This window comes from Streptomyces sp. NPDC052236 (assembly GCF_044548015.1).
Taxonomy (GTDB): domain Bacteria; phylum Actinomycetota; class Actinomycetes; order Streptomycetales; family Streptomycetaceae; genus Streptomyces.
In genome coordinates, this window is the sequence record NZ_JBIUBL010000022.1 from 115344 (window position 1) to 171363 (window position 56020).

Sequence of the window (56020 nt, forward strand, 5' to 3'; positions counted from 1 at the left end):
GATTCATAGACGAAGATCACGGCCCGGGCGTCAGAAGGGAAGATGCCAAAATAGAAGTTGAACCCGCAAAGAATCACCGTGAAGGAGAGCGAGATGCCCCAGCCCGAGGGAGCCGAGCTCGACGCCGTACACGCACGCCGGGAGGAGCTGCGGCAGCGCTACCTGCGCCCGCTCTCCGAGCGGCCCCCGACCAGCGTCCGCGGCATCCACCATGTGGCGTTCATCTGCCGCGACGTGGGGGAGACCATCCGCTTCTACCAGGAGTTCCTGGGCTTTCCGCTGGTCGAGATCGTGGAGAACCGCGACTACCGCGGCTCCACCCACTTCTTCTTCGACATCGGCCACGGCAATCTGCTGGGCTTCTTCGACTTCCCCGGTCATGAGCACCCGCCCGCCCAGGAGACGATCGGCGGGGTGCAGCACCTCGCGCTGTCGGTGAGCCCCGAGGAGTACGACGCGGCCCGCAAGGCGCTGGACGAGGCGGGCGTGGAGTACGCCGGCCCGGACCGCGGTGTCGAGGAGAGCCTCTACATCCGCGACCCCAACGGGGTGCCGCTGGAGCTCTACCGGGAGCGGCTCGGTGTCTTCAACGGTGAGCGCATCCTCGACCAGAACTGAGGCGGAGGCGGAGACTGAGCGGAGACGGCGGAACCGGCCCGGCGCGTGAGGTGGACCGGGCCGGCCGTCTCACTGCCCGGCCGACTCCACCGCGACCGTCCGCGCCCAGCGGTAGTCCGCCTTGCCGCTGGGCGACCGCTGGATCGCCCGGCTGATCACCAGCTGCCGAGGGATCTTGTAGCCCGCGAGCCGGGTGCGGCAGTGCGACTGGATCTCCTCCAGGGTCGGTGGCCGCGCGCCCTCGCGCACCTGCACCACGGCCGCCACATGGTTCCCCCACGTGGGGTCGGGCACCCCGGCGACCAGCGCGTCGTACACATCCGGATGGGCCTTGAGCGCCTGCTCGACCTCCTCCGGGTACACCTTCTCGCCACCGGTGTTGATGCACTGCGAGCCGCGGCCGAGGACGGTGACGATGCCCTCCTCGTCCACCGTCGCCATGTCGCCGAGCAGCACCCACCGTTCACCTCCACGCTCGAAGAACGTCTCGGCGGTCTTCTTCGGGTCGTTGTAATAGCCGAGGGGTACGTGTCCGCGCTGGGCGATACGGCCCGGCTCGCCCGGCTTCACCGGTTCGAACGTCACCGGGTCGACCACCGCCGTACGGGCGTTGACCTGCACCCGGAAGCCCTTGTCCGGCCCGGAGTCGTCGGTCGCTGTGCCGTTGAAGCCGGACTCCGACGATCCGAAGTTGTTCAGCAGCAGCACATGCGGCAGCAGCGCCGTGAACTGCGCCCGCACCGTCTCCGACATGACCGCGCCGGAGCTGGAGACCGAGAACATCGAGGAGCAGTCGGTGCCCTTCAGCGGCCCGTTCAGCGCGTCGATCAGTGGCCGCAGCATCGCGTCGCCGACCAGCGCCATGCTGGTGACCTTCTCCTTCTCGATCGTACGGAGCACCTCCTCCGGCACGAACTTGCGGTGGATGACGATCCGCTGGCCGAAGTTGAAGCCGATGAGCGCGGTCAGGGTGGAGGTGCCGTGCATCAGTGGGGGAGTGGGGAAGAAGGTGATGCCGTCGCCGCCCGCGGCCACCCGCTGGGCGAGTTCCCCGGGCGAGGAGACCGGCTCACCGGTCGGCGCGCCGCCGCCGAGACCGGAGAAGAAGAGGTCCTCCTGACGCCACATCACACCCTTGGGCATACCGGTGGTGCCGCCGGTGTAGATGATGAACTGGTCGTCGGCCGAGCGCGCGTCGAAGCCCCGCTCCGGCGAAGCCGCCGCCTCGGCGTCCGCGAAGGCGACGGCGGAGACCTGCGGCGCGCCTGCCGGGGGCGTACCCACCCGTAAGAGATGCCGCAGCGCCTCGGTCCGCGGCAGCGCGGCGGCGACCCGCTCCGTGAACTCCGCGTCGAAGACGAGCGCGGCGAGATCGGCGTCGCGGTAGAGGTAGACCAACTCGTCTTCCACGTAGCGGTAGTTGACGTTGACGGGCACGATCCGGGCCTTGAGGCACCCGAGCAGGGTCTGCAGATACTCCACGCTGTTGTAGAGGTGCAGGCCCACGTGCTCGCCCGGGGCGATGCCCGCCTCGATCAGATGGTGGGCGACGCGGTTGGCCGCCGTGTCGAGCTCCGCGTAGGTGAGCCGGCGCTCCGCGCCCGTACCGGGATGGTCGAGGTGGACAAGCGCCTCGCGGTCCGGGACCACGTCGACGACCGACTCGAACAGGTCGGCAAGGTTGTACTCCACCGTTCCTCCTGACCCACGCGAAACCCCCGGCGAACTACCGCACGGCGGTCATTAGAGCGCCGGTGGGCACAAGTGGGAAGGGTCGCGGCAGAAGAAAACTGACTGACTGTCAGAAAACTATTGAACTGGGCCACCGCCTACTGCAACCTGTTCTAGGTCTTGAGACGGGAGGTCCGCACATGGGACAGCATGGGGGTACCGAACACCTCTCCGTACGGCGCGAGGGCGCCACGCTGGTGCTCACCTTGAACAGGCCCGAGGCGAAGAACGCGCTCTCACTGCCGATGCTCGTCGGTCTGTACGACGGCTGGCTGGAAGCGGATGAGGACGACGCGATCCGGTCCATTGTGCTGACGGGGGCGGGCGGCTCGTTCTGCGCCGGAATGGACCTCAAAGCCCTGGCGAGCAAAGGGGGCGGAGGGATGGCCGGCCAGCACTACCGGGACCGGCTGAAGGCCGACCCCGATCTGCACTGGAAGGCGATGCTCCGCCACCACCGCCCCCGTAAACCGGTGATCGCCGCGGTCGAGGGGTACTGCGTCGCGGGCGGCACGGAGATCCTCCAGGGCACCGACATCCGGGTCGCGGGCGAGAGCGCGACGTTCGGCCTGTTCGAGGTCAAGCGCGGCCTTTTCCCGATCGGCGGCTCGACGGTCCGTCTCCAACGCCAGATCCCGCGCACGCACGCCCTGGAAATGCTGCTCACCGGTCGCCCGTACGGGGCGGCGGAGGCGGCGCGGGTCGGGCTCATAGGCCATGTCGTCCCCGACGGGACGGCGCTGGAGAAGGCCCTCGCCATCGCGGGACAGATCAACGCGTGCGGGCCGCTCGCGGTGGAGGCGGTGAAGGCGTCGGTGTACGAGACGGCGGAGCTGACGGAGGCGGAGGGGCTGGCGGCGGAACTCAAACGCGGCTGGCCGGTCTTCGACACGGCGGACGCGAAGGAGGGAGCGAGGGCTTTCGCGGAGAAACGCGATGCGGTGTTCCGCCGAGAGTGAGCTTCGGGCCCTTGTCGGGGGCGCTGCTCCCGAACCCCCGCGCGAATCCAGCCCGTCCGGCGTTTGAGGACCGGGGTCTGGGGCGGAGCCCCAGTTCGCGACCCGCACCACCGCAACCCGCACGCGCACCGCACACCGCACCCCCAACCTGAGGAGCCCCATGCCCCCCGCCCCCACCCTCCACGCCCCCCTCACCGTCGAGTTCCCCTTCACCCGCTCCCTCGGCCCCGTCCAGAGCGCCTTCCTCACCGGCCTTCGCGAACGCACCGTCCTCGGCGTGAAAACCGTCGACGGCAAGATCCTCGTCCCGCCCGTCGAGTACGACCCGGCCACCGCCGAGGAGATACGCGACCTGGTCGAGGTCGGGGCCACCGGGACGGTCACCACCTGGGCCTGGAACCCCACCCCCCGCCCCGGCCAGCCCCTGACGACCCCCTTCGCCTGGGTGCTCGTCCGGCTCGACGGGGCCGACACCTCGCTTCTCCACGTCCTTGACGCGCCCGCCGGCCCCGGAGGACCCGGCGGCCACGACGCCGTACGCAGCGGCATGCGCGTCCGTATCCGCTGGGCCGAGGACCGTACCGGCGCCATCACCGACATCGCCTGCTTCGAGCCGTACGAAGGCCCGGAGCGTCCCCGAGCCCGCGACCACGACGGTGTATTCGAGAGCGCCGTCACCGGCATCGTCACCCCCGCCCGCCTCGACTACACCTACTCGACCGGCCGCGCCCAATCCGCCTACATCCACGCCCTCGCCGACCACAGAACCGTCGGCGAGCGCTGCCCCTCCTGCCGCAAGGTGTACGTCCCGCCCCGCGGCGCCTGCCCCACCTGCGGGGTCGCCACCGACGAACAGGTCGAGGTCGGACCGCGCGGCACCGTCACCACCTACTGCATCGTCAACATCAAGGCCCGGGGCCTCGACATCGAGGTGCCGTACGTCTACGCGCACATCGCCCTCGACGGCGCGGACCTCGCCCTACACGGACGCATCGGCGGCATCCCGTACGACCAGGTCCGGATGGGACTGCGCGTCGAACCGGTGTGGACCCCGGGCAGCCGCCACCCCGACCACTACCGGCCCACCGGCGAGCCCGACGCCGACTACGACGTCTACAAGGAGCTCCTCTGATGCCAGTGCCAGTGCCAGCGCCAGTGCCAGATGTCAGAGACGTGGCCATCGTCGCCTTCGCGCAGACAGACACCACCCGCCGCACCGACGACCTCTCCGAGGTCGAGATGCTGATGCCGGTGCTCCACGACGTACTGCGCCAGACCGGCCTGCGCACCAGCGACATCGGCTTCACCTGCTCAGGCTCCAGCGACTATCTCGCCGGGCGGGCCTTCTCCTTCACCATGGCACTCGACGGCGTCGGCGCGTGGCCGCCGATCTCCGAGTCCCATGTGGAGATGGACGGCGCCTGGGCGCTCTACGAGGCCTGGATCAAACTACTCACCCGCGAGGCCGACACCGCCCTTGTCTACGCGTACGGCAAGTCCTCACCCGGCGAGCTGCGCGATGTGCTGACCCGTCAGCTCGACCCGTACTACGTCGCCCCGCTCTGGCCCGACTCGGTCGCGCTCGCCGCGCTCCAGGCGCAGGCGCTGATCGACGCGGGCACGGCCGACGAACCCGCGCTGGCCGCCGTCGCCGCGCGCAGCCGCAGCGACGCCGAGGCCAACCCGCACGCTCAGCTGAAGGGTCAGGTCCCGGCGGGGGAGTACCTCGTACGGCCGCTGCGGACCGGGGACTGCCCGCCCGTCGGCGACGGCGCCGCCGCGGTGATCCTCGCGGCCGGGGACCGGGCCCGCGAACTGTGCGGGCGGCCCGCCTGGATCCGGGGCATGGATCACCGCATCGAACCGCACAGCCTCGGCGTCCGCGACCTCACCGACTCGCCCTCCACCCGACTGGCCGCCGAGCGCGCCGGAGCCTTCGAACGGCCCGTGGACACGGCCGAGCTGCACGCGCCCTTCACCCCCCAGGAGCTCGTCCTGCGCAAGGCCCTCAAGCTCGACGACAGCGTGAGGGTCAACCCGTCCGGCGGAGCGCTCGCCGCCAACCCGGTGATGGCCGCGGGACTCATCCGTATCGGCGAGGCCGCCGCCCGCATCCACCGCGGCGAGTCCGACCGGGCCCTCGCCCACGCCACCTCGGGTCCCTGCCTCCAGCAGAACCTGATCGCCGTCCTCGAAGGAGCCGAACAGCTCCAAGGACTCGATGGGGAGGCATCCGATGCCCAATGAGCCCGTGGCCGTCGTCGGCATCGGCCAGACCAAGCACGTGGCCGCCCGCCGCGACGTGTCCATCGCCGGTCTCGTCCGCGAAGCGGCTCAGCGAGCCCTCACCGACGCCGAGCTGACCTGGGCGGACATCGACGCCGTCGTCATCGGCAAAGCCCCCGACTTCTTCGAGGGCCTGATGATGCCGGAGCTCTATCTCGCCGACGCGCTGGGCGCGGTCGGCAAACCGATGCTGCGCGTCCACACCGCCGGATCGGTCGGCGGCTCCACCGCGCTCGTCGCCTCCAACCTCGTGGCCGCCCGCGTGCACACCACCGTCCTCACCCTCGCCTTCGAGAAACAGTCCGAGTCCAACGCCATGTGGGGCCTGTCCCTGCCCATCCCGTTCCAGCAGCCCCTGCTCGCGGGCGCGGGCGGATTCTTCGCCCCGCACATACGGGCGTACATGCGCCGCACCGGCGCCCCCGACACGGTCGGCTCCCTCGTCGCGTACAAGGACCGCCGCAACGCCCTGAAGAATCCGTACGCCCATCTCCACGAGCACGACATCACGCTGGAGAAGGTCCAGGCATCCCCGATGCTCTGGGATCCCATCCGCTACTCCGAGACCTGCCCGTCCTCCGACGGCGCCTGCGCGATGATCCTCACCGACCGCGCGGGCGCGGCCCGTTCGCCGAGGCCGCCCGCGTGGATGCACGGCGGCGCCATGCGCAGCGAGCCCACCATGTTCGCGGGCAAGGACTTCGTCTCCCCGCAGGCGGGCAAGGACTGCGCGGCCGACGTCTACCGGCAGGCGGGCATCGCCGACCCGCGCCGCGAGATCGACGCCGTCGAGATGTACGTGCCGTTCTCCTGGTACGAGCCGATGTGGCTGGAGAACCTGGGCTTCGCAGCCGAGGGCGAGGGCTGGAAACTCACCGAGTCGGGCGTCACCGAACTCGGTGGCGACCTGCCCGTCAACCCTTCGGGCGGGGTGCTCTCCGCCAATCCCATCGGCGCGTCCGGCATGATCCGGTTCGCCGAAGCCGCTCTTCAGGTACGCGGCCGGGCGGGCGAACATCAGGTGCCGGGTGCGCGCAGGGCGCTGGGACACGCCTATGGCGGCGGGGCACAGTTCTTCTCCATGTGGCTGGTCGGCGCCGAGCCGCCCACCACATGATCCGGCCATTGCGCGGCGCGTCACGGCGTACGGGCCGCGGTCCTTCTTCTGTGACCTGTCCGGGACCGGAGACGATCGCTAGTCTGAGGCCGGACGACGAACCGGGAGGAGCACCGACGTGGCCGAGAGCTTGACCACCACGCAGATGTTTTCGGGCTGGGAGAAGCCCGAACTCGATCTCAGCAAGGCCGACTGGCAGTCGAGCAGCCAGGGAACGGGAGACGTCCAGATCGCCTTCGTCGAAGGATTCATCGCGATGCGCAACGGCGGCAGGCCGGAGAGCCCGTCGCTGATCTTCACGCCGGCCGAGTGGCGTGCCTTCGTCCTGAACGCCCGCGATGGGGAGTTCGATCTGACCTAGGGGTGTCGCGTTCACCGCTGCCGGTGAATTCATCTGAATTCATCACGCCGGTCCTTGAACACCTCGGGAGGGATGTCCGTATCACTCTGCGCACCCCGGAACCCGGGGTGTTCAGCGTTCACGCGAGGATTCCGTTCCGAGACCGTGAGGATCAGCTCATGAATCACCCCGTCAATCCTTCTCTGCAAGCTCTCCCGGACGGGGAGGCCGAATTGAGGCTGGTACTCCGTTTGCAGTGGGAGGATGTCGCCGCACTGGGGCAGGAGGCGGGACGGCTGGCCGCCCAGATGCAGCGCCCGGTGAGCCTGGACGAGGCCGCCAGCCACCGGCTGCGTACGCGATCCGCCAGCCACGCGAGGCCCGCGGCGGAACGGGCTCAGCAGACTGCGCCGTCCCCGGTGTCCTCGCTCACGGCCCGCACACCCGGTGAGCATGCCCGTCAGGCGATAGAGAAGATCAACGGGGCGGACGGCGTCCCCATGCCGCTCGGCGCGACGCAGACGTCCGCCTGACGGGGACCTCCTCGCGACGCGGCGCGTGACGCAGGGCCCGGCGCAGGGCCCTGCGCAGCCCCGGCACAGACCCCGGGGAAGGCGGCCCGGCGCTGTCCAGGAGGTGTGGGCCCCGGCGTCCAGGAGGTGCGGGCCCCGGCTCGGCCGGGCCCGCCCGGACACGTACCATGGCGGTATGTCCTTCCTCCGCCGCCGCAGCGCCGCCACACCCGCCGGGCCGGACTTCGATGTCCTGGCCATGGACCCCGGGGACTGGCCCGGCAATCTCGGCGCCGGTCTGCTGCCCGCGCCCGACGGCAGCTGCCAGGGCGTCTTCCTTCGGTACGACCTGTTCGGCGGCCGTGGCCCTGCCATGATCATCGGCAATCTCCCGGAGGGCTCACCCGCCCGCGAACTGGACGAGGGGGAGATCCCCTTCGAGGTGGCGCAGCTGCTGGCGGCGCTGGAGAACGACGAGCCCGTCGAGGTGGTCGAGGTCGAGGACATGCCGGTGATGCAGGGCGACAACCTGCTGATCGTGCGCCGCCTCAAGCTCTCCGAAAGCCGTATCTCCTGCGTGCAGTTCGACCGCAGCGACAATGTCCTGGTCACCATCGCCAGCTGGGACCGGCCGATCACGGACGATCTGTACGCGCTGCTCAAGCCGCTGCCCGCGGAGCTCTTCCAGCAGGGCTGACCCGACCCTTCCCGCCGGGCGCGCGGCAGATTTGTCATGTGCCTTGTCTTATTAGTCATCGGACGTCTAGCGTGCCGGACATGACTCAGGGGATCAGTCGCAGGACCACCATGAAGTCCGCTATCGGTGCAACCGGCGCGCTGGCGCTGGGAGTCCCGGCACTCGCAGGTGAAGCGACAGCCGCCAGCCCCTCCGATGAATTGACGCTCTGGTACGGCAGCCCCGCAGCCGACTGGGAGCGCGAGAGTCTGCCCATCGGCAGCGGGTCGCTCGGCGCGAGTGTGCACGGCGGCCTTGCCGCCGAGCGGCTCACCCTCAACGAGAAGACCCTGTGGACCGGCGGCCCCGGCTCCGCGCAGGGATACGACCACGGCAACTGGACCGCGGCCAGACCCGGCGCCCTCGCCTCCGTGCAGCAGGGGCTCGATGCCGAGGGAACCCTCGACCCGGCGGCCGTCGCGACCGGGCTCGGCCAGCCCAAGCGCGGCTTCGGCGCGTACCAGGTCCTCGGACATCTGGAGCTGGCGGTGCCCGGCGCGCCCGCGGCCCTTGACGCCTCCTACCGGCGTGCCCTCGACCTCTCCACGGCCGTGGCCACCGTCGCGTACACCGACCAAGGCACCGCGTACACCAGGGAGTTCTTCGCCTCGCACCCCGGCAGGGTCATCGCCGGGCGGTTCTCGGCCGACCAGCCGGGCAAGGTCGGCTTCACCCTGCGCTACACCTCCCCGCGTACGGACTTCACGGCCGTGGCGCGAGGCGACCGGCTGACCGTAACCGGAACGCTCCAGGACAACGGACTGCGGTTCGAGACCCAGCTACGGGTACGCACCGAGGGCGGCACCGTCACCGCGGGGCCGGACGGCACCCTCACCGTGAGCGGCGCGACCAGCGCGTGGTTCGTCCTCGCCGCCGGCACCGACTACGCCGACACCTACCCGCACTACCGCGGCGCCGACCCGCACCGCGCCGTCGCCGCCGCCGTCGACTCGGCTGCCCGGCGCTCGTACGGCGCCCTTCGCGCCGATCATGTGCGCGACCACAGCGCGCTCTTCGGCCGGGTCACGCTCGACATCGGCCAGCGGCTCCCCGAGCTGCCCACCGACCAGCTCCTCGCCCGGTACACGGACGGAACCACACCGGCCGACCGCGCGCTGGAGGCGTTGTACTTCCAGTACGGCCGCTATCTGCTCATCGCCTCGTCGCGCGCGGGCTCCCTGCCCGCGAACCTTCAGGGCGTCTGGAACAACACCACCAACCCGCCCTGGTCGGCGGACTACCACGTCAATATCAACCTGCAGATGAACTACTGGCTCGCCGAGGTCACCAACCTGGCCGAGACCACCGCCCCGTACGACCGTTTCATCGAGGCGCTGCGAGCCCCCGGACGGCGCACGGCGAAGGAGATGTTCTCCACCGACGGCTGGGTCGTCCACAACGAGACCAACCCGTACGGCTTCACCGGTGTCCACGACTGGGCCACCGCCTTCTGGTTCCCGGAGGCCGCCGCCTGGCTCACCCAGCAGCTGTACGACCACTACCGCTTCTCCGGCTCCACCTCCTATCTGCGCTCCACCGCCTATCCGGTGATGAAGGAGGCCGCGGACTTCTGGCTGGCCAATCTGCGGGCCGACCCGCGCGACGGGAAGCTCGTCGTCACGCCCAGCTACTCGCCCGAACACGGGGACTTCACGGCGGGCGCCGCGATGTCCCAGCAGATCGTCCACGATCTGTTCACCAACACGCTGGAGGCAGCCAGGACGCTCGGCGACGACCCCGCGTTCCGCCGCCGCCTCGCCGCCACTCTCGACCGGCTCGACCCCGGACTGCGCATCGGCTCCTGGGGCCAGCTCCAGGAGTGGAAGGCGGACCTCGACTCACGTACCGACACCCACCGCCATGTGTCGCATCTCTACGCGCTCCACCCCGGCCGGCAGATCGAACCGGGCAGCGAGTGGGCCGAGGCCGCCAAGGTGTCGCTCACCGCGCGCGGGGACGGCGGCACGGGCTGGTCCAAGGCCTGGAAGATCAACTTCTGGGCGCGGCTGCACGACGGCGACCATGCCCACAAAATGCTCTCCGAGCAGCTGAAGAGCTCCACGCTGCCCAATCTCTGGGACACCCATCCGCCGTTCCAGATCGACGGCAACTTCGGCGCCACGTCCGGTATCGCGGAGATGCTGGTGCAGAGCCAGCACGGCACGATCGAGATCCTGCCCGCGCTGCCCGCGAACTGGCCCGACGGCGAAGTACGCGGACTGCGCGCCCGCGGGGCCGTGACCCTCGATGTCGCCTGGTCGGGCGGAGCGGCCCGCCGTGTCGTCCTCACGGCGGGCCGCAACGCTCAACTCACCCTGCGCTCCAGCCTGTTCGCGGGCGGCGAGAAGGTACTGAAGGTCGCGGCGGGCAAGCGCTATGTGCTGACGGCCGAAGCGGCCGACTGAGCGCGCGCGGCGTACGCGGCCTGTGCCGCGGCTTGTGCCATGAGCGATACGACCTGGGCCGCCGATGTGCCCTGCCCCGTGGGGAGGTTCAGCCGCCACGGGGCAGCGGTGCCCGCCCGCAGGTCCTCCTCCCGGTAGCGCTTGACGTGCCGGTGCCAGTTCAGGATTCCGGCCAGCCAGTTCTCCAGCTCCTTGACATGGCCGTCCAGGATCTTCCGCGTCCCGTCGTCAAGGTCGAGATCCTCGTACATCTGCGGCAGCTCATGCGCGGCGATGTGCTGGAACTGGCGCATCCGCGAGTGCATCAGATCGGCGACGATCGCCATTCCCGTCGGATAGTCGACGCCGAAGAAGTTCTGCACGACGAGAACGGCGTTGTGGACCTCGCCCTCGTACTCGATCTCCTTCTGGTACGAGAAGAGGTCGTTGAGGAGCGTGGCGCAGTCGGTGGCGGCGTTCTCCAGGGAGCGGACGGCGCCGGTCAGGTAAACCTCTTCCGGCACGTCGTTGCCATGCCCGATATGGCACAGCCCCATGGTCAGGTCCGTACCGAAGGTGTGGCGCCGCATCTCGATGTAGTCCACCGGGTCCGGGATGCGGTTCTGCGCCTGGTTGGCGAGCTCCCACAGCCAGGAGTCCGTCATGACCTCCACGGCCTCGCGGAAAGCGCGCCGGTCCCGCTCGGACATCGGGCCCGCCGTGCGCTGCCACAGATCGCCGAGCCCGCGCTCCAGCGCGCTCGCGGGCTCCGGCGCCGGCACATCGTCCAGCGGCATGAACAACGGCAGCCGGTCGTTGGCGGCCCGTGCCCCGGCCAGATCGCGGGTGCGGCCGTACGCCGCCGGGTAGAGATCGTCGGCGTACGTCCCCCAGGCCAGCCACTGCGACGCCAGATCGAGCGCATCGGGCGTCGCCTCCGGGTGGAGCCCCGCCGCGCAGAGCGCGAGGTCGCAGCCCGCGGCCTTCGGCTCGTCCCAGACGTGCGAGCCGAGCAGCCCCGGCTGGGGCTCCAGCATGCCCATCCGGCGAATCCAGTCGAGGGTCCGGAGCCGCGAACCCTCCAGGTGCGGATTGAGCGTGAGCGGGAACGGCAACTGGAACTCCGGCAGCAGGGACTGCCCGACCGGCTGGTGCGGGACATGCGCGTGGCTGCGCCATCGGGCCGCCTCCGAGCGCGGCGTGAGCCGGATGGAGGTCGCGGCCATCCCCAAGCGGTCCCCGGTGAGGCCGGGAATGGCGAACCCGGCACCGGTCCGCGCGGCCTTGTTCATATAGCGGCTGGAGCGCATGTGCCACTCCTGGCCGCCGGACTGCCAGTCCTGGAGGCCCTTCGCATAGGCAAGGATGGCGGCGGTCTCGGCCGGGTCCAGCGCCTTCTCGGCGCAGAGCGGGCCCAGTTCGGTGAAGAAGGTGTTCTCGAACTGCTGGAGCCGTGAGGTCAGCAGGTCATTGACGGTATCGGCGGCCTCCTGCGTCGTACAGCCCAGAAAGGTCTCCAGGACCAGGACGCCATTGCTGTTCTCGCCCTCGTCCTCGACCTCGCGCTGGTACGAGAAGAGGTCGTTGCGCAGATGTACCCCGTCGGCGAAGGCGTCCCGCAGGACCCGCAGCGGCCGGGAGTCCGCCACGGACTCAGGGACCTCGGCCCCCGCCGCGTACTCCACAATCCCCGCCGACCACGGCGCGCCGCCCACCTTGCGGCGCATCTCGATGTACTCGACGGGGTTGGCGATCCGCCCCTCGTTGATGTTGGACAGCTCCCAGAGGGACTCGTTCAGCAGATTCTCGGTGGCCTCACGGAACCGGGTCCGCCAGCCGCCCGACATGGCGGGCACGGTCCGCGCCCACAGATCGGCGAGTCCCGCCTCGACCGGATTGGTCGGCTCGGGGGCCTCCTGTGCGAGGTCCATCGGCATAAAGGCGGGCAGCCGGTCCAGATACGCCTTGCCGCCCTCGCGGTCCGGGGAGCGCTTGAAGATCTCCAGGAAGTGGTCGTCGAAGAAGAAGACCCACACATACCAGTCGGTCACCAGGGAAAGGGCGTCGGCAGCACAGTCGGGGTGGGTGTACGCGCACAGCAGGGCGTAGTCGTGCGCGTCGAGATCGCTCTCCTCCCAGATGCCGGATCCCTCCAGCATCCCCATCCGGCGCGCCCACTCCTTGGTGTGTCGCCGCGCCTCCTCGGCATGCGGATTGAGCCGCGCCGGATACGGAACGTAGAAGTCCGGCAGGACGAAGGGCTGTGATGCCATGCGCGCCAGGGCCTTTCGGTCGGGTTGATCAGCAACCGGGTCAGCTCTACCCGTCGCCCGTACGGCCCACGCCCCACCGCTGAATAGTCAGATAAGCCCATATGTGAGAGGTGGTGCGCCACCGGCCCCGTGACCGGTGGCACACCGCCGGTCAGTGCAGTACGCGCACGTCGGACGCCTTCGCAAAGGCCACCCGGTGCCCGAACTGGATCTCGTAGTACAGCTCCTTCCCACGCACCACCCGGTGCACGGCCGTGTCGAACGTCGGCGCGTACAGATACTCGCCCGGCGTCCGGTCGCCCACCACATACGTCTGACCGGCGAGCAACTTGTACGGCAGCGGCGAGATCGCCTGCACCGGGACGCCCGCGGGGTACGCCGACGCCTCCGGGTAGGCACGCCCGTACACCGGGATCTCCGCGACGCCCGCCTTCGGTGTGAGCACCCGGCCCCTGGCGGACACGGCCGTCGGCTGCTTGCGCGGGTTGTGGAACCAGGCCTTCTGGCCCAGATACCAGATCGCCGTCCAGTCGCCCTCGCGCCCTGCGACCGCGTACTGCTGGCCCGTCGAGGCGCGCGCGCCCGTGTCGTTGACGCCGGTCGTGGAGTCCTCACCGCCCGGACGCAGACCGATGTCCTTGACCAGCGGGGCATCCTCGGCGGGCGCGGTGTGCAGCCGGACCGCGCCCGAACCGTGCGGCACGCACGCCTGACCGGCCTTCACACATCCCGTGTACACCGGCTGGTTCTCCGCGTAGTCCGGGCGGATCGTCACCACACCGCTGCCGGGACCCGCGGTCCGGGTGAACGGCTTGCCGAGCAGCTCGAAGTAGTGCGACCAGTCCCAGTACGGGCCCGGGTCGGTGTGCATCCCGCGGATGTTCGCGGTGGTCGTGCCCGGCACATTGTCGTGGCCCAGGACGTGCTGACGGTCCAGCGGGATGTCGTAGCGCCGCGCCAGGTACTTCACCAGCCGCGCGGAGGTGCGGTACATCGCCTCCGTGTACCAGGCGTCCGGCGACACGAGGAAGCCCTCGTGCTCCAACCCCACCGACTTGGCGTTCACATACCAGTTCCCGGCGTGCCAGGCGACGTCCTTCAGCGGCACATGCTGCGCGATATGCCCGTCCGACGATCGCAGGCTGTACTGCCAGGACACATACGTCGGGTCCTGAACCAGCTTCAGGGTGGTGTCCCAGGACGCCTCGGTGTCATGCACGATGATGTACTTCACCGACTGCGACGCGGGCCGGTCCGCCAGGTCGTGGTTGCCGTAGTCGCCCTCGCCGAACTCCTCGTACGGCGCCGGGACCCACTCGCACGCCACCGTCCGCGGGCACTCCGTCCGCCGGGCGTCGGCCGTACGCAGCCCGAGCCGTGCGACCTGCGCCGGGTCGGCGACGAGCGCCGGGGCACCGGCGAGAACGACCCGCTGCCCGCTGTCCGTGGTGCGCCGCAGGCCCGAGCGGATGACGTCGAAGACGTCATTGGCGTACGTCGTCGCTGTCGCGGTGTCGTCGGCGCCGGAGAACCGCGCCACCGCGCCGTACCAGTCTGCCGGGTCGCCGCTCGGCTTCCCGCCCAGCTCCTTCTGCGCCTCGGCGAGCAGCGCCGCGCCGCCGCGCACATTGGCGGCCGGACTGTCCCGCAGCCGCTCGGCGGAAATCCCCGAGACCTCGGCGGCCCGCTCCAGCGTCCGCAGCCGGGGCGGAAGTCCGGACGGGTCGGGCAGCGCGGCCTCGGTGACCGTACGCGGCGGACGCGACTCGTCGCCGCGCGGGTCCTCACCGGTGTGCGAATGGTGTGGCGCCTCGGCCAGCGCGGTCCTGGCATCGGTCAGATGCATCGGCCCGTAGCCGCCGGTGACGCTGGCCGCGCCCCCGTGCCCGTCCCAGCGGGACTGGAGGTACGAGACACCGAGCAGCACGCTCTGCGGTACGCCGTACTGGGCGGCGGCTGCCGCGAAGTCGCGCTGGAGCGCGCCGGACGAGGGGCGCTCGGCGGTGGCGGACGGACTGGCCGAGACGAGCGGCAGCAACAGGGCGGCGGACGCCACAGCGCCCCCCGCTCTGAGCAAGCGGCGAGGCGCGTTTCTCGGTCGCGCGGTGGCGGATCCTTGCACGGCAGCCTCCAGTGACGGGACACGACGACTACAGGGGTATCGGCTGCCGGACGGCCCGTCAAACAGGCTGAGTGGCAAGGATTTCGCACGTCAGCATGGGTCTCGCAGGAGTTTCCTGATGACGGCTCCCCGGCCTGCGGTGCGTCAGTGGTCAGGACCAATAACCGTATGTACAGAGGTGGCGGGTTCAGTTCAGCACAGTGCGCTGCGCGCCCAGTGTCTCCACTGGGCGCGCAGCGCGCTTCCCCCTCTGTGACAGCCGGTCAGCGAGTGCCGACCGCGGCGCGCACGGCCCGCCGTGCCATGGCGCAGTCATCGTGCAGCCGCCGCAGCAGCAGCCGCTGTTCCTCACCCGGCGACAGACGACCCGGCGGCGTATAGCCACTGCCCGCGGGCGGCGCCTCACGCATGGTCCGCTGCACCGCAGTCTCGTACGTACGGATCTCGCGCGTCAGCACAAGCATCAGATTCACCAGGAACGCGTCCCGCGCCGCCGGACCCGCCTGCTGCGCCAGCTGGCTGATGTGCCGCCGTGCCGCCGGCGCGTCACCCAGCACCGACCACAGCGTCGCCAGGTCGTATCCGGGCAGATACCAGCCCGCGTGCTCCCAGTCGACCAGTACGGGACCCGGCGGCGACAGCAGGATGTTGGAGAGCAGCGCGTCGCCGTGACAGAACTGGCCCATGCCCTGCCGCCCGCTCGCATACGCGAGACCGTGCAGCAGCTTCTGGAGATCACCCAGGTCACGGTCCGTGAACAGACCCAGCTCGTGATAACGCGCGATCCGCGGCGCGTAGTCGAGCGGGGCGTCGAACATCCCGGCCGGCGGGCGCCAGCGGTTGAGCCGGACGATCGCGCCGAGGGCGGCCCGTACATCGGCACGCGGCGGAGCCTCGGCCGGATGCCGTGCAAGGGCCGCCACCCGGCCCGGCATCCGCTCGATCACCAGGGAGCAGTTCTCGGGATCCGCGGCGATCAGGCGCGGGACCCGCACTGGTGGGCGGTGCCGGACGAAGGCGCGATAGGCCTCTATTTCGTGGCGGAACCGCTCGGCCCAGACGGGCGAGTGGTCCAGCAGACATTTGGCGACCGCGGTGATACGCCCCGCGGTGCCGACGAGCAGTACGGCGCGTCCGCTGCGGCGCAGCACCTGCACCGGATGGAACTCCGGGCAGATCCGGTGCACCGAGGCAACAGCCATGCGCAGTTGTGCGCCCTGAGGGCCTGACAGGTCGATCCTTCCGCTGAGGGGCTGGGCGACCGTACCCGCCGGACGGCGAGCCCGGCCGGCATGAGTGGGGTCCAGATAAGGTCCGGAGCCGGCCTGGGCGGCGGAGCGCTGCAACGGAGGCTGGGCAGACACGGAGGACGATGCTGTGTACATGAGAGATACAGATCCCTTCGTGTGCCGACAAGGTACGTGTGCGGCCCGTCCCGGCAGCCGGTCGGCACCCTGGGGAATGCGTCCGGATGCCGGGACGGGGTGGCGCGCTCCTACGTGACACCCGGGCGCGGGTGGCACACCATCTGGCGTGCCCTGGCGAACCCTGGCGAATAGTCGCCAGCCCGCTGACAGGGCGTTACTGTCAACTCAGCCGAGACCCTGGGGGCTTGACGTGACCGGAGAACCCAACACCCGCCTCTGCGACCTGTTCGGCCTGGCCGGCTGGTCCAAGGGGGAACTTGCGAGACTCGTGAACCGGAAGGCGGCGGCCCTGGGCCACCCGCAACTGGCGACCGACACCTCGCGGGTACGGCGGTGGATCGACGTGGGGGAGACCCCGCGCGATCCCGTGCCACGAGTGCTGGCAGCTCTGTTCACCGAGCGGCTCGGTCGTGTCGTGACCATTGAGGACCTCGGGTTCGTACGGAGCGGGCGAGCGGGTAAACGGCGGGACGTCCAGGGTGGAGACAACCCTGACGGCCTTCCGTGGGCGTCCGAACAGACGGCGGCGGTCCTCACCGAATTCACGGGAATGGACCTCATGCTCAATCGACGCGGCTTGGTGGGCGCGGGCGCCGCGCTTGCCGCAGGCTCCGCACTCACCAGCGCCATGCACGACTGGCTGCACACCGACCCCGCACTCGCGGCGGACGCTCCCCGTATCCACGATCCCCTGCACGCCGACCCCGCGGGGTTCGGCCGCTATGAGGCCGCCCCCATCGGGTCGCAGGAGATCGAGGCACTGGAGCGTTCCGTCGAAGTGTTCCGCGCCTGGGACGCCAACCGTGGCGGTGGGCTCCAGCGCAAGGCTGTTGTGGGGCAGCTCAACGAAGTGGGCGGCATGCTCGCCTACCATCACCCCGACCATCTCCAGCGGCGCCTGTGGGGCGTCGCCGCCAACCTCGCCGTACTCGCCGGCTGGATGTCGCACGACGTCGGCCTCGAACCCACCGCTCAGAAGTACTTCGTCATCGCCGCGCACGCGGCACGCGAGGGCGACGACCGCCCGCGCGCGGGCGAAGCGCTCTCCAGGGCCGCCCGCCAGATGATCCACCTCGGACGTCCCGACGACGCCCTGGACCTGATGAAGCTCGCCAAGTCCGGCTCGGGGGAGCAGATCCTGCCGCGCACCCAGGCGATGCTGCACACCGTGGAGGCCTGGGCACAGGCCTCCATGGGGCACGGCCAGGCCATGCGCCGCACCCTCGGCGAGGCCGAGGAGCTGTTCGTCGCCGACAAGAGCGATGTGCCGCCGCCCAGCTGGATGCAGATGTTCGACGAGGCGGACATGCACGGCATGTCGGCACTGGCGTACCGCACCCTTGCCGAGCATGAACCGGCCGCCGCGAACACCGCGCAGAAGCATGCCAAACAGGCGCTGCGGCTGCGCGAGACGGACGCCCGTCAGCGCTCCAGGATCTTCGACTACATCTCCATGGCCTCGGCATGCTTCATCGCCGACGACCCCGAACAGGCCGATCGCTACGCGCGGCTGGCCCTCGTCTCGATGGCGGAGACCTCTTCGCACCGGACGTGGGACAGGCTGCGTGAGATGTACCGGCTGACCGGGCAGTACGCGGGATACCCGAAGATCAAGGATCTGCGCGAGGAAATCCAGCTGGTCATGCCCGCCGGGCCGTCCGCGAGGCTGAGGAGCGCCGAGATCTGACGCCCCGGCGCACGCCTGCTCCTTCTCCTGCCTATTCCTTCTACGCGTACCTTTACGCGTTCTTCTACGCGCCGATCCTTGCGACCATCACACAGGCGTCGTCCGCGCGGTCGTTCACACCGAATTCCTCGACGACCGTGCGTACGCATTCCTGCGCGTCCCGGGCGTCGGCGAACCTCGGTGCCAGCGCGAGCAGCCGGTCCACCCGGTCCGCGTCGGGATCGTGGGCACCGTTCGGACGCGTCAGCCCGTCGGTGTGCAGCACCAGCAGATCGCCGGGGAGCAGCCGTAATTCGGCCTGCTCGTACGCGGCTCCCCGGGTCGCTCCGAGGAGCACCCCATCGGGCGGCGTGAGCGCCTGCCCCGTCCCGTTGCGGAACAGCAGCGGGGCGGGGTGTCCTGCCTGCGCCCACTGCAGGGTCCGGCTCGCCGGGTCGTAGCGGCAGCACACCGCGCTGCCCAGAGCGGGCTGTACGGAGCTGTCCAGCAGCTGGTTGAGATGCGTCATCAGAGCGCCGGGCCGGATCCCCGCCACGGCCATTCCGCGCAGGGCACCCAGCAGCATCGCCATCGAAGACGTCGCGGTCACGCCGTGCCCGGTGAGGTCACCGACGCTCAACAGACACTCGCCACTGGGCAGTTGGAGCGCGTCGTACCAGTCGCCGCCGATCAGCGCGCTGTTCGTGGACGGCAGATAGTGCGCGAAGACATCCAGCGCGGTGGGTCCGCTCTGCGGGAACCGCAAGGAACCGCGCCACGGCGGCAGTACGGCCTCCTGGAACTCGACGGCGAGCCGCCGCTCGGTCCGGGCGAAGTGCTCGCGGCGGCGCAGCGAGTCACTCGACTCATGAACTGCCCGCTGGCTGCGGCGCAGTTCGCTGACGTCCCGGAGGACGGCCCACATGGCGGCGGTGGAGCCATCGGCGTCGAGCACGGGCTCGCCCATCATGTGCACCGTACGGACCCGATTGTCGTCCGAGCGGATCATGCGGAACTCGCCGTCGATGGGCCGGCCGTCGACCAGACAGTCGGTCACCAGCGCGGTGAGCAGTGCCTGGTCGTCCGGAAACACCATGGATGGGAACTCGTCCAGGGACATGGGGACGCTCTGCGGCGAGCGCCCGAGGATCTGGTACAGCTCCTCGGACCAGCTCACCTCGTCGGTGAGCAGATTCCACTCGGCGGTGCCGACCCGGCTGAGCAGCGAACCGCTGCTCCGGGCGTGGTCCGCCGCGTGTTCGGCGAGCTCGCTCCCGGCGGATTCCTTGGATTCCGCGGACTCCGTCGACTCCGTGGATTCCGGGGCTTCTGCGGATTCGACCGGCTGGGTCGGCTCTGCCGTCAGGCCTTCCTTGAGCTGCCCCAAGTGCGCGTCGAGGTCATCGAGTTGATGGACTGCCAGATTGCAGAGGGCCCGCTGCCACCGGCCCTGCGGGTCGTCGTCGTCCACCACGGCGTCCCGGCGTACGGCGTCCACATCGCCGCGCAGTTTTCGCGTCCGGGAGATCAGCGCATCGACGGTGCCGCGCTCGGGCGGCTGCGGCGCGGGTCGGTCCGCGAACACATGGGACGGCATGTCGTACTCCGATACAGGCGCGGCCACGGCCAGGTCCAAAGAGCGGACCGGTTACGACTGTTGCACAGCGAGCGAGGGCTCGTAAGGCGTTTGGCAACACTCGATACGGAGTTGACTCTGCCATATGCCACGGGCCGCCCGGGCGACCGGCTCGCCCCGGCGGCCGATGAGTTCCGCTCGTCCGCACGGTCGTAACCCGTGGAGAGAGCATGCGGCAAGTCGGCCACAGCCTCAAGAAATTGGAGGTACGTCATGTGTTCGCATCGTCCCCCGTGCCCGACCTGATCCGTTGATCCGTGCGCGATGCGTCAGGCAGCGGACTTGCCGAGGGCGGCAGCGCCGAACGAGACGTTGAAGCGGTCGCACCAGATGCTGACGCTGGTGTACTGCCCCAGGTCGAGGTCGGCGGGCAGGCTGTAGTTCTGGTCGCCCTTGTTTCCCTTGAGCTTGCCCAGGCTGACGTACTTCCCGTCGTCGAAGACGCCCCAGCCCGCCTTGCCCTCCTTCACCGGGGCGTCGGTGATCCACACCCGCAGGTCGGGGCCGTTGCTGGTGTCGAGGTTCTCCAGCCGGAGGGTGCGCGTCCCGTCGGCCAGCCGCAGGACCTTCACCGAGCCGGTCGTCTTGTGCTCATGGGTGATCAGCTCACCGGCTGCCAGCGTGCTGGGCCCCGAGGGCGCGGGGGGCGTCGTCTGTCCCGCCGCCGGCTCGGCCGCGGGCTCGTTCTCAGCCGCAGCCTCCGGCTGGGGTGCGGCGACGGCCGTGGGGAGCTCGTCGCTCACGGTCTCGTCCACCCAGATCTTCCACGGCTGGAACCAGTACAGCCCCACGCCGACCACGGCCAGCCCGACGGCCAGTACTGCCACACCCCAAGGCCTGCCCAGTCCCTTACGTACGCGTGTCACTGTCTCTCCTGACCTTCGCCGGTTCCTGACGGAACCGCATCGGTCCCCATCCAACGGGAGTGCGGACCCATTGGCCACGTCGAGCCCGGTGACGAAAGTCTTACGTACGTACGGCTCAGCGCTGAGCCGCGTCAGTCCAGGCAGAACTCGTTGCCCTCGGGGTCGGTCATCACGATGAAGCCGCCGCTCATCGGGGGAGCGGGCTCGTGGCGACGTACCCGCGTCGCTCCCAGCGCGACGAGCCGGTCACACTCTGCCTCCAGCGCCGCCATCCGTTCCTCTCCCCGCAGTCCAGGGGCCGCACGGACGTCGAGGTGGACGCGGTTCTTGGCGACCTTGTCCTCCGGCACCTGCTGGAAGAACAGCCGCGGGCCGTGCCCGTCCGGGTCCTCGATGGCCGATCTTGTGTTGCGCTCCTCCTCCGGTACGCCGACCCGCGCGAGGAAGTCGTCCCACGCGGCCAGCGGGTCGGCGTCCTCGGGCAGGTCGACTCCGGGCGGGCCGGGGTGGACGTAGTCCAGTACGTCGCGCCAGAAGGACGACAGCGCCCGCGGGTCGTGGGCGTCGAAGGTGACCTGGATGTGGCGGCTCATCGGGTTGCTCCGTTCCTGGTTCCAGTCGAGTTCGTCTGCTCCATGGAGCCACCCTGACACCCCTGGCGGACAGGATCGGTCCGCTATTCCTGGCAGGGTGGGCGACATGGACGTGGCAAGCGGTGACCAGCGGAGTACGACGGAGCGGGTGCTCACCCTGCTCGGGCTGCTGCAGCAGCGCCAGGTCTGGACAGGCCCCGAGCTCGCCGACCGGCTCGGCGTCACGCCGCGCACGGTACGGCGTGATGTCGAGCGGCTGCGCACGCTCGGCTATCCCGTACATGCCGGCCAGGGTGTCGGCGGCGGCTACCAGCTCGGCCCGGGGCAGGACCTGCCGCCGCTGCTTCTCGACGACGAGGAGGCGATCGCCACCGCGGTCTCTCTGCTCGCCGGCGCGGGTGGCGCGGTCGTCGGCGCCGGCGACGCCGCGCTCAGGGCGCTGACCAAGCTTGACCAGGTGCTGCCCGTCCGGCTGCGGCACGAGGTGTGCGCGCTCTCCGGCTCGGTGGAGTTCTTCGGTACAGGCCGCACGCCGGTCGACCCCGAGATACTCATGACGCTGGCCAGAGCCTGCCGCGACGAGGTCGAGGCCGGCTTCGCCTACCCTCCCCCAGACTTCGTCCGGGTGGGGGTGCCCCCGGCGAAGCCAGGGGGAGTGCCCCCAGGTCGCCTCCGACCGGCGCTGGTACCTCCTCGCCTACGACCTCGATCGCGACGACTGGCGCAGTTTCCGCGTCGACCGGATGACCGATGTGTCCGCACGGACCTGGCGCTTCCGCCCGCGCGCGGCGCCCGACGCGGCGACGTACGTGCAGGAGGGTGTGGCGAGTCGGGTCTACCCGCACCAGGCGCGCTTCCTCGTGCACGCGTCGGCCGACACGGTGCGCGTGCAGATTCCGGCGTCGGCGGCCGTCGTACGAGAGCGAGGGAGCGCGCTCTGCGAGGTGCTCAGCGGCGCCGGCAGCCTCGACGCCGTGCTCATGCACGTGCTCCTGCTGGGGCACGACTTCGAGGTACTCGACCCTCCGGAACTAGGGAGGCGTTGTCGCGCGCTGGCGGAGAAACTGCTGTCGGCCGGTGCGACGATGTCACAGTGATCGCGGGCTGTGGGAGGAGCGCGTGATGGGCCATGGCTGGGAGGGCGTCGTCCTCAAACTGTTGCGCGGCAAGGACTTCACCTTCACCGTGACCGGGTCCGAAGGCGTCATCGACAACGACGGCAAACCGCATCAGCGTGCCTACACGCTGGTGGACCCGCGCCCCGGCGGCCGGGGCCTTCCCCCTGGAGTTCGTCCTGCACGACGGCTGCACGACGGCTGCGCGACCCAGTGGGCGCGCAAGGTCAAGCCGGGCCACTCCATCGACGCGACCCTCCAGGGCGCCGGCTTCGCCGCACCCGACCCGCTGCCGGGGCGGCTCTTCGTCCTCGGCGACCCGGCCTCGTTCCCGGCCGTCAATTCCCTCCTCGACGGCCTGCCTGGAGTGCGCTGCCGCTACGGCTGGACGCCGCGCACCACGACCTGCACGCCGTTCCCCGCCGCGACGCCGGCGCCCGCCTGGTCGCCGAGGTGAAGAGCGCGCTGCCGGGGCTGCTCGGCGACGCGGCGGACGCGTACGTCTGGATCGCCTGCGACACGACGACGCCTGAGCCACGGCTGCCGCAGACTGCTGAGAGCGCGGCAGGGGTAATACTCTCTCCATGGGTTCGCATATGACACAAGCGCACATCCGGCGGGCCACGGCCCGGGACGCGAAGCGGCTCACCAGGCTGGTGCGGAACTCCCGCGCCTACGAGGGCCCGTACGCCTCAGCGATCGCCGGATACCGGGTGGGGCCCGACTACATCGAGACCCACCGGGTCTTCCTGGCCGCCGACGAGGACGACAGGCTGCTCGGCTGCTACGCCCTCATCCTGTCCCCGCCGGAACTGGACCTGCTGTTCGTCGCCGACGCCGCACAGGGCCTCGGCATCGGCCGCCGACTCATCGAACACATGACCGGCGAGGCGCGCGGCGCCGGGCTCTCCGAGGTGCGCGTCGTCTCCCATCCGCCCGCCGAGGGCTTCTACCTCAGCGTGGGCGCGCGCCGGATCGGCACCGTCAGCGCGAACCCGCCCGTCGTGATGTGGGACCGCCCCGAACTGATCATTCCAGTCCTCTGACGGTCAGCTGACGGACGGCTTCGTCACCCGAGGGGCCAGGTGCCTTACGATCTCGGACGGGCAGTCGCGTAATGTCGGTTGTCTGCTCTCGTACAACCATGGAGGTCACACCGTGTTCAGGACGGCAAGCGGACACCGCAGCCACCGCGCAGGCAGCCGAGCCCGCATCGCCACCGCTGCGGCTGTGGCGGCGGGAATGTTCCTTGCCGCGGGCTGTGCCTCCTCGGACGACGGCGGCGAAGCGGCGGGCGGTGTGCCCGTGGTGTCGAAGGGCAAGCTGACCACCTGCACCCACCTGCCCTACCCGCCCTTCCAGTTCGAACAGAGCGGAAAGGTTGTCGGCTTCGACGTGGCGCTGGTGGATCTGGTGGCCAAGAACCTCGACGTAGAGCAGAAGATTCTCGACACACCGTTCGAGAACTTCAAGACCGGCGCCTTCCTCAACTCCGGCGAATGCGACCTGGCCGCGGCCGGTATGACGATCACCGACGAGCGCAAGAAGAATGTGGACTTCTCCGTCCCGTACTTCGACGCCACGCAGGCGCTGCTGGCGACGAAGAAGAGCGGAGTGACGTCCCTGGCGGACGTCAAGTCCAAGAAGAAGAAGCTCGGCGCGCAGGCGGAGACCACCGGCGAGAGCTACGCCACGGGCCAGGGCTTCGACCCGGTGGCGTTCGAGAGCTCGGACGCCGTGATCAACGGGCTGCGCACCGGCCAGGTCGACGCCGTGATCATTGACTACCCGGTCGTACAGGGCTGGCTGAAGGACAAGAAGAACGCCGCGGAGTTCGCGCTCGGCCAGAACATCGAGACCGGTGAGCAGTACGGTTTCTCGGTGAAGAAGGGCAACACCAAGCTGCTCGCCGCGATCAACAAGGCGATCAAGGACGCTCGCGCGGACGGCACGTACAAGAAGCTGTACGAGCAGTGGATCGGCCCGCTGCCCCAGGCCCAGTCGTGACGTCTCGGCTGACCAGGCGGCAGCGCCGGCGCGTCTCGCAGGCCGTTCAGTACGCGGTGTTCGGCGCCGCGATAGTGGCGATCGGCCTGGTCGCCGACTGGGACCGGCTGCAGAACCAGTTCGCGCAGAAGGATCTCGCCCAGCAGCTTTTCCCGGAGATCATCACCACCGCCCTGCGCAACACGGTGGTGTACACGCTCTCCGGCTTTGCCTTCGGTCTGGTGCTCGGCCTGATCATCGCGCTGATGCGGCTGTCGTCGGTCGCCCCCTACCGGTGGGTCGCGACGGTCTACATCGAGTTCTTCCGCGGCCTGCCCGCCCTGCTGATCTTCATCTTTGTGGGTGTGGCGGTGCCGCTGGCGTTCCCCGGCACCCAGATTCCCGGCGGTACGTACGGCAAGGTCGCGCTCGGTCTCGGTCTGGTCGCCGCCGCCTATATGGCGGAGACGATCAGGGCGGGCATCCAGGCCGTGCCCAAGGGACAGATGGAGGCGGCCCGTTCGCTGGGCTTCTCACACGCCCGCGCCATGGTGTCGGTGATCATCCCGCAGGCCTTCCGTATCGTCATCCCCCCGCTCACCAACGAGCTCGTCCTGCTGTTCAAGGACTCCTCGCTGGTCCTGTTCCTCGGTGTCACGCTGGAGGAGCGGGAACTGACCAAGTTCGGCAGGGACCTGGCCAGCCAGACCGCCAACTCGACGCCGATCCTGGTCGCCGGGCTGTGCTACCTCCTGGTGACCGTCCCGCTGAGCCTCGTGGTGCGCCGCCTCGAAGCACGCACCGCGAAGGCCAGGTGAGGCGAGATGCCAGAGATGCCAGGGAAGACGAAGACAGAGACGGTGGACAGCATGGGCACGGACCGTCCGGAGATCGAGATCCGGGGTCTGCACAAGTCGTTCGGGGACAACCAGGTCCTGCGGGGCATCGACCTGGACATCGCCCGCGGCGAGGTGGTGTGCGTCATCGGGCCCTCCGGATCGGGCAAGTCAACGCTGCTGCGGTGTGTGAACCTGCTGGAGGAGCCCACCGCGGGCCAGGTCTTCGTCGGCGGTACGGAAGTCACCGACCTCGATGTGGACATCGACGCGGTACGCCGCCGGATCGGCATGGTCTTCCAGCAGTTCAACCTGTTCCCGCATCTGAACGTGGTCGACAACCTCACCCTGCCCCAGCGGCGGGTGCTGCGCCGGGACAAGGCGCGGGCGGCGGCCGTGGCGCTGGAGACGCTGGAGCGCGTCGGTCTCTCGGACAAGGCTGACGCTTATCCGGCGCAGCTGTCGGGCGGCCAGCAGCAGCGCGTGGCGATCGCGAGGGCGCTCGTGATGGGCCCGGAGGTGATGCTCTTCGACGAGCCGACCTCGGCGCTCGACCCGGAGCTGGTGGGCGATGTGCTGTCAGTGATGCGGCTGCTGGCCGCGGAGGGCATGACGATGATGGTCGTCACGCACGAGATGAGCTTCGCCCGGGAGGTCGCCGACCGGGTGGTCTTCATGGACGGGGGAGTGATCGTCGAGGAGGGGCCCGCGGCCCAGGTCGTGGGCGATCCGCAGCACGAGCGGACCAGGAACTTCCTGATGCGCATCCTGGATCCGGCCGCGGCACCGGCGCCGGCGCCGGTCAAGCCGGTTGACGGCACGCCCGAAGGATGATCGAATCCCGGGTCAGCGTCGCAGTGCACCCGGCAGAGAGACCGCCGTGGGCATGGAGGCGCCGCATCATGGGACAGCCATGGACACACCCATCGAGCCGACCGGCCGCCTCACGGCCATCGGCAACCAACTGATCGACATTCACCTCTCGCTCCGCGAGGAGCTGGCGCGGCTCCGCGAGGACACCGACGCCCGGCTGGACGGCAACGGCAACGGCAACGGCCACGGCAACGGCCACGGCAACGGCCACGGAGAGCGGCCGGGCGGACTGCGGGCGCACTGCTTGGCCTTCTGCTCGGCTGTGAGCAGGCACCACACAGGTGAGGACGCCGGGGCGTTCCCCGCCCTCGCCGAGCTGCATCCCGAACTACGCCCGGTACTGGACGAGTTGGGGCGGGACCACCACATCGTGGCCGGGATCCTGCGCGCCCTGGAGGAGCTGCTCGCCGGGTCGCCGCAGGACGCGGGACCCGCCGACGCCGCACGCGTACGGTTCGAGCTGGACGGCCTGGCCGCCCTGCTGGAGTCGCACTTCTTCTACGAGGAGAAAAAGCTCGTGGCGGCACTCAACGCACTGCCCGAGGGGGCCGGGACCGCGGAGACGCTGCTGGGCGGTTGATCAGGGCGGGAGCAGCAGGGGACCGCGCGGGATCAGGGCACGATCAGGGCGGGTCGCGGCGGGATCCGGGGCGCCCTGTGAGACGTACACTCGATTCATGAGTTGCACACATGCGGTGACGGAGTGCCCGGCAGGGCCCCGTCACGCTCACGCGCTGTGCCTCACCGCGCCCCAGGGCCGCTGCAGGCCGCTGCACGGCCACGGCTAGCCACGCACGTACGCACGCGACGCACGCACGCACCACGACGTACGGCCAGTCATGCCACGCCGGCTCCAGCCCGGCTCCCCCCTCTCCTGGTGTTCCCCCTCCCTCCGGTTTCGGGGACACCGCGCCACGCCCCGGCGTGCCGTTGACGACGCCCCACTCGCGGCTACCGGACGACCGTCCGGCCCGCACCCTGAGAGGACCCCCGTGAAATTCAGCGAGCTGTTGGCCGGGCACGACCACGAGGTACTCATCGGCGATCCGGAGGTGAGGATCACCGGGGCAGCGTGTTTCGATGTGCACCGCGTCTTGCCGGGTTCACTGTTCATCGCGGTGCCCGGTCACCGCGAGGGCGGCCCCGAGGCCATCGCCTCGGCCCTCGCCCGCGGCGCGGTGGCGGTCCTCGTCGACGCCGCGGTGCCCGATCCCCTCCCCGCCGCGGTACTGGTCCCGGGCGTCGACGTGTGTGTCGTACGGGTGCCGGACACGCGCAGGGCCGCCTCGGTGATCACCTCCCGCTACTACGGCGAGCCGGGAAGGGCGATGGACATGGTGGCCGTGACCGGCACCAACGGGAAGACCTCGGTGTCGTACATGGTCGAATCCCTGCTGCGGATCGCGGAGGGCACACGCGTGGGCGTCATCGGGACGGCCGGCAGCCGGATCGGCGACGAGCTGATCCCCATGCCGAGGTCGGTCCTGACCACACCCGAGTCGCCGGACTTCCAGTACCTCCTGGGCCACATGCGCGACGGGGAGGTGGGCACGGTGGTGCTGGAGGCCACCTCGATGGGCCTGCTGAACCACCGGGTGGACCACGCCTTCATCGACGTCGGCGTCTTCACCAACCTCACCCAGGACCACCTGGACGACCACGGCACCATGGACAGCTACCGCGACGCCAAGCTGCGCCTGTTCCAGGGGCTGTGCCGTCGCGCGGTGGTCAACGCGGACGACCCGGTGGGGGCCACGATCCCGGCGCTGATGCCCGGCGCCGTCACCACGTACGGCCTGGACTCCGAGGCCGACTACCGGGCGGACGATCTCGACATGGACGCCTTCGGCACGCGCTTCACCCTCCACCACGACGGACTCAAGTACCCGGCCGCGATTCCCGTCCCCGGGCGGTTCTCGGTGTCCAACGCGCTGGCCACCGTGGCGGCCTGCCACCTGCTGGGGCACGACCTCGCGGGGCTGGTCGCCGCGCTCGACCGGATGCCTCCCGTCCCGGGCCGCCTCGAACGCTTCCAGGCCCCCAACGGAACCTCCGTGATCGTGGACTACGCGCACTCGCCCGACTCCCTCGACAAGGTGCTCGCCGCCATCGGGGACTTCGCCACCGGCCGGGTCATCACCGTCTTCGGCTGCGGAGGCGACCGTGACACGACCAAGCGGGCACGGATGGGCGAGATCGCCGGGACCCGGTCCGACCTGGTCATTCTGACCTCCGACAACCCGCGCAACGAAGATCCCGAAGCCATCCTGGACGACATCGCCCCCGGTCTGGTGGCGGCGGGCGCGCGCTTCGAACGGTGCGCCGACCGGCGGCGGGCCATCGGCCTCGCGCTGTCCGTCGCCGAGCCGGACGACATCGTACTGATCGCGGGGAGGGGCAGCGAGCCGTACCAGACGGTCGGCGAACAGCTGGTGGTGTTCAGCGATATGGCCGTGGTGCGCGAACTCGCCGCCGCGCAGCAGATCGCAGGAGTAGCGGCGTAGTAGTGGGGCGGTAGTGGGGTGGTAGCGGGGTGTACGGGCGTACGGTGCTGTGTCGCCGTCAGGCGGGGAAGCGGCCGACGTACCGCCGCTGCCAGGGGGTCTCGACGGCGTGTTTGTCGTAGTGCCGGCGCACGAAGTCCACCGCCTGGCCCGGCTCCACTCCGTCGAGAACGGCAAGGCAGGCCAGCGCCGTTCCGGTCCGGCCGCGGCCTCCGCCGCAGGCGACCTCCACGCGCTCCATGGCCGCCGCCCGCTCCCAGGCGTCGCCGAGGATTTTCCGGGCCTCTGTACGGTCGCTGGGCAACCGGAAGTCGGGCCAGCGCAGCCAGTGGGATTCCCAGGGGACCTCGGGAGGCTGCTTGCCGAGCAGATAGACACCGTACGTGGGCGTCGCGCCCGCCGGCAGCGGTCGGCGCAGGCCCCTGCCCCGGACCAGGCGTCCGGAGGGAAGCCGCAGGATACCGGCGTCGGTCGGGTTCCAGGTCTCGGTCATCCTGCCCACGATAGACGTACGGTCATTCTCTTCGACGGGCGCCTGGCGTACCGTGTCCGCGTGTCCGAGCGACCTCTGTCTGCCGCAGCCACTCCCCGGATCCCTCCGCAGCCCGCCGAGGCATGGGCGGAGTCCGTTCGGGAGACCTTGTCCGCCGATATCAGCTCGCTCGGACTGGGCGTCTCCTCGCTCGGCGAGGCGCACCTGTTCGCCACACTGGCCCGGCATCCGGACCTGTTCGCCGCCTGGCTGCCGTTCAGCAGTCAGCTGCTGCTCGCGGGTGAACTGCCTTTCGCGGACCGTGAGCTGCTGATTCTGCGGGTGGCGCGCAACTGCGGTTCGCCGTACGAGTGGGGCCAGCACGTCAGGATTGCCGCGCGGGCGGGGCTGTCGCCCGACGACATGGAGCGGGTGACGGCGGGGCCCGGCGCCCCGGGCTGGACGGAACGGCAGGCACTGCTGCTGCGGGCGGCGGACGAGTTGCACGCGGCGGCCCGGATCAGCGAGCCGACCTGGGAGGCGCTGGCCGGGCATCTGACGGAGCGCCAGCTGATCGAGCTGCCGGTGCTGGTGGGCCACTACCATCTGCTGGCCTTCACCCTGAACTCGCTGCGGGTGCAGCCGGAGCCCGGACTGCCCGGGATGCCCTGACACCCGACAACAGGGGCATCAACGGCTCCATGGAAGAGATCGTCCGCGTGCCCGGCCGCCCCGACCGCCACCTGGACACGTACGCCGACCGTCCGGTCCGACCCAAGGAACTCGGCCCCGGTGCGCGGGCCCTGGACGAGGGCTTCTGGCAGGACGGCCGCCGCCTGGTTTTCTTCGGCCGCGGTGAGGATGTGCTGTGGGAGGACGAGTCCGACTGCCCGGCTTTCGGGCCGCGGAAGGGCGGCGGGACGGTCAGCTACTGCGACGGTGAGGAACTGGTGGAGCTGAAGCCCGTACACAAGGGCTGAGTTCGCGAAAACAGGCCAACCTCCGTACAAGCATGGGTCATTGGTATGGACCTGACGGCCCGCTCGGGCTAGCCTCCACCCGGGCACGTTCTGAGAGCGCTCTCACATTCCGTGCTGTTCCACCCCCACACGAAGCTGGAACACTGGAACGATTGAAGGGTCAACGCCTTGAGACGCACGAATTGCGTACGCACCGGCTTGTCCGCACTCCTCCTCGTCGGCTCCTGGGCGGCCGTCGGACTCGCCCCGGCCGCTGCCGCAACCGCGGCCCCCACCCCCGCCCCCACGCCCTCATCGCAAGTCTCCGACGGCCTGCTGGCCGCCATGCAGAGGGACCTCGGCCTGACGGAGAGCCAGGCGCAGGCGCGCCTGGTGGCCGAGAAGGCGGCCACCGCCGTCGAAGGAAAGGCGCGCCGCGCCGCCGGACCGGCCTTCGGAGGTGCCTGGTTCGACGCGGCCGGCGGCACGCTGACCGTCGCCCTCACCAGCGGCCAGAACGCCGACGCCGTACGCGCGACAGGTGCGTCGGTGCGGCTGGTCACGTACAGCGCGCAACAGCTCGACGCGGCCAAGAACAAGATCGACGCGCTTGACGCCCCGGCGGGTGTCAGCAGCTGGCACGTCGACCCGAAAGCCAACCGGGTCGTGGTGAGCGTCGTCGCCTCCGAGCGTCGCGACAACGATGTCGAAGCCTTCCTCGCCCGTGCCCGCCAGACCGGCCCGGTCCAGGTCACGGAGACCACCGAGGCGCCGAAGACCTTCGCCGCCGGGACCGTGGGCGGGGACCCGTACTACACCGGCAACGTCCGGTGCTCCATCGGCTTCTCCGTGCACGGCGGCTTCGTCACGGCCGGCCACTGCGGCCGGGCGGGCGCGGCCGTCCGTGGCTGGGACGGTTCCGCCATCGGTACGTTCCAGGGGTCGTCCTTCCCCGACAACGACTACGCCTGGGTGAATGTCGGCAGCGGCTGGTGGACCGTCCCTGTCGTCCTCGGCTGGGGCACCATTCCCGACCGGCTGGTCAAGGGCTCTGCCGAGGCCCCCATCGGCGCCTCGGTGTGCCGATCCGGCTCCACGACGCACTGGCACTGCGGCAATGTGCTGGCCAAGAACGAAACCGTCAATTACAGCCAGGGCGCGGTCCGCCAGATGACGAAGACGAGCGTCTGCGCCGAGCCCGGTGACTCGGGTGGCTCCTTCATCAGCGGCGACCAGGCACAAGGTGTGACCTCCGGCGGCTCGGGCAACTGCGCCTCAGGCGGCCAGACATGGCACCAGCCGATCAACGAAATCCTCAACCGGTACGGTCTGCGGCTGCACACAGCCTGACAAGCGGACGGAGCCCGTCGCGGCGCGGTGCCCGGCCCCCGAGGCCGGGGCCTTCGTCGCGGCGGGTTTCATGCAGCCGGACGCCGACCGCCGGCGAGCTCGTCCACGGCCGCCAGCACCGGCCGTACCCCGTCCTCCGCGCGCAGCCGGGCGGCCAGCGCACGCGCCCGCTGCCCGTACGCGGGCTGCGTGGTGGCCCGGACCAGGGCCGTGGTGAGCGCGCCCGCGGACAGACGGCGCAGCGGAACAGCGCCGGGAGAGACACCGAGCGCCGCCAGCCGGGCCGCCCAGAACGCCTCGTCGAACTGGACGGGGACAGGCACGGCGGGAACTCCGGCGCGCAGGGCGGCGGCCGTGGTGCCCGCGCCCGCGTGGTGGACCACCGCCGCCGTCCTGGGGAACAGCGCGCTGTGCGGCACCTCGCCGACGCTGAACATGTCCTCGCCGTCGGCGCGCAGCCCGCTCCACCCGCACTGGATCACGCCCCGCAGACCGGCCGTACGCAGCGCGCGTACCACCGTCTCGCTGACACGCGCCGGGTCCGGTACGACGGCGCTGCCCAGTCCGACGAAGACCGGCGGCGGTCCGGCGGCCAGGAAATCGTCCAGCGCGGGTGAGAGCCGGGCCGAGGGAGGGTCGTGGGGCCACCAGTAGCCCGCGACGCGTAACCCGGGCCGCCAGTCGCGCGGCCGGGGCAGCACCAGCTCGCTGAAGCCGTGGAAGACGGGCCAGTCCTGCTGTTCGCGGGCGCGGCGGGCGGCGCGCGTCCCGGTGCGCGGCAGGCCGAAGCGGGTGCGCAGGGCATGGTCGGTGTCGGCGAAGATCCGGTCCACGGCGGAGTTCACCGCATGCGCGGCGAGCCGGTTGCCCGGCCGTCCCCACGAGCGCGCTCCGGTGAGAGGCGGCGCGAACTCGCCGGTGGCGGCGATCGGGACGAGGTGGACGCCCATGCTCGGCAGCCCCAGCCCCGCCGCGATGGTGTGCCCGAGCGCCCCCAGCGTGGCGGACAGCAGCAGCACATCGCTCGCCTGGGCGGCGGCCACCATGTCGTCGGTCAGTTCTCCGATCACGTTCCGGGCCATGGCGATGACGCGGGCCAGTTTCCCGGCGCCGGTGGTGCTGCGGTGCAGGTCCCGCCCCGGCGCGGACTCCAGTTCCGACCGCGGGTCGACGGGCAGCGCGTGGAAGTGGATGCCCGCGGCCTCGGCCAGGGGCGCGAAGCAGGCGTGGGTGACGAGGGTGACCTGATGCCCGGCTCGCGCCAGGCCGTGCCCGAGTCCGGTGTAGGGCGCTACGTCACCCCGCGAACCTGCCGTCATCACTGCCACCCGCATGGATGGCGAGTATGGCCCAGGGCTCCTGACTTGACCAGTACACGGTGCGGGCCGCGATCGCTATGTGGTGGCGGCGGAGGGGCGGGCGCGCACATGCAGCCGCTCGCCCTGCGGTCCGAAGATGCTGAGGAACTCGACAGGCTGCGTCCCGGCGTTGGCGAATCCGTGCGGTGTACGGGTGTCGAACTCGGCGGCTTCGCCGGCGGTGAGGACGAGGTCGTGCTCGCCCAGGGCGAGACGCAGCCGCCCGGACAGCACGTACAGCCACTCGTAACCCTCGTGCACCCGCTGCTCCGGCCGTGGGCCGTCAACCTGGCCGACGGGCATGATCTGCTTGAAGGCGTGCAGGCCACCGAGGTTGCGGGTGAGTGGCACAAAGATCTGGCCGTGCCGGGTGAACGGGCGCGCGTGGATGCGCGGGTCACCGGTCGCCGGCGCGCCGACCAGCTCGTCCAGTTGCACGCCGTGGGCCTTGGCCAGGGGCAGCAGGAGCTCCAGCGTCGGCTTGCGCTGCCCGGACTCCAGGCGCGAGAGCGTGGAGAGCGAGATCCCGGTGGTCTCGCTCAACTGGGCCAGGGTGGTTCCGCGTTCCCGGCGCATTCCCCGCAGCCGCGGACCTACCGCGGACAGCACGTTCGCCAGGTCGTCCCTGTCTTCAGCGCGGTCGTCCTCAGTGTTGTCAGCCATATATCTATTTGCTGCCTTGGCAAGAATGTTTGTCAATTCTTCGGGCGTCGGCCGACCATCCCTGTGAATGGAGGCAGTGATATGACCCTGAAGACAGAGCAGACGGTGACCGGCACTCCTACGAGTGAGGAGCGGCCCTACGACGTCGTGGTGGTCGGTGGTGGCGCGGCCGGACTGAGCGGGGCGCTGGCCCTGGCCAGGGCGCGCCGCTCGGTGCTGGTGATCGACGCGGGCACACCGCGCAACGCTCCGGCCGCGCACGCCCACAACTATCTGACCCGCGACGGCATACCCCCGCTGGAACTGCTGGCCGAAGGCCGCCGCGAGGTGACCGGCTACGGCGTCGAGATCGTGCACGGCAGAGTCGTATCGGCGGAGCGGCCGGCGGGCGACGGGGGGTTCCGTGTCGTATGCGAGGACGGGACGGCGGTCCGGGCCCGCCGGCTCCTGGTGACCACCGGCCTGGTCGACGAACTGCCCGATGTGCCGGGGGTGGCGGAGCTGTGGGGACGGGACGTACTGCAGTGCCCGTACTGCCACGGCTGGGAGGTCCGCGACCAGGCGATCGGCATCCTGGGCACAGGACCGGCGAGTGTGCACCAGGCGCTGATGTGGCGGCAGTGGAGCAGCCACATCACTCTGTTCCTGCACACCGGGCCCAAGCCCACCGACGAGGAGTACGAACAGTTGGCCGCCCGTTCCATCAGTGTGGTGGAGGGTGAGGTGACCGGCCTGGAGGTGACCGACGGACGGCTCACCGGCGTGCGTCGCTCGGATGACAAGGTGATTGTCTGCCAGGCCCTGGTGGTTGCCTCGCGCGCCACCGTCCGCGCCGACGGGTTCCTCGCCGGACTGGGGCTTGAGACGACGGAGCTGGAGATGTTCGGGCAGGTCATGGGCAGTTATATCGCCGCCGATGGGAGCGGAGCCACCGCGGTTCCGGGCGTGTGGGTGGCAGGTAATGTCACCAGCCTGACCGACATAGTCGTCAGCGCCGCAGCCGCTGGTGTGCGTGCGGGCGGGGCCGTCAACGCCGATCTGATCGGCGAGGAAACCCGCCTGGCCGTGGCCGCGCGACGCGACATCTTCTCCCCGCAGATGGAGCGGGAGGTATGCGAACGTGTGCTCGGCGACCGGCGCCACGGCCTCTGATCTGGGGTTGGTCCGGGGGCCGGCGAGACACCATGCGGAGATCGCCGGCCCTGGTGTCAGACTGACCTGGTGCTTCATCGTTCTATGAAACATGGTCAGTACGGGTAGCATCCGGCACCAACAGTGCTACGAGGAAAGTGAGCTGTTGTGCCTGAAGACAATCCGAACCTGAAAGCCCAGTACGCGAACCAGGTCGCTGCCGACCTGGAACAGAACGCGACGGAACAAGAGCGCATCAAGTCCGAGGCCGCCGCGCTGCAGAGCAGGCTTGAGACGCTGCAGAAGGACCAGGAACTGCTGACGGGCGTCCAAGAGGCCCTGGGCGGCGCCCCGGTGAAGCCCGCCAAGGCAACGAAGGCGGCCAAGACGGCGGCGGTTCCCAAGGCACGGCGCGCGAGCGCGGTGGCCGACAAGGCCAAGCGCCCCAAGAAGGCGGCAGAGCCGAAGGCGGACGCGAAGCCGAAGGCGGTCGCGAAGTCCAAGAGCGCCGGGCCTCCGCTGCGTGAGCTCGTCGTCGCGCTGCTCGCCGAGCACCAGGAGCCGCGGTCGGCAGCCGAAGTCACCAAGGAGCTGGAGAAGGCGCACCCGGAGCGCACGCTGAACGTCACGCTCGTGCGCAACGCTCTCGAGGCGTCGGTCGCCAAGAACCAGAGTGAGCGCACCAAGCAGCAGAACTCCGTCTACTACAGCGCGATCAAGGGAAATACCGCGCAGGAAGAGCCGTCCGCCGCACTGAGCGCGGCAGACGCGTAGCCAAGGACCCTCCAGGGCAGGGTCGACTCCGGTAGTGGCTGGAGTCGACCCTCCTGGCGGCAGGCACCGACGTTGTCCGCGGTGCCGGGCTTCGCCGCGGCACGGGTCTCGTCAACGGTGCGGCCCTCGGCGGCCTCCTCGCGGAGCTTGTCGGCGACACCCTGTCGGGTGATCTTGAGCATCGCGGCGCGGATCACCGAGCGGTGTGTGCCCAGCGCGGTCTTGAGAGTGTTGAACGCTCCGGGCGGTATCGGCGTTCACGAGGGCCTGCGCGATGGTGTTGTCCCACAGGTGCCGGACGGCGGAGGCCGGCCGGTCGGGTCTTACGGCCCTACCGCCTTACCCCGATGTGGTGGAAACCAGTACGCCGATCTTGTCGATACGGTGCTCGGGGTTGCCCCGGTCGTCGCGCCAGAAGTTTCCCGCCGCGTCGTCCTCCGGCGTCGCGCACGTGGAGATCGTGATCATCGCCTGGGTGGGCTCCTTGCCGGGGAAGCCCGGGACGGCGGCCCGCTGCTCGGCGAGTGAGCGCTCGGAGCGGAAGGAGGTCTGCCTGCTCTCGGTGATCCTGTACTCGTACACCGTGCCGCCCGCTGTGACGAAGACCGAGTCGCCCTTGTCCAGGGACGGGAGGTCGCGCAGGGGTCCTCCGGCGGAGAGGCGGTGGGCCGTGACGAGGTAGTTCCCGATCTCGCCGGGGCCGACGCCGCCCTGCTCGCCGTACGGGCTGGCGGCCACGCCGCGGTTCTGGATCCTGGTCCCCGGCCAGTCGTCGGTGGTCCCCTCGTACGGGACGACACGCAGGCTCTTGAGGCCGATCTCCGGGATGGTCAGCGAGGCGGTCAGGGTGCGCGCGGTGCTCTCGCGCGGCGCCGGCTGCGCGGACGGGGTGAGTGAGGAAGCGGCAGGGGGCGTGGCCGAGGGCGTGGCGGGAGCGGGCTCGACGGCCGCCGCCGCTCTCTCCGATGGCGTGGCCGACGGGGTGGCCGAGGGCGCGGCCGAGGAGAGCGCCGCGTCGGCTCCGGCGGGGGAGCAGCCGGCCAGCATGGCTATGAGCGCGCCCGTGAGCGCGGGGGCAAGAGCTCGGGAACGGTGCATGGCTATCCGGATCGGTGGGGGGGCATATCGGGCCATAGTGCGTCGCGAGGGGAACAATGGAAGCCGTCCGGATGTTCCCGCGCGCGGTCAGCGGGTACCCGCTGCGACGTGTCGAGATGCACGGAGGCAGGCACACCGCCCGCCCCCGCGGCGCTCACGGAACACGGAATGAGGAGGCGCACTGATGAGCACGGTGAAGGAGACGGTGGAGGTCGAGGTCCCCCTCCACACCGCGTACAACCAGTGGACGCAGTTCGAGGAGTTCCCGAAATTCATGGAGGGGGTGGAGGAGGTCAGGCAGATCGACGACCGCCACAACCACTGGACCACCAAGATCGCGGGAGTACGCAGGGAGTTCGATACGGAGATCGTCGACCAGCTTCCCGACGAGCGGATCGCCTGGCGTACGACGTCCGGCGAGTCCAAGCAGAAGGGCCTGGTCCGCTTTGAGCGCGTGGACGACACGCACACGCGGGTCGAGCTGGTGATGGATGTCGAGCCGGGCGGGGTCGCCGAGAAGACCGCCGATATGGCCGGGCTGATCGACCGGCGCGTCAAGGGCGACATGCGCCGCTTCAAGGAGTTCATCGAGCACCGGGGCGGCGAAACCGGAGCCTGGCGCGGCCGTGTCCAGCCCGGACCCGGATGACCCCGGTCGGGCGGTCGAGCCCGCATAACCGACCCGCGCCTGTCGCCCGCGACTGCTAGGTTGTCGGCATGAAGCGCGCTGCTATGAGCATGACGACGACGCCGGAGAGTGTCCCGGCGCGCTGACAGTTGTCTTTGTCCGAAGCCCCGGGGCGAGTGCCCCGGGGCTTCGCCGTGTGGTCACTCGCCTCAGCATCTTCCCTGTTCCGCGAGGAGACCACGATGTACGACCACCGCAAGCTCGGCCGCGAGCTGGGCCTGTTCGACACCGACCCGCTGATGGGCGCTGGGCTGCCGTACTGGCTGCCCGACGGCGCGGTCGTACGGCACACCCTGGAGGAGTACATCCGCGCCGCCGAGCGCCGGGCGGGCTACCAGCACGTGTACTCGCCGGTGCTGGGCAAGAGGGACCTGTACGAGATCTCCGGGCACTGGTCCCACTACAGCGAGGACATGTTCCCCCCGATGGACCTCGGGGAGGAGCAGGTCGTGCTGCGGCCGAGTCTGTGCCCCCACCACGCGTTGATCTACCGCTCCCGTGCCCACAGCTACCGCGAACTGCCTCTCAGGATGGCGGAACTGGGCGGCATGTACCGCTCCGAGCTCTCGGGAGTGCTCGGCGGGCTCACCCGCGTACGGGCGATCCAGCTGAACGACGCGCACATCTTCTTGCACCATGGACCAGGTCGCCGACGAGGCGCGGGCGGCCCTGGACCTGATCCGCCAGGCGTACCGGGATCTCGGCATCCGCCCGGCCCTCCCCCTACGCCCTGGCGGGCGTGGGGGGACCCCCAGGCTGTCCCTGCCGGGGCCGGGCGGGAAGTACGTCGACGACCCGGCCATGTGGCAGCGGTCGGCCGCCCTGCTGACCGAGGTCCTCGACGGTTCCGGTCTGCCGTACGAGACCGCCGAGGGCGAGGCGGCCTTCTACGGTCCGAAGATCGACGTCCAGATCGCCGACGCCGCCGGGCGTGAGGCCACCCTGTCCACCGTCCAGGTCGACTTCCATCAGCCGGAGCGGTTCGATCTGCGCTATGTGGGCCTGGACGGCGCCAGACACCGGCCGGTCATGGTCCACCGCAGCATCATCGGCAGCGTCGAGAGGGCCGTCGCGCACCTCATCGAGCAGCATGGCGGTGCCTTCCCCGCCTGGCTCACACCGGCCCAGCTGGTGGTTCTGCCGGTCTCCGACGCCGAGGCGCCCCAGGCCGCCGCGCTCGTGCGGCGGGCCGTCGACCGGGGGCTGCGTGCGGAGCTCGCCGGTCCGGAGGGCGGCACCCTGGGCGCCCGCGTCCGGGCCGCCCGGCTTGTGCCGTACCAGGCGGTGATCGGCGCCAGGGAAGCCGCCGACGACCAGGTCGCTCTGCGGCTGCGCGACGGCTGCCGCCTGGACGCACTGCCCGCCGCCGAGGTCCTGACCCGCATCGCCGCCCTGGTCGACTCTCGCTCCACCGAACTGTGGGAGCAGGTGCCTGCCGGGCGGTGACGCAGATCACCTCCGTGCCGATGCACCGAAATGGCCTGCCAAGCCGTCTTTCTCAGTAACAGGGAGAGGTCAATGAGCCGTGCGTGCAAGCCTGTTCGCCGGTTCCGCGGTTCTCTGGGTCAGGTCCTCGCGGTATGACTCTCGGTGATGAAACCGCTACAACGTTTATACGTACTGTTACATGTGTGGCATTGGGCGGGGCGGCAAGAAGCTCCGTAGGGAGGGAGACAAACATGCGACCGTTCGCGTGGGACTACGCACGTCCGGCTGAGCTGACGCCGGTGATCGACCAGTATGCGTATGACCCGATTCTTCAGCTGAATGTTCTGCCCGATGGGCGGCCCGCCATCATGGACCGGGTGTTGCTGGCGGCAGCCGGCACCACCACCTCGACGGCGGGTTCCGCCACGCACTTCGACGACTGACTGGCCGTACGCGATGACGGTGCTGGTCCTGACGTCCGAGCAGGACGTGACCGCGGACATGGTGGTGGCTCGGCTGCATGAACGAGGCGTTCCGCTGGTGCGCTTCGACCCCGGTGACCTGCCTGGTGAGGGGGGACTGTCGGCCGAGTATGTGCGGGGTGAGTTCCGCGGCTATCTGTCGGTGGGCGGGCGTGTGGTGAGCATGGACGGTCTGCGTTCGATATGGATACGCAGGCCCAGCGAGCCCGCGGCGCACGCCGACGAGCCGTCCGAGTGGCTCACCGCCGAGAGCGGTCAGGCGCTGTACGGCATGCTGGACTGCACGACGGCACGCTGGATGAACGACCCCGGCGCGGCGGCGAAGGCGCGTAACAAGCCGTGGCAGCTTCGCCTGGCGCACCGGAGCGGTTTCCCGGTGCCTGCCACGGTCATCACCACCCATCCGCAGGTCGCGCGGCAGTTCGCGGAGCAGTACCGGCAGGTGGTGGTGAAGTCGGTCTCGGGCAAGGTACCCAGCGATCCGCCGATGGCGCTGCCCACCACACTGGTGCCGCCGGACGCGGACTTCGGCGGTGTCGCCGCCGGGCCGACCTTGTTGCAGCGCTATATCGCCAAAGCCGCCGATATCCGGCTGACCAGTGTGGGGGACGAGTGGTTCGCCGCGCGGAAGGTGTCGGAGCCGGGGCAGGTGGACGGACGGTTCGGGGACACGGGGCACAGCTGGCAGCCCGTGGAGGTGCCCGCCCGCATCGCGCGGGCCGTCGCCACGTACAAGAATCTCGCCGGACTCGCCTATGGGGCCTTCGACTTCGCGGAGGACTCCGAAGGCACGTGGTGGTTCCTGGAGTGCAACCAGGGCGGCCAGTTCGGTTTCGTGGAGTTGCAGACGGACCAGCCGATCGCCGAAATGGTCGCGTCCTGGCTGAGTGTCACCGAGGGGTAGCCCGCGTCCGGTGGACAGCAGCCCCTTCGGTGTTTTCCGTCAGTCCGGCCGGTGCGCCGGTTGGTTCACAGCCGGCGCCGCGTCGTAGCCGTCGTCGACGTTGTTCCGCAGCCGCGCGCCCTGGAGCTGGAAGCCCGACTCGTAGTTGTCGTGGGTGGTGAGCCGGGAGAAGACGTTGTTGTTGCGGCCCTCGCAGTAGTAGCCGTACGGACCGTGGGACGCCTCCTGGTGGATCGCGCCACGCTCGGGGCGCGGGATGCTGCCGCCGCCGGGCGTATGGCCGGCGGGCAGCCGCTCGCCGTCGATGACGACCCAACCACGCGCGGTCCCGCAGCAGGAGACGTTGTTGATGAAATGGCCGTGGTGGCGGCCGGCTGGTACGCGGCCACCAGCTTGCCGGTACGGATGTCGATGGCTCTGGCGGAGCCTTGGTCCCTGGCCGGTGCGCAGATCCGCCCTTCCGGCCCCTGGCGGGATGTCGGGCCGGATGGCATCTTGAAACGGTTCAGTTGTCGAAGCGGAGCGCACCCGGACGGAAGAGGAAGCTGCCATGACGAGGTCCACCACTGGCCGGCGACTGGGAAGGCGCGCCGTGCTGGCCGCCTTGTTGGCGACCGGAAGCGCGGTCGGAAGCACGGTCGCCCTCGCGCCCACGGCCTCCGCCCAGCCACATACCGCGCGGCGGAGGCTGATCGCCGGGGACGACTTCCGGCACGGTACGCGGCGGTGGTTCGCCGAACTCGCCAAGGGCGGCACCGTCGAGGCGAAGAACGGCCGGCTCGACATCGATGTGCCCGACGGTGCGACGGTGTGGTTCAAACAGCCGCTGACGGGCCCTTACGAGATCACATACACCGCCACGGCGGTGTCGGCGGGCGGCGCCAACGACCGCGTCAGCGACCTCAACGCCTTCTGGAACGCCCGGGACAGCCGCTCTCCCGGCGACCTCTTCGCCACTGCCCGAGGCGGGCTGTTCGAGGAGTACGACCATCTGAGGACGTACTACGTCGGCTTCGGCGGGAACAGCAACACGACCACCCGCATGCGCCGGTACGTGGGGGAGCCGGGAAACCGGCCGTTGCTGTTCGACCGCACCGAGCCGCTGCTGGTCGCGAACCACCCGTACCGGGTCCGGCTCGTCTCCGACGGCGGCCGGAACCAGTACTGGAGCGACGGCCGGCTGATCTTCGACCACCGCGACCCGGCTCCGTACACCGATGGCTGGTTCGCCCTGCGCACGGTCACCAGCCACTTCACGATCAGCGACTTCAGGGTGTGGTCCCGCGCCCGCTGAGACTGACGCGGATGCCCTGCCGGCCCGGCGGGGCATCCGGGGCCGGGAGCGCTGTCGCGGGAACGATCAGGTCGGCGCGGTCGCGAGTCCGTGCGATGAGGTCGGCATTGCGCTGGTCCGCGCCGAGTACCCAGGTCACCGCCGTTTCGTGGTCCTTGCCGAACTGCTCGTGACGGGTCAGGAGACGGCGTACGCGCTCCTCCTCGTCCAGCTCGCAGTACCAGACCTCGTCCAGCTGAGGCCGTACGCGGGCCCAGGCGCCCTGCTCCAGCAGCAGATAGTTGCCCTCGGTGACGATCAGCCGGGCGGTGCGGGGTATGGCGATGGCGCCCGCGATCGGCTGTTCCAGGGTGCGCTCGAAACCCGGCGCGTAGACGATGTCGTCCTCCCCCTGGCGCAGGCGGCGCAGCAGCGCGGCGTAGCCCGCGGCGTCGAAGGTGTCCGGGGCGCCCTTGCGGTCGCGGCGGCCCAGGCGGTCCAGCTCGGCGTCCGCGAGGTGGAAGCCGTCCATCGGCACATGCGCGACCCATGGGGGCCCGTCGCCGTTGAGCCGTCGGACCAGGTGTTCGGCGAGCGTCGTCTTGCCCGCGCCGGGGCTGCCGGTGATGCCGAGGACCGCGCGGTGGCCCGGCCGGACGAGCGCTGCGGCCCGCGCCAGGAGATCGTCCAGCGTCGGTGGGGCTTCCGTGGGCCGGGTCATGAGGGCCGTCCGTTCGTCGCGAGCTGATGGGCGATGAACCCGCGCGCGTGGCGGGCGAGATCCTCCCCGCCGGACCACAGGTTGCGCCAGCCGGCCAGGCCATTGGGGAGGCCCGGCGCGACCACGGCCCAGGAGAAGTACGTGTCGAGGTGGATCAGCACATTACCCTCTCCGATGTCGTCTGCCAGGGCGAGCGCGTCTCGCGCGGTGTTGCCGAACAGCGCCTGCGCCACCCCGGCGTCGGTCAACTGCTCATGGTCAAGGTCGGCGCCGGGGTGATCGCCGGAGGCCGTGTGCTTGGTCAGAGGGTGCGGGCCGGCTCCGGCCGGTGGATGCCGCGCGGGCGGTAGCCCAGGGCGTCGGAGCAGCCGGTGAGGTCGGCGAGGAGCCAGATGATGGCCAGCCACATTTCGGTGCCCTGCAGCCCCGGTTCGCGGCCGGGACCCGCGTCGCCCGGGCCGAAGCCGAACCCCTTGCCGTCCTGCCAGCGGGGGAGGGCGAGCGCGAGCTGCCGCTCGGCCCAGGCCCGTACCTCCGCGGAGCGGTGTCCGGCGCCGCCGGTCTGACGCGCGCAGAGCCACAGGGGGTGAGCGACGTCCAGCACATTGCAGGCGTTCTCACGGCCCCCGCCGAAGTAGCGGAGGTCGCGGGCATGGTCCAGGACCGCGTCCACCACCCGTTCCGGGTGCGGGACCGGCAGCCCGAACTGGGCGAACGATCCGCGCGTCAGCCGGTAGTACCCATTGACCACTTGCAGCCGCCCTGCCTGGGCCGAGGGACTGCCCCACATCCCGGTCCACGGGTCGGCCCTGGTCAGCAGCCAGCCGAACAGCGCCTCCAGCGAACCGGTTCCGGGCATGGAGCCGATGCCGTCGGGGTGGCCAAGGCTGTGGCCCCGGTTCCAGTGGGCGGCCGTGGCCCAGGTGTCGATCCAGGCCCCCGCCCCCCAGGCCCCGTCGCGCCACGCCAGCCCCTCCAGACGCGCGAGCAGCTGACTTACCGTCATCTCACTTACTCCGCGGACCGGATACGGGAAAGACGCGCCCAGCAGGTCGAGCGCGTAGCCGACACACAGCACGTGATAGAGCGAGGAACCCTCGCCGATAAAGCCGTCACCGTCCACCGGGCGCAGGGGTTCGCCGAACGCCGGCACCAGTCCGGTGCGCGGGTCCTGGAGGGTGCCCAGCCGCTTGGCGTGCTCATCGGCGGGCAGCTGCTCAGGAGCGCGGCCCAGTAGCAGGTCGGCGATCTCGACCGCGTCGCAGTGCGCCCGTACGGTGGCTGCCGCCCCCGGCCGGTCGACGTACCGGTCGCCCTCCCAGCACCGGCCGAGAAGGCCGGCGACCTGCGCACGGGCGGTGGCGGCGAACCGGGCCAAGGCGTCACCGCCGCTCGTGGGAACACCCGGGGCCGGGCGGGCAGGGGCTTCCCGCCGGTCGCGCAGCGGGCGCGCCGGGTTCCCCGCGGCCACGGTCCACTCCGGCAGGTCCTTGGTGACGACCGCGCCCGCGCCGATCACGCAGTGGTCGCCGATGGTCACACCGTCCACGACGACCACATGCGAGCCGATCCACACATCGTCTCCGACGGTGATCCCGAGACTGGTCTGCGGCTGCTGGAAGACCGGTCGGTCGGGCGCCATGGAGTGGTTGAAGCCGAGCAGCGAGGTGTGCGCGCCGATCCGGACACCGTCCCCGAGCGTGACGGTGCCCCGTACCGTGGTGAACGGGTTCAGCGTGCAGTCCTTGCCGGTCCGCACCTCACCGGTGACATAGGCATGCGCCGCGATGTACGAGTCGTCCCCGAGCCGCAGCAGGTCCGGATGCACCGCTGCCGAGTCGGCGACGTAACACCGCTCCCCGATCGCGCTGTCCCCGCCGAGAGCCCGCTGCCGCTCCCGCTGCGCGGCCCGCTGCTCGTCGGAGGCTCCCTCGGCGAACAACCAGGGACAGTGGTCGAAATGCCGGATGAGCTGCTGCTCGGTGAGATCCATGGAGCGAACGCTAGACAGGCGGAGCCCTGCGGGGGAAGGGGCGCCCACGACAGGTCACACCAGGCGCCTGATCTCTCCGCGCACCCGGTAGAAGCCGCCCGTTGAGGAGTGCAGGGCGTCGACCACATAGCGGGCGCCGGGCTGCCGTATCGCACGGGGGAACTGGACATTCCAGCTCGGCTCGTAGCCGTCGGAGACCACATGCACCCGCACGCGCCCGCCGTCCTGGACGCACTCCACGACGACCCCGGCCCCCGGCGCGGGAACGACACTGACGGTGGCGACAGCGGCGGCGGTGGCCGGCGGCGCGAAGGCGGGCAGAGCGGCGGCCAGTTTGATGTCCGCGGCGACCGGGACCGTGCCCGACTGGGCGGCGTTGATCGCGGCCTCGCTCGCGTCGATACAGGCGAGCGAGCCGTCCGTGGAGACCAGGTACAGCTTCTCGGCGTGGTACTGCATGGAGAGCGCCGAGCCGCCACCCGTACCGAGCTTCCACACTCGGGTGCCGTCGGCGGTGAAGCAGTAGACGGAGGAGGCGGAGTCACCCGCGAAGACGTACTGTCCGCCGGGGGACGTGGCGCACGAGTACACCGGGGCGTCGCACTGGTAGGAGGCCTCGATGCGGCCGGTGGACTTGGCGAGCCGCTGGACGACCCGCCGCCCCGTCCCGGCGTAGACAGCGTTCTCCTCCTGCCATCCGAACAGCACATTGCCGTTGGTCGCCGTGTGCCAGAGCTGGCCGGCGCCGTCGGCCGCGTACGCCGTCACACCGCGGTTGTGCCCGTGGTACACCGCGTGGCTGTCGGCGCGCACCATCCAGCCACTGTCGCCCAGTGAGTTGCGCGACCACTGAAACTCGTCTTCATGGTCGATGACCGTCAGACCGCCGTTGCGGTCGGAGACGTTCAGCACGCCCTCGTGGATGTCCAGCCAGAAGATGTCCACGTCGTCCGCTATCTCGTAGGCGGCGAACGGAACCTTCGCGGAGAGGTCGTACACCTGGCCGTCGTCGCAGCCCGCATAGATCCAGAAGTCGTCCGCGACCAGGCACTTCACACCGTTGGGAAGGGTGTAGTGAGCGAGCACCTCACCGTCGTGGCCAAGGCTGTAGACATCGCCGCGCTGGTTGCCGACCCAGCAGCGGTCGTCGTCCACATGGATCCCGAACGCCGAATGGCCGGTCCGGAACCGCCAGAGCACCGGGGCGGTCGTCCGGGCCGTGGAGGGGGCGGACGTCACCTGGCGGCGCGTCACCGCGCGGGGAGCACGCTGCCCCTGGACGGTGGGCGCGTAGCCCTTCCGCACCTTCTCGCCTATCTTCTTCGCCGCTGCGGCCTTCGCCTTCTCGACGGTCGGGAAGGAAGAGATCTGGCGCTGCCCGTCCACGCCGATCCGCCCGTACCGCACGGTGACTGTCGTCCCGTTGACAGTCACCTCGTAGAACTTGTGGGCGCCGCCGCCCTCCTGGGACAGCTCCAGATACGTCGTGTTCTTCGACTGTCCTGCCTGCGCAGCGGACATGGCAGACCTCTCCCCTGTGACCCGGTCGGCCGGTGCAGCCGATCTTCAGTGATTCCAAACTAGCGGTCACCACTGACATCGCCGCCGGGAACGGGGACCGCCATTCCGGTCAGCCGTGGGAGAGGGACCTCGGCAGGGCGAAGGTCTGCGGCTCGGCGATGGTCGAGGGGGTCTCGATGTCGGTGTAGCCCTGGGCTGCCAGGTGGTCGAGAAGCTGGGTGACGAGGATTTCGGGCACGGAGGCGCCGGAGGTGACGCCGATGGTCTCCACGCCGGTCAGCCACGCCTCGTCCAGCTCGGACACGGTGTCGATCAGGTGCGCGTCCGGTGCCCCGGCGGCGAGGGCGACCTCGACCAGGCGGCGGGAGTTGGAGGAGTTGGTGGAGCCCACGACGAGCACCAGGCCACAGTGCGGGGCGATCTCCTTGATGGCCTGCTGCCGGTTCTGGGTGGCGTAGCAGATGTCGTCGCCGGGCGGCGCGACAAGGGCTGGGAAGCGGGCTTTGAGGGCTTCGACGGTGGCCATGGCCTCATCGACGGACAGGGTGGTCTGGGACAGCCACACGACCTTGTCAGGGTCGCGCACGCTCACGGTGGCCGCCTCGTCGGGGCCGTTCACGAGGTGGATGCGGTCGGGCGCCTCGCCCATGGTGCCGATGACCTCCTCGTGGCCGGCGTGACCGATGAGGAGGATGTCGTACCCGGCTTCGGCGTAGCGGAGGGCTTCCTTGTGGACTTTGGTGACCAGGGGGCAGGTTGCGTCGATGGTGCGCAGGTGGCGTGCGGCGGCCTCGTCGTGGACGTCGGGGGCGATGCCGTGGGCGGAGAAGATGACGCGGGCTCCGGGGGGAGCCTGGTGGCACTGGTCGACAAAGACGGCTCCTTTGGCCTCCAGCGCGCGCACGACGTACTTGTTGTGGACGATCTCGTGCCGGACGTAGACCGGCGGTCCCCAGCGGGCGAGGGCCTGTTCGACGACCTGTACGGCGCGGTCGACGCCGGCGCAGTAGCCGCGGGGGGAGGCGAGGAGGATTCGGCTGCTCATGGTCAGGATGTCCTTTTCACGATGTGCGTGGCCAGGGTGTGCAGGGTCTTGGTGGCGCGCGCGGGGAAGGGAGCTTTGTCGAGTGCCGTCACGGCCTGGTGGTGGCGGGTGTTGATGAGGCTTCCGACGGTCGCGGTGGCCGCGGTGGCGTGCATGATGGTGCGCACCTGGGCGGCGTCGTCCTCGGTCAGGCACGGGTTTCCCCAGGAGCGGGCGAGGATGGGGCGCTGATCGGGGGTGGAGGCTTTGCGGGCGGCGGCGATCAGAGCGGTGTGCTTGCCCTCGCGCAGGTCGTCCAGGTTCGGTTTGCCGGTCGTGGCGGGGTCGCCGAAGACGCCGAGGACATCGTCGCGGAGCTGGAAGGCTTCGCCGAGTGGCACGCCGAAGGCGGTCATGGCGTCGAGGACGTCAGGGGAGGCGTAGGAGAGGGCGGCGCCGATCTGCAAGGGCCGGTGGATGGTGTAATGGGCGGTCTTGTAGCGGCAGATCGCCAGGGCGTCTTCCATGGTGGCGCCGGTGTTGCCCGCGTGTTTGACGTCGAGGTACTGGCCGATCATGACCTCTTGGCGCATGGCTGCGAGCGGCACGTTGAGTTGCCGGAGCTGGGCGTGGGTGAGCCCGGCGGTGCGGAGGAGTTCTTCGGCCCAGGCGAAGACGACGTCACCGGCTGTGATGGCGGCCGCGGCGCCGAAACGGTCCGCTGCCGGGCCATGGTGCTGGGCGGCGAAGCGGCGGTGGGTGGTGGGGGCGCCGCGGCGCGTGGCGGAGGCGTCGATGACGTCGTCGTGGATGAGGATGGCGGCGTGGAGCATTTCCAGACCGGCCGCCACGCGCATGATCTGGTACTCCTCCCCCTTGGCGCCTGCGGCGTGCCAGCCGACGATGGCCATGAGGGGCCGGATGCGCTTTCCGCCGGCGCCGATGAATGCGGTGATGGCGTCGGTGAGGGGGCGCAGTTCCTTCGGTTCACGTTTGGTGTCCAGGAACGTGGTGAGCAGGGTTGTGACGTGCGCGGTGAGCTTGTCCAGTTCGAGGGGATGCGCCGGGATGGTGGTCGACACGAGCGCGCTCCTTGGAGGGTGTGGAGTGTTCCGCCCGGTTGCCGCGTCCCCGGGCGGAAGATGGAGATGGCCTGCTAGACGCGGTCGGCGACGATCAGCAGGTACTGGAAGGCACCGGAGGTGTAGGCGTTGAGGTAGGGCTCTTCGACTCCGGTGGCCAGGGAGGTTTTCGCGCGCAGCTTCCAGTACGGAACGGTGGCGTTGGTGAGATTCTTTACGTACACGGGCACGATCCGGTTCTTGGCCATGGCGCGGAAGTAGTCGCTGCGGTAGTGGATATCGCAGGCGTATTGGGCGTTGATGAGGGACACATCGCGAGAGCGGCGGCCGTAGGTGTCGTTGGCGCAGCCGGTGATGGTGACGTACCGGCCGCCGGGGACGAGGATGCGGCGCATCTCGGCGAACTGGTCGGCGAGGTCGACGTACATGGTCGACTCGTTGTTCCAGGCGGCGTGGATGGTCTTGGCTTCGAGTTCGGTTTCCAGCATGGACCGGATGTGGAAGCGGACCTTGTCGGAGACGTTCAGCCTGTGGGCCTGGGCGCGGGCGTCGGTGGCCTGGGCGGTGGAGAGGGTGAATCCGTCCACCTGGCAGCCGGTGGTGCTGTGGAGCATGAAGGCGGTGCCGCCGCGTCCGCATCCGGCGTCTACGGCCCGGTGCTGCGCGTTGAGGCTGCCCAGGTGGGAAATGAGGTGGGCGCCCTGGTTGTTCTCCAGGCGGTGCAACTCGGAGACGATGGCCTCCTCGTCGGCGTCGAGGACACTCGCATCCGGCTCGCCGATGCCGTAGTGGTGGTGGAAGTAGTTGTCCACAGCACCGAGCTTGTGGTTGACGTCGTAGCTCTCGGTGTCCCAGTAGTCAGCGATCGACTGCTGGTAGGGGTTGGCGGATGTGGCCTGTGCGGAGGTACGCGCGAGGGCCTGGGTCGTGCTCATCGGTGGGGTCCTTTCGAGGGGCTGCTTGGGGGGCGGTGATGGCTGCTTCGGGTGCTCATGGCCTGCCTCCCTGGAAGAGGGCCTTGAGCGCGATCCGCGGCGACATCAGGGCGGCCGGTGAGCGGCGCATGTGCTGCACGAGCGCGAACGTCCTATAGATGTCGTGATGGCGCGGGAAGAGGTTGATGACGCGGCCCAAGTACCAGTGGGAGGCGCGCGGGACGAGACGCAGTCCTTCGGTGTGCCAGGCCAGGTCGGAGCTGGTGGACATCAACCAGGGCAGGCGGATGATGGCCGCGCAGCGCCTTTGGTACTGGCGGCCGGTCTCGTCCTTTGCCAGGGAGGCGGCGAGGGCTTGGGCCTGGAGGGCGGCGACGGTGAGCCCTTGGGCGTAGATGGGGTTGAACAGGCACAGGGCATCGCCCAGGGCGATGAGTCCGTCGGGCCAGTCGCGGGCCTTGTGGACCAGGCGCCACCGGTTTCCCTTGTCGATGAAGCGCCGGGTAGGGATGGCTGGGGTGGCGTTGGCGACGAATTCGGTGATGTGGGGCAGTCCCAGGTCTTTGGTGCAGGCGAGGAACCCGTCGTCGTCGGTGGGCGGGAGGTTGCCGGCGGCGCCGAAGAGAATCGTCATCGAGCGGCCCTTTTCCAGCAGGACGGTGCCGCCGCCGCGGGACTGGGTGGGGGCGTACAGGAGGATGCCTTCGACGGACAGCGTGGTGGAGGGCCGGCCGCTGTAGTTGCGCGTGGTGTAGGCGACATCGGCGGTGACGGCGAGTTCTTTGACACCGGTGATGCCGATACGGTCGATCCACTGGGAGAACTGGTGGTCGCGTCCAGTGGCGACGCAGACGAGGTCGGCGGTGATCTGCTCGTCCTTGGCGTGGTGGCGTCCGTAGACACCGCGCACGCGCCGCGGTACGCCGCCGCACTGGAGGCCGTCCACGGTGAAGCCGTAGCGGACGATGACGTTGGGGTGTTTGGTGACGCGGCGGCGCAGCTGCTGTTCGAGGTAGGGGCGGGACATGGACTGCACGTGGATGCCGGTGGGCGTCAGAGGGGTCCAGCCGGAGGGGAGGCGGAAGCGCATCTGTTCGCCGAAGTCGACGGTGGCGACGCCTTCGGCCTCCATGTCGGCGCGCAGGCCGGGGAAGAGTTCTTCAAGGACCAGGGCGCCGCGCTCCAGGAGGTAGTGCGGGTGGTAGCCCTGAGGGGCGCCTTTGCGGGGGGTGTCCAGGTCGCCGATGTCGTCCCGGTCGAGGAGGGTGACCTTGTCGTAGTGGTCGGCCAGGACGCGGGCGGCCAGGAGGCCGCTGTATCCGGCGCCGGCCACCAGGGCGTGAGAGCGTCGCACGATCTGGTCCTCTCGTGGCGTCAGGGGGCGGTGGCGTAGCGGCGGCCGACGAGTCCGGCGTGCCATTCGTGGTTTCCGGTGACCCAGTTCATGAGGCCGGCCAGGAAGCGGGCGAGGACGGCGTCGGTGGGGGCGAGGATGCGGGCCTGCTCCTCGAACATGAGCAGCAGCTCGTTGTGGATCCGCACGGCGCGGGCGAAGGCGTCGGTGATCGAGCAGCCTTCTTCGGCGGCGATCACGGTGGGGAGGCTGTAGTGGAAACGCTCGCTCGCGAGTTCTTTGCGCAGGGAGTACAGATCGTTGCAGGCGGTGGTGACATTGCAGGCCAGGGCGGTGGCGTACTGGACGGCGGGGTCGGCGAACACCTCCGCGGGCAGCTCGTAGCCGCCGATGGCGTCGGTGATGGTCAGGCAGGGGCGGAAGTTGTTGAACTGCCGCTGTATCAGGTACTCCCATACGGGTGGTGTGTGGTGGCGGGTGCCGTAGTCGCCTTCGCCGGCGTAGCCGAGGTACAGGTCGCACAGGTCCTGACGGAGCCGGTGGCGCTGTTGGGGGGTGGCGATGGCGGAGAAGTGCCGCATGGCGGAGTGCATGGCCTTCACCGGGGCGCACTGGCTGAGGGTGCTCGTCCAGCCGGTCATGTAGGCGGGTGGGAGGGCAGGCGGGTCGACGGCGGCTTGGCACAGGACGAGGAGAGCGCCCCGGCGCTCGTGGGTGCCGCCGTGTTCGGTTTCGCAGATGTAGTCGTCCACGACGTTCTCTGCCACGAGGAGCATGGCGGCGGCCAGGAGGTGTTCGGTGCCGGCGGCGTCGGGGTGGTAGAGGACGGCGCCGCGGCCGGGGTCGGCGTCCATGAAGGATTCGGTGACGCCCAGGTCGTGTTCGAGCCAGTGAGTGAGGCGTTTGTTGATGTCGTCGGCCTTGTTCCGGTCGGCTGGGTGGGCCGGGGGGCAGTACAGGCCGGGAATGTAGGACGAGCCCATCAGGTGGTTCCTTCAGGTGGTTCCTTCAGTGAGGGTGAGGGCTTCTTCGATCAGGGTGTCCACGATCTTGGATTCGGGGACGGTCCTGATGACCTGGCCGCGGATGAAAATCTGTCCTTTGCCGTTGCCGGAGGACACGCCGATGTCGGCTTCTCTCGCCTCCCCGGGCCCGTTGACCACGCAGCCCATGACCGCGACCCGCAGCGGATGCGGGAACCCCGCGAACGCGGCCTCGACTTGTGCGGCAAGCCGGTGGATGTCGACCTGTAGTCGGCCGCAGCCGGGACAGGAGACCACTTCGAGCTTGCGGGGCCGCAGGCCCAGAGAGGCGAGGATCTGGATACCGGCCTTGACCTGTTCCACCGGGTCGTCGGAGACGGAGACGCGGATGGTGTCCCCGATTCCGGCGTTCAGCAGGATGGAGAAGGCGACGGCCGATTTGATGGCGCCCTGCATGGCGGGTCCGGCTTCGGTGACGCCCAGGTGCAGAGGGTAGGAGCAGGCTTTCGCCAGCAGGCGGTTGGCGTCGACCATGACCATGGGGTCGTGGTGCTTGACGGCGATCTTGAAGTCGGTGAAACCGTGCTCTTCGAAGAGGCGTGCTTCCCACAGGGCGGACTCCACCAGGGCCGCCGGGCACGGTTTCCCGTACTTCGCCAACAGCCTATTGTCGAGTGATCCGGCGTTGACCCCAATCCGAAGGGGAACCCCGGCGGAGCCCGCGGCTTGTGCGATCTCTTTGACCCGGTCGTCGAAGCGTTTGATGTTGCCCGGGTTGACGCGGACGGCGGCACATCCGGCGTCGATGGCATCGAAGACGTACCGGGGCTGGAAATGGATGTCGGCGATTACCGGTATCGGTGACTTCGCGACGATCTTGGGGAGGGCTTCGGCGTCGTCGGCGGAGGGGACGGCGACGCGGATGATGTCGCATCCGGCGGCGGTGACGGCGGCGATCTGCTGAAGCGTGGCGTCCACGTCCGCGGTGACGGTGGTGGTCATGGTCTGGACGCTGATCGGGGCGTTTCCGCCGACGGGCACCGATCCGACGTGGATCTTCTTTGAGGCTCGGCGTGGGGGTGCGGGCATGTCCGGAACCGGCAGGGTGACCGGGGTCATGGATTACTCCTGGGTGATCGGGAATCCGGCGCGGGCCTTGAGGACGGAGTGGGTGATGCCGATGGGGGTCAGGCCGCAGGCGCCCAGCAGGGAGGCGCGGGAGCCGTGCGGGAGGAACCGGCCGGGCAGTCCGAGGGCCCGTACGGATACGGGGAGTCCGGCTTCGGCGAGGGTGCGGGCCACGTGGGTGCCGTATCCGCCGGCTCGGGTGTTGTCCTCCACCGTGACCACGAGGCGGTGCCTGGCGGCCATGGAGATGATCTCGGGGGCGATGGGGTAGAGCCAGCGCGGGTCGGCGACCGTGGAGGTGATGTGCTGCTCGTCCAGGAGGGCGGCGGCCTTCAGCGCCTCGGCGCACAGCGGGCCGGTGGCCAGGATCAGGACGTCACGGCCGGTGCGGGCAAGGATGTCGGTGGTGCCGTACCGTTCCCGGGCCTCGACCGGATCAGCGGCGGAGGCTTTCGGGAAGCGCAGTGCGGTCGGTCCGTCGGTGTGGTCGAGGGCTTCGGCCAGGAGTTGACCGAGCTGTACGGCGTCGCGGGGCGCGGCCACCCGCATACCGGGGACGGCGCCGAGGATGGTCAGGTCCCACATGCCGTGATGGGACGGTCCGTCGGGGCCGGTGACGCCGGAGCGGTCCAGGACGAACGTGACCGGCGCGCGGTGCAGAGCCACGTCCATGAGGACCTGATCGAAGGCGCGGCCCAGGAAGGTGGCGTAGACGGCTACCACGGGGTGCATGCCCGCGAGGGCGAGACCGGCCGCGGAGGTGACGGCGTGCTGTTCGGCGATGCCGACGTCGAAGAACCGGTCGGGGTAGTGCCGGCCGAAGGAGGTGAGACCGGTGGGGCCCGGCATCGCCGCGGTGATGGCAACCACGCCGGGGCGTGTCCTGGCATGGTCGATCAGCGCGGTGGAGAACGCGGACGTCCATGAGGGTGCGGTGGGCTTGCTCAGCGGAGTGCCGGTGGCGGAGTCGATGGCGGGCACGGCGTGGAAGCACTCGGCGGCATCCGCCTCCGAAGGGCCGTGGCCTTTGCCTTTGACCGTGACGACGTGGACGACGACGGGCCGGCGCAGATCCTTGGCGATGTGCAGGGCCTCTTCGATCGAGGGCAGTTGATGGCCGTCGACGGGGCCGATATAGGCCAGGCCGAGGAGTTCGAACAGGGAGCGGGCGACCGGCAGGGGTCCGGATGTGCCGTCGGCGGGTTCGGGGATCCCGGTGAGCCAGTCGATGCCATCGGGGTGTTCGGTGCGCAGGGCTGCGAGGTGGTCGGCGAGGCCGCCGATGGTGGGGGCGTAGGAGCGTTCGTTGTCGTTGAGGACGACGATCACGGGCAGGTCCTGGCCGGAGGCAAGGTTGTTGAGGGCTTCCCAGCACATGCCGCCGGTCATGGCGCCGTCGCCGACGACGGCGATGACGCGCCGGTCGGTTTCCCCGGCGAGCCGGCGTCCCTTGGCGATGCCGTCCGCCCAGGACAGGGCGGTGGAGGCGTGGGAGTTCTCGATGATGTCGTGGACGGATTCGGCGCGCGAGGGGTAGCCGGAGAGGCCGTCTTCCTGGCGCAGGGTGTCGAAGGAGGAGGCCCGGCCGGTGAGGATCTTGTGCACGTATGCCTGGTGGCCGGTGTCGAAGACGATCGTGTCCGTCGGGGAGCTGAAGACCCGGTGCAGGGCGAGGGAGAGTTCGACCATGCCCAGATTGGGTCCGAGGTGTCCGCCGGTCGCGGAGACTTTCTCGATGAGGAAGGCGCGCGCCTCATCGGCGAGCCTGCTCAGGTCGTCCTCGGTGAGGGTGCCCAGGTGCTTGGGGGAGAAGACCTGGGACAGCAGCGGGTATTCCGTGGTCGTGGTGGTCACAGGGTGCCTCCCGGTGGGGCGGGAGATCCCAACAAACCTCGGGGGTGCGGGGCTGCGGTAGGGGTGTTTCTTGATCAGGTCGTGAATGTGTTGAACGCGTGTCGGCGGTAGGTGTCCTGACGGGGAGGGTGCGTGTGCGTCACCGGGGTACCCGCCCGGGGGCGAGGCCCGTTGATCCCGTTGATGAGGGGGTAGCACGTGGCGCGCGGAAATCCGAACCGGCTGCTGGCCGGTCTCCTCGATGAGGCGGGGTGGAATACCGGTGAGCTGGTGCGGGCGGTGGTGGCGCTCGGGTCGGCCCAGGGGATCTCGGTGTCGTACGACCGTACGGCCCCGGCGCACTGGCTGAACGGCGCGCGCCCGCGGCCCCCGGTTCCGGCGTTGGTGGCGGAGGCGTTCAGCCAGCGGCTGCGGCGGGTGGTGACGGCGGCGGAGACCGGTCTTGTGGACGTGGAACGGGTGCCCGAGCAGCGCCGTCGGGAGCCGGTGAAGGGGGCCGGTGTGGAGTTGGTGAGTGAGCTGGTCGAGCTGTGCCGGGCGATGCTCGATCCGGAGGAGGGTCCGCGGTTGGCGGCCGGTCCATATGAGTCGCAGGCGGCGCGGCCAGTGGCGTTGTGGACGCCACCGGTGCGCAGGGGTGTGAGGGAAGCGGGGGCGCGGGCGGGGGCGGTGGTTCTGCACGATCTGGCGCGTACCTTCGCGTCATTGGGGGTGCGGAACGGGGGCGCGCAGATACGGCCGCTGTTGGCGGCGTATCTGGCGCATGGGGTGCGGCCGGAGTGGGTGCGCGGTGAGCGGGAGCTGATTGCGGGGTATGCGCAGCTCGCGAATCTGTTGGGGGTGTCGGCGATGGATTCGGGACATCCGCGGTCGGCGCAGCGGGCTTTCGCGTTGGCGTTGGGGCTGGCACGGGCGGGAGGGTCGCGGGAAGTGTGGGCGATCACGTCACGGACGATGTCCGCGCAGGCATATGAGCTGGGGTATGTGGACGAGGCGCAGGAGCTCGCCGGGGAGGCGGCGCAGGAGGTTCAGGGGCTGGGGGCGGCGCGGGCGTTTGTGGTGGTGCATCAGGCGGTGATGGAGGCGCAGGGCGGTGGGGACGCGGTGGCGCTGATGGCAGAGGCGGAGCGGGCGTGGGAGTCGTCCCCGGCGCCGTCGGTGGGGTCGGTGGGGCCGTTCACGGCGTATCCGCGTTCGGCGCTGGACTTCCAGCGGTTTCGGGTGTGCCGGGCACTGGGTGAGCGGGAGAAGGCGCTGAGCGCGTTGCGAGCGGCGGCACGGCACCGTCCGGCGGCGCAGCGACGGCCGTATGCGCTGCTGCACGCACAGCTCGGTGAGGAGCTGTTGGGGTTGGGGATGGTGTCGGCGGCGTGCGGGGCGTGGTCGACGTTTGTGGACCAGTATCCGCTTGTGTGGTCGGCGCGGGCGGATGCGGCACTGGTGCGGATGTGTGAGCTGCTGGCGCCGTGGTCGGATCAGTCGCGGGTGCGGGCGTTGTTGGAGCGGGGACACGGTCTGCGGGGATGGTCGCCAGGACTTCGGCGGTGAGGGTGGGGTCTTCCATAAACCCATTCCCTTCGTACATGTAGCGTGTTTTTGCTGTGTCGTGCTGGGCGTGGTGCGGGCTTGAGCGGCCTCGCGCACGCCGGGGCCTGGGGGCGCGGGCGCTTCCCGCGCAGGTTCACTCAAGACGCCCCTCCAGTTCGCCAGGGCCGTCCAGGGAAGAGAACCCCTCAACGACCGGCATGACGTGAACGCGTTGAACGCTCGTGCACTCGTGAGCGCAGGGGGTGCCGGAACTGGGACTCAATCAGGGCTCGATGTGCACGTATTCGCTCTGTCTGGACGGCCGGTAGAACGTGCAGCCCTCGTGTTCTTCAGCGGGCCCCTGGTTCACGGGTTCACGGGTTCACGGGTTCACGCCGAGCCCGCCCGCTCGTGGACGGTCCAGAGCCTGGCCCGCGGTGCGTGGTTCAGGGATGCATGCGTGCGCCCTTGAGGACCTTGTCGACGGCGTTGCGCGGCCCGTAAAGAGCCATCCCCACCAGATCGAGCTGGTCCTTGCCCACAGCACGTACAGCGGCCCGGTTGTCCCGGTCGTTGCCCGTACCGAACAGGTCCGAGGTGAACACCGACCTCACCAGCGAGCGGGACAGCGCACGGCCGTGCGCGGCGGTCAGTGTTTCCTTCGTCCCCTGCATCACCAGCACGGGCTGGCGGAACATCGGCAGATACGCGGTGTCGTCGGCGTCCGCGTACGGCTCG

At 69.9% G+C, this 56020-nt stretch carries 50 protein-coding genes and 3 pseudogenes (1 of these 53 running past the window's edge); 29 read left to right on the forward strand and 24 right to left on the reverse strand.

Going from position 1 to position 56020, the window contains the following annotated elements; all coding sequences use genetic code 11:
• Positions 1–93: 93 nt before the first annotated feature.
• The gene (locus ACIHCQ_RS30780; protein ID WP_399669496.1) at positions 94–618 is read left to right on the forward strand and encodes a VOC family protein; all 525 of its coding nucleotides are present in this window, start codon (positions 94–96) and stop codon (positions 616–618) included.
• Positions 619–687: 69 nt separating this feature from the next.
• Here the strand turns inward: ACIHCQ_RS30780 and ACIHCQ_RS30785 are convergent, their stop codons facing one another.
• Complete coding sequence (locus tag ACIHCQ_RS30785) at positions 688–2310, reverse strand: acyl-CoA synthetase (RefSeq protein WP_399669499.1); 1623 nt, start codon at positions 2308–2310, stop codon at positions 688–690.
• A 179-nt stretch (positions 2311–2489) separates the two neighbouring features.
• On the opposite strand from ACIHCQ_RS30785, the gene ACIHCQ_RS30790 reads away from it, so the two are divergent.
• The 8 genes from ACIHCQ_RS30790 to ACIHCQ_RS30825 all read left to right on the forward strand — a co-directional run bounded on the left by ACIHCQ_RS30790 (position 2490) and on the right by ACIHCQ_RS30825 (position 10704).
• Positions 2490–3308: a crotonase/enoyl-CoA hydratase family protein gene (locus ACIHCQ_RS30790; protein WP_399669503.1), complete on the forward strand. Its 819-nt coding sequence runs from the start codon at positions 2490–2492 to the stop codon at positions 3306–3308.
• A gap of 160 nt (positions 3309–3468) precedes the next feature.
• Positions 3469–4440: a Zn-ribbon domain-containing OB-fold protein gene (locus ACIHCQ_RS30795; RefSeq protein ID WP_399669506.1), complete on the forward strand. Its 972-nt coding sequence runs from the start codon at positions 3469–3471 to the stop codon at positions 4438–4440.
• The gene (locus ACIHCQ_RS30800) at positions 4440–5555 is read left to right on the forward strand and encodes a thiolase domain-containing protein (protein WP_399669509.1); all 1116 of its coding nucleotides are present in this window, start codon (positions 4440–4442) and stop codon (positions 5553–5555) included. The genes ACIHCQ_RS30795 and ACIHCQ_RS30800 overlap by 1 nt, the downstream gene beginning before the upstream one ends.
• Positions 5545–6711, forward strand: coding sequence for a thiolase domain-containing protein (locus ACIHCQ_RS30805; RefSeq protein WP_399669512.1), 1167 nt, complete (start codon positions 5545–5547; stop codon positions 6709–6711). Before ACIHCQ_RS30800 ends, ACIHCQ_RS30805 begins: the two co-directional genes overlap by 11 nt.
• A 145-nt stretch (positions 6712–6856) precedes the next feature.
• Positions 6857–7072, forward strand: a complete 216-nt coding sequence (locus ACIHCQ_RS30810) for a DUF397 domain-containing protein (protein WP_399669674.1) — start codon at positions 6857–6859, stop codon at positions 7070–7072.
• Positions 7073–7230: 158 nt separating this feature from the next.
• Positions 7231–7584: a hypothetical protein gene (locus ACIHCQ_RS30815; RefSeq protein ID WP_399669515.1), complete on the forward strand. Its 354-nt coding sequence runs from the start codon at positions 7231–7233 to the stop codon at positions 7582–7584.
• A 175-nt stretch (positions 7585–7759) separates the two neighbouring features.
• Positions 7760–8260: a hypothetical protein gene (locus tag ACIHCQ_RS30820; protein ID WP_399669518.1), complete on the forward strand. Its 501-nt coding sequence runs from the start codon at positions 7760–7762 to the stop codon at positions 8258–8260.
• Between the two features lie 110 nt (positions 8261–8370).
• Positions 8371–10704 carry a glycosyl hydrolase family 95 catalytic domain-containing protein gene (locus ACIHCQ_RS30825; RefSeq protein WP_399669677.1) on the forward strand — a complete coding sequence of 778 codons (2334 nt, stop codon included), beginning with the start codon at positions 8371–8373 and terminating at the stop codon, positions 10702–10704.
• Here ACIHCQ_RS30825 and ACIHCQ_RS30830 read toward each other — a convergent pair.
• The 3 genes from ACIHCQ_RS30830 to ACIHCQ_RS30840 all read right to left on the reverse strand — a co-directional run bounded on the left by ACIHCQ_RS30830 (position 10674) and on the right by ACIHCQ_RS30840 (position 16463).
• Positions 10674–12956: a germacradienol/geosmin synthase gene (locus tag ACIHCQ_RS30830; RefSeq protein WP_399669521.1), complete on the reverse strand. Its 2283-nt coding sequence runs from the start codon at positions 12954–12956 to the stop codon at positions 10674–10676. The genes ACIHCQ_RS30825 and ACIHCQ_RS30830 overlap by 31 nt on opposite strands.
• 151 nt (positions 12957–13107) lie before the next feature.
• Positions 13108–15078: an N-acetylmuramoyl-L-alanine amidase gene (locus ACIHCQ_RS30835; protein ID WP_399669524.1), complete on the reverse strand. Its 1971-nt coding sequence runs from the start codon at positions 15076–15078 to the stop codon at positions 13108–13110.
• 263 nt (positions 15079–15341) lie between these two features.
• A complete protein-coding gene (locus tag ACIHCQ_RS30840) occupies positions 15342–16463 on the reverse strand; it encodes an aminoglycoside phosphotransferase family protein (protein ID WP_399669527.1) in 1122 nt (373 codons plus the stop codon).
• A 232-nt stretch (positions 16464–16695) separates the two neighbouring features.
• On the opposite strand from ACIHCQ_RS30840, the gene ACIHCQ_RS30845 reads away from it, so the two are divergent.
• A complete protein-coding gene (locus ACIHCQ_RS30845) occupies positions 16696–18192 on the forward strand; it encodes a hypothetical protein (RefSeq protein ID WP_399669530.1) in 1497 nt (498 codons plus the stop codon).
• A 64-nt stretch (positions 18193–18256) separates the two neighbouring features.
• On the opposite strand, the gene ACIHCQ_RS30850 is transcribed toward ACIHCQ_RS30845, so the two are convergent.
• The 3 genes from ACIHCQ_RS30850 to ACIHCQ_RS30860 form a co-directional block, all read right to left on the reverse strand.
• Complete coding sequence (locus ACIHCQ_RS30850) at positions 18257–19768, reverse strand: PP2C family protein-serine/threonine phosphatase (protein WP_399669679.1); 1512 nt, start codon at positions 19766–19768, stop codon at positions 18257–18259.
• Between the two features lie 308 nt (positions 19769–20076).
• Positions 20077–20673: a DM13 domain-containing protein gene (locus ACIHCQ_RS30855; RefSeq protein WP_399669533.1), complete on the reverse strand. Its 597-nt coding sequence runs from the start codon at positions 20671–20673 to the stop codon at positions 20077–20079.
• 131 nt (positions 20674–20804) lie between these two features.
• Positions 20805–21266: a VOC family protein gene (locus tag ACIHCQ_RS30860; RefSeq protein ID WP_399669536.1), complete on the reverse strand. Its 462-nt coding sequence runs from the start codon at positions 21264–21266 to the stop codon at positions 20805–20807.
• Positions 21267–21372: 106 nt separating this feature from the next.
• Between ACIHCQ_RS30860 and ACIHCQ_RS30865 the strand changes: the two are divergent.
• The 8 genes and pseudogenes from ACIHCQ_RS30865 (at position 21373) to ACIHCQ_RS30900 (ending at position 28580) form a co-directional block, all read left to right on the forward strand.
• Positions 21373–22363: pseudogene (locus ACIHCQ_RS30865) on the forward strand (helix-turn-helix transcriptional regulator).
• Between the two features lie 25 nt (positions 22364–22388).
• A pseudogene (locus ACIHCQ_RS30870) lies at positions 22389–22909 on the forward strand (siderophore-interacting protein); the annotation flags it as partial.
• 56 nt (positions 22910–22965) lie between these two features.
• On the forward strand, positions 22966–23427 hold the full coding sequence (locus ACIHCQ_RS30875; RefSeq protein ID WP_399669539.1) for a GNAT family N-acetyltransferase: 462 nt from the start codon (positions 22966–22968) through the stop codon (positions 23425–23427).
• Positions 23428–23623: 196 nt separating this feature from the next.
• On the forward strand, positions 23624–24388 hold the full coding sequence (locus tag ACIHCQ_RS30880) for an ABC transporter substrate-binding protein (RefSeq protein WP_399669682.1): 765 nt from the start codon (positions 23624–23626) through the stop codon (positions 24386–24388).
• Complete coding sequence (locus ACIHCQ_RS30885; protein WP_399669543.1) at positions 24385–25185, forward strand: amino acid ABC transporter permease; 801 nt, start codon at positions 24385–24387, stop codon at positions 25183–25185. The genes ACIHCQ_RS30880 and ACIHCQ_RS30885 overlap by 4 nt, the downstream gene beginning before the upstream one ends.
• A 15-nt stretch (positions 25186–25200) precedes the next feature.
• Positions 25201–26037 carry an amino acid ABC transporter ATP-binding protein gene (locus ACIHCQ_RS30890; RefSeq protein WP_399669686.1) on the forward strand — a complete coding sequence of 279 codons (837 nt, stop codon included), beginning with the start codon at positions 25201–25203 and terminating at the stop codon, positions 26035–26037.
• Between the two features lie 79 nt (positions 26038–26116).
• Positions 26117–26656, forward strand: coding sequence for a hemerythrin domain-containing protein (locus ACIHCQ_RS30895; protein ID WP_399669546.1), 540 nt, complete (start codon positions 26117–26119; stop codon positions 26654–26656).
• A 412-nt stretch (positions 26657–27068) separates the two neighbouring features.
• Positions 27069–28580: a UDP-N-acetylmuramoyl-L-alanyl-D-glutamate--2,6-diaminopimelate ligase gene (locus tag ACIHCQ_RS30900; RefSeq protein WP_399669549.1), complete on the forward strand. Its 1512-nt coding sequence runs from the start codon at positions 27069–27071 to the stop codon at positions 28578–28580.
• Positions 28581–28638: 58 nt separating this feature from the next.
• Here ACIHCQ_RS30900 and ACIHCQ_RS30905 read toward each other — a convergent pair whose 3' ends face one another.
• Positions 28639–29073 (reverse strand): protein-tyrosine phosphatase family protein, encoded by a 435-nt coding sequence (locus tag ACIHCQ_RS30905; RefSeq protein WP_399669552.1) that lies wholly within the window; start codon positions 29071–29073, stop codon positions 28639–28641.
• A gap of 60 nt (positions 29074–29133) precedes the next feature.
• On the opposite strand from ACIHCQ_RS30905, the gene ACIHCQ_RS30910 reads away from it, so the two are divergent.
• The 3 genes from ACIHCQ_RS30910 (at position 29134) to ACIHCQ_RS30920 (ending at position 31361) form a co-directional block, all read left to right on the forward strand.
• On the forward strand, positions 29134–29724 hold the full coding sequence (locus ACIHCQ_RS30910) for a carboxymuconolactone decarboxylase family protein (RefSeq protein ID WP_399669555.1): 591 nt from the start codon (positions 29134–29136) through the stop codon (positions 29722–29724).
• A gap of 29 nt (positions 29725–29753) precedes the next feature.
• The gene (locus ACIHCQ_RS30915) at positions 29754–30032 is read left to right on the forward strand and encodes a hypothetical protein (RefSeq protein ID WP_399669558.1); all 279 of its coding nucleotides are present in this window, start codon (positions 29754–29756) and stop codon (positions 30030–30032) included.
• 168 nt (positions 30033–30200) lie between these two features.
• Positions 30201–31361, forward strand: coding sequence for a S1 family peptidase (locus ACIHCQ_RS30920; protein WP_399669559.1), 1161 nt, complete (start codon positions 30201–30203; stop codon positions 31359–31361).
• Positions 31362–31429: 68 nt separating this feature from the next.
• Here the strand turns inward: ACIHCQ_RS30920 and ACIHCQ_RS30925 are convergent, their stop codons facing one another.
• Both ACIHCQ_RS30925 and ACIHCQ_RS30930 read right to left on the reverse strand, forming a co-directional pair.
• Positions 31430–32695: a glycosyltransferase gene (locus tag ACIHCQ_RS30925; protein WP_399669562.1), complete on the reverse strand. Its 1266-nt coding sequence runs from the start codon at positions 32693–32695 to the stop codon at positions 31430–31432.
• Positions 32696–32755: 60 nt separating this feature from the next.
• Positions 32756–33382: a helix-turn-helix domain-containing protein gene (locus ACIHCQ_RS30930; RefSeq protein WP_399669565.1), complete on the reverse strand. Its 627-nt coding sequence runs from the start codon at positions 33380–33382 to the stop codon at positions 32756–32758.
• 81 nt (positions 33383–33463) lie between these two features.
• Between ACIHCQ_RS30930 and ACIHCQ_RS30935 the strand changes: the two genes are divergently transcribed.
• Positions 33464–34534 carry an NAD(P)/FAD-dependent oxidoreductase gene (locus tag ACIHCQ_RS30935; protein ID WP_399669567.1) on the forward strand — a complete coding sequence of 357 codons (1071 nt, stop codon included), beginning with the start codon at positions 33464–33466 and terminating at the stop codon, positions 34532–34534.
• Between the two features lie 147 nt (positions 34535–34681).
• The gene (locus ACIHCQ_RS30940; RefSeq protein ID WP_399669569.1) at positions 34682–35287 is read left to right on the forward strand and encodes a hypothetical protein; all 606 of its coding nucleotides are present in this window, start codon (positions 34682–34684) and stop codon (positions 35285–35287) included.
• A gap of 339 nt (positions 35288–35626) precedes the next feature.
• Here the strand turns inward: ACIHCQ_RS30940 and ACIHCQ_RS30945 are convergent, their stop codons facing one another.
• Positions 35627–36385 (reverse strand): class E sortase, encoded by a 759-nt coding sequence (locus ACIHCQ_RS30945; RefSeq protein ID WP_399669572.1) that lies wholly within the window; start codon positions 36383–36385, stop codon positions 35627–35629.
• Between the two features lie 184 nt (positions 36386–36569).
• On the opposite strand from ACIHCQ_RS30945, the gene ACIHCQ_RS30950 reads away from it, so the two are divergent.
• The 4 genes and pseudogenes from ACIHCQ_RS30950 (at position 36570) to tgmB (ending at position 39887) form a co-directional block, all read left to right on the forward strand.
• Positions 36570–37034, forward strand: coding sequence for an SRPBCC family protein (locus ACIHCQ_RS30950; RefSeq protein WP_399669575.1), 465 nt, complete (start codon positions 36570–36572; stop codon positions 37032–37034).
• A gap of 221 nt (positions 37035–37255) precedes the next feature.
• Positions 37256–38519 (forward strand): annotated as a pseudogene (gene thrS / locus ACIHCQ_RS30955) (threonine--tRNA ligase).
• Positions 38520–38752: 233 nt separating this feature from the next.
• Entirely contained in the window at positions 38753–38944 is a 192-nt protein-coding gene (gene tgmA / locus ACIHCQ_RS30960) for a putative ATP-grasp-modified RiPP (protein WP_399669578.1), read from the forward strand.
• 13 nt (positions 38945–38957) lie between these two features.
• Positions 38958–39887: an ATP-grasp ribosomal peptide maturase gene (gene tgmB / locus ACIHCQ_RS30965; protein ID WP_399669580.1), complete on the forward strand. Its 930-nt coding sequence runs from the start codon at positions 38958–38960 to the stop codon at positions 39885–39887.
• 39 nt (positions 39888–39926) lie between these two features.
• Here tgmB and ACIHCQ_RS30970 read toward each other — a convergent pair whose 3' ends face one another.
• Complete coding sequence (locus ACIHCQ_RS30970; RefSeq protein WP_399669583.1) at positions 39927–40439, reverse strand: hypothetical protein; 513 nt, start codon at positions 40437–40439, stop codon at positions 39927–39929.
• On the opposite strand from ACIHCQ_RS30970, the gene ACIHCQ_RS30975 reads away from it, so the two are divergent.
• Complete coding sequence (locus ACIHCQ_RS30975; protein ID WP_399669587.1) at positions 40438–41181, forward strand: DUF6250 domain-containing protein; 744 nt, start codon at positions 40438–40440, stop codon at positions 41179–41181. The genes ACIHCQ_RS30970 and ACIHCQ_RS30975 overlap by 2 nt on opposite strands.
• Here the strand turns inward: ACIHCQ_RS30975 and ACIHCQ_RS30980 are convergent.
• From ACIHCQ_RS30980 to dxs, 11 genes are all read right to left on the reverse strand, one after another.
• A complete protein-coding gene (locus ACIHCQ_RS30980; RefSeq protein ID WP_399669590.1) occupies positions 41156–41881 on the reverse strand; it encodes a nucleoside/nucleotide kinase family protein in 726 nt (241 codons plus the stop codon). The genes ACIHCQ_RS30975 and ACIHCQ_RS30980 overlap by 26 nt on opposite strands.
• Positions 41878–42129: a hypothetical protein gene (locus ACIHCQ_RS30985; protein WP_399669593.1), complete on the reverse strand. Its 252-nt coding sequence runs from the start codon at positions 42127–42129 to the stop codon at positions 41878–41880. Before ACIHCQ_RS30985 ends, ACIHCQ_RS30980 begins: the two co-directional genes overlap by 4 nt.
• Before the next feature lie 53 nt (positions 42130–42182).
• A complete protein-coding gene (locus tag ACIHCQ_RS30990; protein ID WP_399669596.1) occupies positions 42183–43874 on the reverse strand; it encodes an acyltransferase in 1692 nt (563 codons plus the stop codon).
• Positions 43875–43928: 54 nt separating this feature from the next.
• The gene (locus ACIHCQ_RS30995) at positions 43929–45395 is read right to left on the reverse strand and encodes a WGR domain-containing protein (RefSeq protein WP_399669599.1); all 1467 of its coding nucleotides are present in this window, start codon (positions 45393–45395) and stop codon (positions 43929–43931) included.
• A 109-nt stretch (positions 45396–45504) separates the two neighbouring features.
• Positions 45505–46440 (reverse strand): 4-hydroxy-3-methylbut-2-enyl diphosphate reductase, encoded by a 936-nt coding sequence (locus ACIHCQ_RS31000; protein ID WP_399669602.1) that lies wholly within the window; start codon positions 46438–46440, stop codon positions 45505–45507.
• 2 nt (positions 46441–46442) lie between these two features.
• Positions 46443–47501 carry a polyprenyl synthetase family protein gene (locus tag ACIHCQ_RS31005; RefSeq protein WP_399669605.1) on the reverse strand — a complete coding sequence of 353 codons (1059 nt, stop codon included), beginning with the start codon at positions 47499–47501 and terminating at the stop codon, positions 46443–46445.
• Positions 47502–47575: 74 nt separating this feature from the next.
• A complete protein-coding gene (locus tag ACIHCQ_RS31010; RefSeq protein WP_399669607.1) occupies positions 47576–48436 on the reverse strand; it encodes an SAM-dependent methyltransferase in 861 nt (286 codons plus the stop codon).
• Between the two features lie 55 nt (positions 48437–48491).
• The gene (locus tag ACIHCQ_RS31015) at positions 48492–49790 is read right to left on the reverse strand and encodes an FAD-dependent oxidoreductase (protein WP_399669610.1); all 1299 of its coding nucleotides are present in this window, start codon (positions 49788–49790) and stop codon (positions 48492–48494) included.
• 20 nt (positions 49791–49810) lie between these two features.
• The gene (locus ACIHCQ_RS31020) at positions 49811–50773 is read right to left on the reverse strand and encodes a cyclase (RefSeq protein WP_399669612.1); all 963 of its coding nucleotides are present in this window, start codon (positions 50771–50773) and stop codon (positions 49811–49813) included.
• A 12-nt stretch (positions 50774–50785) separates the two neighbouring features.
• Positions 50786–51892, reverse strand: a complete 1107-nt coding sequence (gene ispG / locus ACIHCQ_RS31025; protein WP_399669615.1) for a flavodoxin-dependent (E)-4-hydroxy-3-methylbut-2-enyl-diphosphate synthase — start codon at positions 51890–51892, stop codon at positions 50786–50788.
• Between the two features lie 3 nt (positions 51893–51895).
• A complete protein-coding gene (dxs, locus tag ACIHCQ_RS31030) occupies positions 51896–53755 on the reverse strand; it encodes a 1-deoxy-D-xylulose-5-phosphate synthase (RefSeq protein ID WP_399669618.1) in 1860 nt (619 codons plus the stop codon).
• 198 nt (positions 53756–53953) lie between these two features.
• On the opposite strand from dxs, the gene ACIHCQ_RS31035 reads away from it, so the two are divergent.
• Positions 53954–55303, forward strand: a complete 1350-nt coding sequence (locus tag ACIHCQ_RS31035; RefSeq protein ID WP_399669621.1) for a hypothetical protein — start codon at positions 53954–53956, stop codon at positions 55301–55303.
• Positions 55304–55728: 425 nt separating this feature from the next.
• On the opposite strand, the gene ACIHCQ_RS31040 is transcribed toward ACIHCQ_RS31035, so the two are convergent.
• On the reverse strand, positions 55729–56020 hold the 3' portion of the coding sequence (locus ACIHCQ_RS31040; RefSeq protein WP_399669624.1) for a DUF2000 family protein. It continues 218 nt past the right edge of the window; 292 of the gene's 510 nt are visible here — the last part of the coding sequence; the start codon falls outside the window, past its right edge; it ends in the stop codon at positions 55729–55731.

What these genes read in the sequence shown, in the direction of transcription:
- ACIHCQ_RS30860 (WP_399669536.1), bottom strand. Translation starts at nt 21,266, where the DNA reads ATGAGCCGCCACATCCAGGTCACCTTCGACGCCCACGACCCGCGGGCG.
- ACIHCQ_RS30890 (WP_399669686.1), top strand. Translation starts at nt 25,201, where the DNA reads ATGCCAGGGAAGACGAAGACAGAGACGGTGGACAGCATGGGCACGGAC.
- ACIHCQ_RS30815 (WP_399669515.1), top strand. Translation starts at nt 7,231, where the DNA reads ATGAATCACCCCGTCAATCCTTCTCTGCAAGCTCTCCCGGACGGGGAG.
- ACIHCQ_RS30875 (WP_399669539.1), top strand. Translation starts at nt 22,966, where the DNA reads ATGGGTTCGCATATGACACAAGCGCACATCCGGCGGGCCACGGCCCGG.
- ACIHCQ_RS31010 (WP_399669607.1), bottom strand. Translation starts at nt 48,436, where the DNA reads ATGAGCACGACCCAGGCCCTCGCGCGTACCTCCGCACAGGCCACATCC.
- ACIHCQ_RS30880 (WP_399669682.1), top strand. Translation starts at nt 23,624, where the DNA reads ATGTTCCTTGCCGCGGGCTGTGCCTCCTCGGACGACGGCGGCGAAGCG.
- ACIHCQ_RS30820 (WP_399669518.1), top strand. Translation starts at nt 7,760, where the DNA reads ATGTCCTTCCTCCGCCGCCGCAGCGCCGCCACACCCGCCGGGCCGGAC.
- ACIHCQ_RS30895 (WP_399669546.1), top strand. Translation starts at nt 26,117, where the DNA reads ATGGACACACCCATCGAGCCGACCGGCCGCCTCACGGCCATCGGCAAC.
- ACIHCQ_RS30905 (WP_399669552.1), bottom strand. Translation starts at nt 29,073, where the DNA reads ATGACCGAGACCTGGAACCCGACCGACGCCGGTATCCTGCGGCTTCCC.
- ACIHCQ_RS30925 (WP_399669562.1), bottom strand. Translation starts at nt 32,695, where the DNA reads ATGCGGGTGGCAGTGATGACGGCAGGTTCGCGGGGTGACGTAGCGCCC.
- ACIHCQ_RS30850 (WP_399669679.1), bottom strand. Translation starts at nt 19,768, where the DNA reads ATGCCGTCCCATGTGTTCGCGGACCGACCCGCGCCGCAGCCGCCCGAG.
- ACIHCQ_RS30935 (WP_399669567.1), top strand. Translation starts at nt 33,464, where the DNA reads ATGACCCTGAAGACAGAGCAGACGGTGACCGGCACTCCTACGAGTGAG.
- ACIHCQ_RS30930 (WP_399669565.1), bottom strand. Translation starts at nt 33,382, where the DNA reads ATGGCTGACAACACTGAGGACGACCGCGCTGAAGACAGGGACGACCTG.
- ACIHCQ_RS30915 (WP_399669558.1), top strand. Translation starts at nt 29,754, where the DNA reads ATGGAAGAGATCGTCCGCGTGCCCGGCCGCCCCGACCGCCACCTGGAC.
- ACIHCQ_RS31000 (WP_399669602.1), bottom strand. Translation starts at nt 46,440, where the DNA reads ATGAGCAGCCGAATCCTCCTCGCCTCCCCCCGCGGCTACTGCGCCGGC.
- ACIHCQ_RS30995 (WP_399669599.1), bottom strand. Translation starts at nt 45,395, where the DNA reads ATGTCCGCTGCGCAGGCAGGACAGTCGAAGAACACGACGTATCTGGAG.
- tgmA (WP_399669578.1), top strand. Translation starts at nt 38,753, where the DNA reads ATGCGACCGTTCGCGTGGGACTACGCACGTCCGGCTGAGCTGACGCCG.
- ACIHCQ_RS31020 (WP_399669612.1), bottom strand. Translation starts at nt 50,773, where the DNA reads ATGGGCTCGTCCTACATTCCCGGCCTGTACTGCCCCCCGGCCCACCCA.
- ACIHCQ_RS30810 (WP_399669674.1), top strand. Translation starts at nt 6,857, where the DNA reads ATGTTTTCGGGCTGGGAGAAGCCCGAACTCGATCTCAGCAAGGCCGAC.
- ACIHCQ_RS30975 (WP_399669587.1), top strand. Translation starts at nt 40,438, where the DNA reads ATGACGAGGTCCACCACTGGCCGGCGACTGGGAAGGCGCGCCGTGCTG.
- ACIHCQ_RS30990 (WP_399669596.1), bottom strand. Translation starts at nt 43,874, where the DNA reads ATGGATCTCACCGAGCAGCAGCTCATCCGGCATTTCGACCACTGTCCC.
- ACIHCQ_RS30970 (WP_399669583.1), bottom strand. Translation starts at nt 40,439, where the DNA reads ATGGCAGCTTCCTCTTCCGTCCGGGTGCGCTCCGCTTCGACAACTGAA.
- ACIHCQ_RS30840 (WP_399669527.1), bottom strand. Translation starts at nt 16,463, where the DNA reads ATGTACACAGCATCGTCCTCCGTGTCTGCCCAGCCTCCGTTGCAGCGC.
- ACIHCQ_RS30945 (WP_399669572.1), bottom strand. Translation starts at nt 36,385, where the DNA reads ATGCACCGTTCCCGAGCTCTTGCCCCCGCGCTCACGGGCGCGCTCATA.
- ACIHCQ_RS30830 (WP_399669521.1), bottom strand. Translation starts at nt 12,956, where the DNA reads ATGGCATCACAGCCCTTCGTCCTGCCGGACTTCTACGTTCCGTATCCG.
- ACIHCQ_RS30825 (WP_399669677.1), top strand. Translation starts at nt 8,371, where the DNA reads ATGAAGTCCGCTATCGGTGCAACCGGCGCGCTGGCGCTGGGAGTCCCG.
- ACIHCQ_RS30795 (WP_399669506.1), top strand. Translation starts at nt 3,469, where the DNA reads ATGCCCCCCGCCCCCACCCTCCACGCCCCCCTCACCGTCGAGTTCCCC.
- ACIHCQ_RS30805 (WP_399669512.1), top strand. Translation starts at nt 5,545, where the DNA reads ATGCCCAATGAGCCCGTGGCCGTCGTCGGCATCGGCCAGACCAAGCAC.
- ispG (WP_399669615.1), bottom strand. Translation starts at nt 51,892, where the DNA reads ATGACCCCGGTCACCCTGCCGGTTCCGGACATGCCCGCACCCCCACGC.
- ACIHCQ_RS30980 (WP_399669590.1), bottom strand. Translation starts at nt 41,881, where the DNA reads ATGACCCGGCCCACGGAAGCCCCACCGACGCTGGACGATCTCCTGGCG.
- ACIHCQ_RS30780 (WP_399669496.1), top strand. Translation starts at nt 94, where the DNA reads ATGCCCCAGCCCGAGGGAGCCGAGCTCGACGCCGTACACGCACGCCGG.
- ACIHCQ_RS30800 (WP_399669509.1), top strand. Translation starts at nt 4,440, where the DNA reads ATGCCAGTGCCAGTGCCAGCGCCAGTGCCAGATGTCAGAGACGTGGCC.
- ACIHCQ_RS30790 (WP_399669503.1), top strand. Translation starts at nt 2,490, where the DNA reads ATGGGACAGCATGGGGGTACCGAACACCTCTCCGTACGGCGCGAGGGC.
- tgmB (WP_399669580.1), top strand. Translation starts at nt 38,958, where the DNA reads ATGACGGTGCTGGTCCTGACGTCCGAGCAGGACGTGACCGCGGACATG.
- ACIHCQ_RS30950 (WP_399669575.1), top strand. Translation starts at nt 36,570, where the DNA reads ATGAGCACGGTGAAGGAGACGGTGGAGGTCGAGGTCCCCCTCCACACC.